The organism is Kordia periserrulae, from assembly GCF_003054265.1.
In the GTDB taxonomy this organism is placed as follows: Bacteria; Bacteroidota; Bacteroidia; order Flavobacteriales; family Flavobacteriaceae; genus Kordia; species Kordia periserrulae.
Genome location: NZ_QBKT01000012.1, coordinates 57,672 through 115,342 on the forward strand (window position 1 = coordinate 57,672; position 57,671 = coordinate 115,342).

At 35.8% G+C, this 57,671-nt stretch carries 60 protein-coding genes (2 of these 60 cut by a window edge); 27 read left to right on the forward strand and 33 right to left on the reverse strand.

Going from position 1 to position 57,671, the window contains the following annotated elements; all coding sequences use genetic code 11:
- Positions 1 to 1,906: the 5' portion of an alanine--tRNA ligase gene (alaS, locus tag C8N46_RS18665; protein WP_108116628.1), read on the reverse strand. Its footprint begins 707 nt before the window's first position; 1,906 of the gene's 2,613 nt are visible here — the first part of the coding sequence; its start codon is at positions 1,904 to 1,906; the stop codon falls past the left edge of the window.
- Positions 1,907 to 2,079: 173 nt separating this feature from the next.
- On the opposite strand from alaS, the gene C8N46_RS18670 reads away from it, so the two are divergent.
- From C8N46_RS18670 to C8N46_RS18690, 5 genes are read left to right on the forward strand one after another with little or no spacing between them, the layout of a single operon-like run.
- Positions 2,080 to 3,054 (forward strand): M23 family metallopeptidase, encoded by a 975-nt coding sequence (locus C8N46_RS18670; RefSeq protein WP_108116629.1) that lies wholly within the window; start codon positions 2,080 to 2,082, stop codon positions 3,052 to 3,054.
- Positions 3,054 to 3,383 (forward strand): MerR family transcriptional regulator, encoded by a 330-nt coding sequence (locus tag C8N46_RS18675; protein ID WP_108116630.1) that lies wholly within the window; start codon positions 3,054 to 3,056, stop codon positions 3,381 to 3,383. The genes C8N46_RS18670 and C8N46_RS18675 overlap by 1 nt, the downstream gene beginning before the upstream one ends.
- Before the next feature lie 47 nt (positions 3,384 to 3,430).
- Entirely contained in the window at positions 3,431 to 4,030 is a 600-nt protein-coding gene (locus C8N46_RS18680; protein WP_108116631.1) for a LemA family protein, read from the forward strand.
- An 18-nt stretch (positions 4,031 to 4,048) separates the two neighbouring features.
- The gene (locus C8N46_RS18685) at positions 4,049 to 4,486 is read left to right on the forward strand and encodes a TPM domain-containing protein (protein WP_108116632.1); all 438 of its coding nucleotides are present in this window, start codon (positions 4,049 to 4,051) and stop codon (positions 4,484 to 4,486) included.
- Positions 4,483 to 5,301 carry a TPM domain-containing protein gene (locus C8N46_RS18690; protein WP_245896962.1) on the forward strand — a complete coding sequence of 273 codons (819 nt, stop codon included), beginning with the start codon at positions 4,483 to 4,485 and terminating at the stop codon, positions 5,299 to 5,301. Before C8N46_RS18685 ends, C8N46_RS18690 begins: the two co-directional genes overlap by 4 nt.
- A gap of 156 nt (positions 5,302 to 5,457) precedes the next feature.
- On the opposite strand, the gene C8N46_RS18695 is transcribed toward C8N46_RS18690, so the two are convergent.
- From C8N46_RS18695 to C8N46_RS18735, 9 genes are all read right to left on the reverse strand, one after another.
- Positions 5,458 to 7,878: a T9SS type B sorting domain-containing protein gene (locus C8N46_RS18695; protein WP_108116633.1), complete on the reverse strand. Its 2,421-nt coding sequence runs from the start codon at positions 7,876 to 7,878 to the stop codon at positions 5,458 to 5,460.
- Between the two features lie 92 nt (positions 7,879 to 7,970).
- The gene (locus tag C8N46_RS18700) at positions 7,971 to 8,864 is read right to left on the reverse strand and encodes an alpha/beta hydrolase (protein ID WP_108116634.1); all 894 of its coding nucleotides are present in this window, start codon (positions 8,862 to 8,864) and stop codon (positions 7,971 to 7,973) included.
- Positions 8,865 to 8,903: 39 nt separating this feature from the next.
- Entirely contained in the window at positions 8,904 to 9,452 is a 549-nt protein-coding gene (locus tag C8N46_RS18705; protein ID WP_108116635.1) for a hypothetical protein, read from the reverse strand.
- Positions 9,442 to 10,368: a biopolymer transporter ExbD gene (locus C8N46_RS18710; protein WP_158269207.1), complete on the reverse strand. Its 927-nt coding sequence runs from the start codon at positions 10,366 to 10,368 to the stop codon at positions 9,442 to 9,444. The genes C8N46_RS18705 and C8N46_RS18710 overlap by 11 nt, the downstream gene beginning before the upstream one ends.
- A 128-nt stretch (positions 10,369 to 10,496) precedes the next feature.
- Positions 10,497 to 13,265, reverse strand: a complete 2,769-nt coding sequence (locus tag C8N46_RS18715; RefSeq protein ID WP_108116701.1) for an outer membrane beta-barrel protein — start codon at positions 13,263 to 13,265, stop codon at positions 10,497 to 10,499.
- Positions 13,266 to 13,444: 179 nt separating this feature from the next.
- Positions 13,445 to 14,989, reverse strand: a complete 1,545-nt coding sequence (locus C8N46_RS18720) for a choice-of-anchor I family protein (RefSeq protein WP_108116637.1) — start codon at positions 14,987 to 14,989, stop codon at positions 13,445 to 13,447.
- Between the two features lie 105 nt (positions 14,990 to 15,094).
- The gene (locus tag C8N46_RS18725) at positions 15,095 to 15,817 is read right to left on the reverse strand and encodes a hypothetical protein (RefSeq protein WP_108116638.1); all 723 of its coding nucleotides are present in this window, start codon (positions 15,815 to 15,817) and stop codon (positions 15,095 to 15,097) included.
- A gap of 2 nt (positions 15,818 to 15,819) precedes the next feature.
- Positions 15,820 to 17,124: a ribosome biogenesis GTPase Der gene (der, locus tag C8N46_RS18730; RefSeq protein ID WP_108116639.1), complete on the reverse strand. Its 1,305-nt coding sequence runs from the start codon at positions 17,122 to 17,124 to the stop codon at positions 15,820 to 15,822.
- Positions 17,125 to 17,223: 99 nt separating this feature from the next.
- On the reverse strand, positions 17,224 to 17,904 hold the full coding sequence (locus C8N46_RS18735) for a hypothetical protein (RefSeq protein WP_146169885.1): 681 nt from the start codon (positions 17,902 to 17,904) through the stop codon (positions 17,224 to 17,226).
- 156 nt (positions 17,905 to 18,060) lie between these two features.
- Here C8N46_RS18735 and C8N46_RS18740 point away from each other — a divergent pair, with 156 nt between their 5' ends.
- Entirely contained in the window at positions 18,061 to 18,552 is a 492-nt protein-coding gene (locus tag C8N46_RS18740) for a GTP-binding protein (protein ID WP_108116641.1), read from the forward strand.
- Between the two features lie 31 nt (positions 18,553 to 18,583).
- Here C8N46_RS18740 and C8N46_RS18745 read toward each other — a convergent pair whose 3' ends face one another.
- Entirely contained in the window at positions 18,584 to 19,060 is a 477-nt protein-coding gene (locus C8N46_RS18745) for a hypothetical protein (protein ID WP_108116642.1), read from the reverse strand.
- 58 nt (positions 19,061 to 19,118) lie between these two features.
- Positions 19,119 to 20,000, reverse strand: coding sequence for a GTPase Era (gene era, locus C8N46_RS18750; RefSeq protein ID WP_108116643.1), 882 nt, complete (start codon positions 19,998 to 20,000; stop codon positions 19,119 to 19,121).
- Positions 20,001 to 20,212: 212 nt separating this feature from the next.
- On the opposite strand from era, the gene C8N46_RS18755 reads away from it, so the two are divergent.
- From C8N46_RS18755 to C8N46_RS18795, 9 genes are all read left to right on the forward strand, one after another.
- Positions 20,213 to 20,881 carry a TetR/AcrR family transcriptional regulator gene (locus C8N46_RS18755; RefSeq protein WP_108116644.1) on the forward strand — a complete coding sequence of 223 codons (669 nt, stop codon included), beginning with the start codon at positions 20,213 to 20,215 and terminating at the stop codon, positions 20,879 to 20,881.
- Between the two features lies 1 nt (position 20,882).
- Positions 20,883 to 21,236 carry a hypothetical protein gene (locus C8N46_RS18760; protein ID WP_146169886.1) on the forward strand — a complete coding sequence of 118 codons (354 nt, stop codon included), beginning with the start codon at positions 20,883 to 20,885 and terminating at the stop codon, positions 21,234 to 21,236.
- 133 nt (positions 21,237 to 21,369) lie between these two features.
- Positions 21,370 to 22,962, forward strand: a complete 1,593-nt coding sequence (locus C8N46_RS18765) for a SulP family inorganic anion transporter (protein WP_108116646.1) — start codon at positions 21,370 to 21,372, stop codon at positions 22,960 to 22,962.
- A 57-nt stretch (positions 22,963 to 23,019) separates the two neighbouring features.
- Entirely contained in the window at positions 23,020 to 23,646 is a 627-nt protein-coding gene (locus tag C8N46_RS18770; protein ID WP_108116647.1) for a carbonic anhydrase family protein, read from the forward strand.
- 118 nt (positions 23,647 to 23,764) lie between these two features.
- Positions 23,765 to 23,926 carry a Lacal_2735 family protein gene (locus tag C8N46_RS18775; RefSeq protein WP_108116648.1) on the forward strand — a complete coding sequence of 54 codons (162 nt, stop codon included), beginning with the start codon at positions 23,765 to 23,767 and terminating at the stop codon, positions 23,924 to 23,926.
- 147 nt (positions 23,927 to 24,073) lie between these two features.
- Positions 24,074 to 24,709 (forward strand): Crp/Fnr family transcriptional regulator, encoded by a 636-nt coding sequence (locus tag C8N46_RS18780; protein ID WP_108116649.1) that lies wholly within the window; start codon positions 24,074 to 24,076, stop codon positions 24,707 to 24,709.
- Between the two features lie 72 nt (positions 24,710 to 24,781).
- Positions 24,782 to 25,579 carry a sulfite exporter TauE/SafE family protein gene (locus C8N46_RS18785; RefSeq protein ID WP_108116650.1) on the forward strand — a complete coding sequence of 266 codons (798 nt, stop codon included), beginning with the start codon at positions 24,782 to 24,784 and terminating at the stop codon, positions 25,577 to 25,579.
- 124 nt (positions 25,580 to 25,703) lie between these two features.
- Positions 25,704 to 27,110 (forward strand): MBL fold metallo-hydrolase, encoded by a 1,407-nt coding sequence (locus C8N46_RS18790; protein ID WP_108116651.1) that lies wholly within the window; start codon positions 25,704 to 25,706, stop codon positions 27,108 to 27,110.
- Positions 27,111 to 27,287: 177 nt separating this feature from the next.
- Entirely contained in the window at positions 27,288 to 27,632 is a 345-nt protein-coding gene (locus C8N46_RS18795) for a rhodanese-like domain-containing protein (RefSeq protein ID WP_108116652.1), read from the forward strand.
- Here C8N46_RS18795 and C8N46_RS18800 read toward each other — a convergent pair.
- Positions 27,629 to 28,231, reverse strand: a complete 603-nt coding sequence (locus C8N46_RS18800; protein WP_108116653.1) for a class I SAM-dependent methyltransferase — start codon at positions 28,229 to 28,231, stop codon at positions 27,629 to 27,631. The genes C8N46_RS18795 and C8N46_RS18800 overlap by 4 nt on opposite strands.
- A gap of 129 nt (positions 28,232 to 28,360) precedes the next feature.
- On the opposite strand from C8N46_RS18800, the gene C8N46_RS18805 reads away from it, so the two are divergent.
- The gene (locus tag C8N46_RS18805) at positions 28,361 to 28,918 is read left to right on the forward strand and encodes a YeeE/YedE family protein (protein ID WP_108116654.1); all 558 of its coding nucleotides are present in this window, start codon (positions 28,361 to 28,363) and stop codon (positions 28,916 to 28,918) included.
- Positions 28,919 to 28,922: 4 nt separating this feature from the next.
- Positions 28,923 to 29,336: a DUF6691 family protein gene (locus C8N46_RS18810; protein ID WP_108116655.1), complete on the forward strand. Its 414-nt coding sequence runs from the start codon at positions 28,923 to 28,925 to the stop codon at positions 29,334 to 29,336.
- 68 nt (positions 29,337 to 29,404) lie between these two features.
- On the opposite strand, the gene C8N46_RS18815 is transcribed toward C8N46_RS18810, so the two are convergent.
- The 7 genes from C8N46_RS18815 to C8N46_RS18845 form a co-directional block, all read right to left on the reverse strand.
- Positions 29,405 to 30,058, reverse strand: coding sequence for a response regulator transcription factor (locus C8N46_RS18815; protein ID WP_108116656.1), 654 nt, complete (start codon positions 30,056 to 30,058; stop codon positions 29,405 to 29,407).
- 140 nt (positions 30,059 to 30,198) lie between these two features.
- Positions 30,199 to 32,013 carry a tetratricopeptide repeat-containing sensor histidine kinase gene (locus tag C8N46_RS18820; protein ID WP_108116657.1) on the reverse strand — a complete coding sequence of 605 codons (1,815 nt, stop codon included), beginning with the start codon at positions 32,011 to 32,013 and terminating at the stop codon, positions 30,199 to 30,201.
- 309 nt (positions 32,014 to 32,322) lie between these two features.
- Positions 32,323 to 32,868, reverse strand: a complete 546-nt coding sequence (locus C8N46_RS18825; protein WP_108116658.1) for a hypothetical protein — start codon at positions 32,866 to 32,868, stop codon at positions 32,323 to 32,325.
- Positions 32,869 to 32,881: 13 nt separating this feature from the next.
- Positions 32,882 to 33,985, reverse strand: a complete 1,104-nt coding sequence (locus C8N46_RS18830) for a hypothetical protein (protein WP_108116659.1) — start codon at positions 33,983 to 33,985, stop codon at positions 32,882 to 32,884.
- A gap of 87 nt (positions 33,986 to 34,072) precedes the next feature.
- A complete protein-coding gene (locus C8N46_RS18835) occupies positions 34,073 to 34,708 on the reverse strand; it encodes a hypothetical protein (protein WP_108116660.1) in 636 nt (211 codons plus the stop codon).
- Between the two features lie 18 nt (positions 34,709 to 34,726).
- On the reverse strand, positions 34,727 to 36,838 hold the full coding sequence (locus C8N46_RS18840) for an MORN motif precursor (protein WP_108116702.1): 2,112 nt from the start codon (positions 36,836 to 36,838) through the stop codon (positions 34,727 to 34,729).
- A gap of 26 nt (positions 36,839 to 36,864) precedes the next feature.
- A complete protein-coding gene (locus C8N46_RS18845; RefSeq protein ID WP_108116661.1) occupies positions 36,865 to 37,557 on the reverse strand; it encodes a hypothetical protein in 693 nt (230 codons plus the stop codon).
- Positions 37,558 to 37,964: 407 nt separating this feature from the next.
- Between C8N46_RS18845 and C8N46_RS18850 the strand changes: the two genes are divergently transcribed.
- On the forward strand, positions 37,965 to 38,789 hold the full coding sequence (locus tag C8N46_RS18850; protein WP_108116662.1) for a hypothetical protein: 825 nt from the start codon (positions 37,965 to 37,967) through the stop codon (positions 38,787 to 38,789).
- 27 nt (positions 38,790 to 38,816) lie between these two features.
- Here C8N46_RS18850 and C8N46_RS18855 read toward each other — a convergent pair whose 3' ends face one another.
- A complete protein-coding gene (locus C8N46_RS18855) occupies positions 38,817 to 39,782 on the reverse strand; it encodes a methyltransferase domain-containing protein (RefSeq protein WP_108116663.1) in 966 nt (321 codons plus the stop codon).
- A 192-nt stretch (positions 39,783 to 39,974) separates the two neighbouring features.
- On the opposite strand from C8N46_RS18855, the gene C8N46_RS18860 reads away from it, so the two are divergent.
- Positions 39,975 to 40,364: a DUF4345 domain-containing protein gene (locus C8N46_RS18860; protein ID WP_108116664.1), complete on the forward strand. Its 390-nt coding sequence runs from the start codon at positions 39,975 to 39,977 to the stop codon at positions 40,362 to 40,364.
- Here the strand turns inward: C8N46_RS18860 and C8N46_RS18865 are convergent, their stop codons facing one another.
- Positions 40,365 to 41,564 carry a GAF domain-containing sensor histidine kinase gene (locus tag C8N46_RS18865; RefSeq protein ID WP_108116665.1) on the reverse strand — a complete coding sequence of 400 codons (1,200 nt, stop codon included), beginning with the start codon at positions 41,562 to 41,564 and terminating at the stop codon, positions 40,365 to 40,367.
- Positions 41,565 to 41,715: 151 nt separating this feature from the next.
- Between C8N46_RS18865 and C8N46_RS18870 the strand changes: the two genes are divergently transcribed.
- Positions 41,716 to 42,996, forward strand: coding sequence for an FAD-dependent oxidoreductase (locus tag C8N46_RS18870; protein WP_108116703.1), 1,281 nt, complete (start codon positions 41,716 to 41,718; stop codon positions 42,994 to 42,996).
- An 87-nt stretch (positions 42,997 to 43,083) separates the two neighbouring features.
- Here C8N46_RS18870 and corA read toward each other — a convergent pair whose 3' ends face one another.
- The 5 genes from corA to C8N46_RS18895 all read right to left on the reverse strand — a co-directional run bounded on the left by corA (position 43,084) and on the right by C8N46_RS18895 (position 46,704).
- Entirely contained in the window at positions 43,084 to 44,172 is a 1,089-nt protein-coding gene (gene corA / locus C8N46_RS18875; protein ID WP_108116666.1) for a magnesium/cobalt transporter CorA, read from the reverse strand.
- A 44-nt stretch (positions 44,173 to 44,216) separates the two neighbouring features.
- Entirely contained in the window at positions 44,217 to 44,765 is a 549-nt protein-coding gene (locus C8N46_RS18880; protein WP_108116667.1) for a mechanosensitive ion channel domain-containing protein, read from the reverse strand.
- A gap of 102 nt (positions 44,766 to 44,867) precedes the next feature.
- On the reverse strand, positions 44,868 to 45,767 hold the full coding sequence (locus C8N46_RS18885; RefSeq protein WP_108116668.1) for a mechanosensitive ion channel family protein: 900 nt from the start codon (positions 45,765 to 45,767) through the stop codon (positions 44,868 to 44,870).
- A gap of 176 nt (positions 45,768 to 45,943) precedes the next feature.
- Positions 45,944 to 46,486, reverse strand: a complete 543-nt coding sequence (locus C8N46_RS18890; protein ID WP_146169888.1) for a hypothetical protein — start codon at positions 46,484 to 46,486, stop codon at positions 45,944 to 45,946.
- 56 nt (positions 46,487 to 46,542) lie between these two features.
- Positions 46,543 to 46,704 (reverse strand): DUF1328 domain-containing protein, encoded by a 162-nt coding sequence (locus tag C8N46_RS18895; RefSeq protein ID WP_108116670.1) that lies wholly within the window; start codon positions 46,702 to 46,704, stop codon positions 46,543 to 46,545.
- Between the two features lie 319 nt (positions 46,705 to 47,023).
- Between C8N46_RS18895 and C8N46_RS18900 the strand changes: the two genes are divergently transcribed.
- A complete protein-coding gene (locus C8N46_RS18900) occupies positions 47,024 to 47,653 on the forward strand; it encodes an SOS response-associated peptidase family protein (protein ID WP_108116671.1) in 630 nt (209 codons plus the stop codon).
- Between the two features lie 4 nt (positions 47,654 to 47,657).
- On the opposite strand, the gene C8N46_RS18905 is transcribed toward C8N46_RS18900, so the two are convergent.
- Entirely contained in the window at positions 47,658 to 48,695 is a 1,038-nt protein-coding gene (locus C8N46_RS18905) for a helix-turn-helix domain-containing protein (RefSeq protein ID WP_108116672.1), read from the reverse strand.
- Between the two features lie 156 nt (positions 48,696 to 48,851).
- On the opposite strand from C8N46_RS18905, the gene C8N46_RS18910 reads away from it, so the two are divergent.
- The 4 genes from C8N46_RS18910 to C8N46_RS20690 all read left to right on the forward strand — a co-directional run bounded on the left by C8N46_RS18910 (position 48,852) and on the right by C8N46_RS20690 (position 51,198).
- Entirely contained in the window at positions 48,852 to 49,325 is a 474-nt protein-coding gene (locus C8N46_RS18910; RefSeq protein ID WP_108116673.1) for a hypothetical protein, read from the forward strand.
- 74 nt (positions 49,326 to 49,399) lie between these two features.
- Complete coding sequence (locus tag C8N46_RS18915; protein ID WP_108116674.1) at positions 49,400 to 49,852, forward strand: ferritin-like domain-containing protein; 453 nt, start codon at positions 49,400 to 49,402, stop codon at positions 49,850 to 49,852.
- Between the two features lie 175 nt (positions 49,853 to 50,027).
- Positions 50,028 to 50,909 (forward strand): DUF6268 family outer membrane beta-barrel protein, encoded by an 882-nt coding sequence (locus tag C8N46_RS18920; protein WP_108116675.1) that lies wholly within the window; start codon positions 50,028 to 50,030, stop codon positions 50,907 to 50,909.
- A gap of 121 nt (positions 50,910 to 51,030) precedes the next feature.
- On the forward strand, positions 51,031 to 51,198 hold the full coding sequence (locus C8N46_RS20690) for a hypothetical protein (RefSeq protein WP_158269208.1): 168 nt from the start codon (positions 51,031 to 51,033) through the stop codon (positions 51,196 to 51,198).
- Between the two features lie 17 nt (positions 51,199 to 51,215).
- On the opposite strand, the gene C8N46_RS18930 is transcribed toward C8N46_RS20690, so the two are convergent.
- From C8N46_RS18930 to C8N46_RS18940, 3 genes are all read right to left on the reverse strand, one after another.
- Complete coding sequence (locus C8N46_RS18930; RefSeq protein ID WP_108116677.1) at positions 51,216 to 51,986, reverse strand: TIGR03915 family putative DNA repair protein; 771 nt, start codon at positions 51,984 to 51,986, stop codon at positions 51,216 to 51,218.
- Positions 51,986 to 53,248, reverse strand: a complete 1,263-nt coding sequence (locus tag C8N46_RS18935) for a putative DNA modification/repair radical SAM protein (protein WP_108116678.1) — start codon at positions 53,246 to 53,248, stop codon at positions 51,986 to 51,988. Before C8N46_RS18935 ends, C8N46_RS18930 begins: the two co-directional genes overlap by 1 nt.
- A gap of 174 nt (positions 53,249 to 53,422) precedes the next feature.
- Positions 53,423 to 54,229 (reverse strand): RICIN domain-containing protein, encoded by an 807-nt coding sequence (locus tag C8N46_RS18940; RefSeq protein WP_108116679.1) that lies wholly within the window; start codon positions 54,227 to 54,229, stop codon positions 53,423 to 53,425.
- A 384-nt stretch (positions 54,230 to 54,613) separates the two neighbouring features.
- On the opposite strand from C8N46_RS18940, the gene C8N46_RS18945 reads away from it, so the two are divergent.
- Together C8N46_RS18945 and C8N46_RS18950 are read left to right on the forward strand one after the other, a co-directional pair.
- Positions 54,614 to 55,063, forward strand: a complete 450-nt coding sequence (locus tag C8N46_RS18945; protein ID WP_108116704.1) for a hemerythrin domain-containing protein — start codon at positions 54,614 to 54,616, stop codon at positions 55,061 to 55,063.
- A gap of 33 nt (positions 55,064 to 55,096) precedes the next feature.
- Entirely contained in the window at positions 55,097 to 55,555 is a 459-nt protein-coding gene (locus C8N46_RS18950) for a ferritin-like domain-containing protein (protein WP_108116680.1), read from the forward strand.
- Positions 55,556 to 55,635: 80 nt separating this feature from the next.
- Here C8N46_RS18950 and C8N46_RS18955 read toward each other — a convergent pair whose 3' ends face one another.
- A complete protein-coding gene (locus C8N46_RS18955) occupies positions 55,636 to 56,544 on the reverse strand; it encodes a hypothetical protein (RefSeq protein ID WP_108116681.1) in 909 nt (302 codons plus the stop codon).
- A gap of 4 nt (positions 56,545 to 56,548) precedes the next feature.
- Positions 56,549 to 57,671, reverse strand: the 3' portion of a protein-coding gene (locus C8N46_RS18960; RefSeq protein WP_108116682.1) for an ABC transporter permease. Its footprint extends 140 nt past the window's final position; 1,123 of the gene's 1,263 nt are visible here — the last part of the coding sequence; its start codon lies beyond the right edge, outside the window — the gene reads right to left on this strand; its stop codon occupies positions 56,549 to 56,551.

A 57,671-nucleotide genomic window follows, 5' to 3' on the forward strand; every position in this document is an offset into this window, starting at 1 on the left:
TCGCTTCTGCCAAGGGTTGATTGCGTTTTTCAATTAATGGTAACTTTCCTTCAATACGTGCATTGACAAAATCTTCAACATCGCGTAATTCTTCTGAGGTCAATTTTGAAAAGTGCGAAAAGTCGAAGCGTAAATATTTGGAGTGCACTGCCGAACCTTTTTGCTCCACATGTGTTCCCAACACTTCACGCAATGCTTGATGCAATAGGTGTGTCGCCGTGTGATTTGCCGCTGTACGCATACGTTGTTTTTCATCCACCACTGCTTTAAACGTGGTATCTAACTTTTTAGGCAATGTTTTCGCAATATGAACAATCAAATTGTTTTCTTTCTTCGTGTCAATGATGTACACTATATCTCCATCTTGCGATTCTAAATAGCCTTTATCGCCTACTTGTCCGCCGCCTTCAGGATAGAAAGGCGTCAAATTGAATACTAGTTGATATTGTACACCGTCTTTTTTGGTTTCGATTTTACGATATTTAACTAGTTTTACATCTACTTCTAGCGTATCGTAGCCAACAAATTCTTCCTCTTCATCTTCTAAAATTGTGACCCAATCGTCCGTTTGAATTGCTGTTGCTTCACGTCCTTTTCCTTTTTGTTCTTCTAACAGCTTTTCAAATTCTTTTTTATTATATGTGAGATTGTTTTCTTTCAGAATCAACTCGGTTAAATCTTCAGGAAAACCGTAAGTATCTTTGAGTTCGAATACTTTTTGTCCAGAAACTTCTGTGCCTTTTACATTTTCCATCAAACCATCTAACAATACCAAACCTTGGTCTAGCGTACGTAAGAACGAAGCTTCCTCTTCCTTTATCACATTTTGAATCAGGTGTTTTTGGTCTTTGATTTCTGGGAAGGCTTTGCCCATTTTTTTGTCTAAAACTTCTACTAAGCGATAGATAAATGGCTCTTTTTTGTTTAAGAACGTAAATCCGTAACGCACAGCACGACGTAAAATTCGGCGAATGACATACCCCGCAGTATTGTTGCTTGGTAGTTGTCCGTCAGCAATCGAAAATGACACAGCTCGCACGTGATCGGCAATGACACGAATAGCAACATTCGTTTTTTCATCTTTTCCGTATTCGGTATTGGTAATTGCTTCTATTTCACGAATTATTGGCGTAAAAACATCGGTGTCATAATTTGATTTCACATCTTGCAACACCATACACAAACGCTCAAAGCCCATTCCTGTATCAACGTGTCTTTCTGGTAATTTTTCAAGCGATTTGTCTGCTTTACGATTGTATTGCATGAATACCAAGTTCCAAATTTCCACGACTTGCGGATGGTCTTGATTGACCAATTCGGCACCAGGTATTTTTGCTTTTTCTTCATCAGAACGAATATCGACATGAATTTCAGAACACGGTCCGCATGGTCCTTGACTTCCCATTTCCCAGAAATTGTCTTTTTTATTTCCCATCAAAATGCGCTCTTCAGGAACAATTTCTTTCCACAAATCGTATGCTTCTTGATCGAGTTGCAATCCGTCTTCGTCGCTTCCTTCAAAAACAGTTACGTATAAAATATCTTTGTCTATTTTATAAACTTCAGTCAACAATTCCCAAGCCCAAGCAATTGCTTCTTTCTTGAAATAATCGCCAAAACTCCAGTTCCCCAACATTTCAAACATGGTGTGGTGATAGGTGTCGTATCCAACTTCTTCTAAGTCGTTGTGTTTTCCGCTTACGCGCAAACATTTTTGAGTATCGGCAATACGATTATTTTTTGGCGTTCCATTTCCTAAAAAATATTCTTTAAAAGGCGCCATTCCAGAGTTAATAAACATCAACGTAGGATCGTTTTTCATTACCATAGGTGCTGATGGTACAATTTGATGTTTTTTTGATTCAAAAAACTCCAAAAATTTCGCTCTGATATCTTGAGATTTCATGTGTTATATATTTACGTTCAGCTCGCCAGATACTTCTTTTGTATTATTAAAATTATCTTAAGCTACTTTAAAATTTCTAAAAACTGTAAAACTATAGCTATATTTGTTTGTTTTACAAGTTTCTCGCGAACTATTTTCACGAAAAACTGTACAAAAATAGTATAATTTAAGAAATGAGTAAGGTAAAATATTATTACGATTCAGAAACATTATCATATCGGAAGATTGAAACAAAGCGCGGACGTAAAGTTGGCGTGATGGTTTTGTTTGTAGCCGCTGTTGTTTTGTGCTCTTTTATTTTGGTAACTATCATGTTTAATACGGCTCTCGAAACACCGAAAGAGAAAATGTTGAAGCGTGAGTTGGCGCAAATGCAATTGCAATACAAATTGCTCAATAAGAAAATGACACAAGCGCAAGCCGTGTTGGCAAATTTGGAAGAACGCGACAACAATATTTATCGTTTGTATTTTGAAGCTAACCCAATTCCGGAAGAACAACGCAAAGCAGGTTTTGGTGGTGTGAATAGGTACGAAGCCTTGTATAATTATGAAAATGCTGACTTGTTGGTTTCTACCACAAGAGATTTAGAAAAGCTACAAAAACGCTTAATTGTGCATTCAAAATCCTTGGATGAAATTGCAAAATTGGCAGAAGATAAAGAAAAGTTTTTAGCGTCTATTCCTGCGATTCAACCTGTAAATAATGAAGATTTAACACGCATGGCTTCTGGTTATGGTTTCCGAAGCGATCCATTTACAAAAGCACGAAAAATGCATTGGGGAATGGATTTTACAGCACCAAGAGGAACGCCTGTATATGCTTCTGGAGATGGTGTCGTGATTCGATCAGACAATACTGCTTCTGGTTTTGGAAAGCATATTCGCATTGACCATGGGTATGGCTATGTGTCTTTGTACGCACATTTGAGTCGATACAATGTACGCAAAGGAGAAAAAGTAAAACGTGGTGATTTGATAGGTTTTGTAGGGAGTACAGGACGATCGCAAGCCCCGCATTTGCACTATGAAATTCATAAAAATGGTGATAAAATCAATCCGATTAATTTCTACTACGGAAACTTATCGCCACAAGAGTTTGAAGAATTATTGAAAAACGCTGCAAAGCAAAATCAATCGCTCGACTAATGCATGTTGATTTACCAGATAAATTATATTACAGCATCGGAGAAGTTGCCAAAGCTTTCGATGTCAATGCTTCTTTGATTCGCTTTTGGGAAAAAGAATTTGATGAAATTCAACCTAAAAAAAATGCCAAGGGAAATCGCAAATTTACTCCCGAAGACATTAAATACTTAGAACTCATTTATCATTTGGTAAAAGAACGTGGCTTTACCCTTGAAGGTGCCAAAGTGCATTTAAAAGAAGAAAAGAAAAAAACACTTTCCAATTTTGAGATTATTCGTAAATTACAACATATAAGAGCCGAACTTGTAAAAATTAAAGACAACTTGTAACGCTTACACCAAACTCAATACAAACCAATAGATAAACCCGAATAATTATGAGTAAAAAATCGATTATCATCTTAGTCGTTCTCGCGGTGATTGCCATTTTCGTCTATACTAGATACAACGGAACGATTGTATTACGAGAAAATGCCAAAACTGCATGGTCTAATGTGGAAGCAGAATACCAACGTAAAAGTAATTTAATCGGAAACTTGGTAAAAACCGTACGAGGTGCTGCCGATTTTGAGCGAACGACCTTGCAAAACGTGATTGAAGCACGTGCCAAAGCTACACAAACACAAATCAACGTAGATGATTTAACGCCTGAAAATTTAGCCAAATTTCAAGAAGCACAATCCGGTCTTTCTAGTGCTTTGTCTAGATTATTAGTAACCGTTGAGCGTTATCCTGACTTGAAAAGTAATGAAAACTTCTTAAAACTTCAAGATGAATTGGCAAGTACGGAAAACTCTGTTCGCACAGCTATCAAGCGTTTTAACGAAGAGGTTAAAGATTACAATATTAGTATAAAAACTTTTCCAAATAATCTCTTTGCTGGTTTTTTTGGCTTTACCGAAATGGCACAATTCAAAGCCGATGAAGGCGCTAAAGACTACGAAATTAAGGATGATGATTTTGATTTCAGTTCGTAAATAAAATACCGAAACACTATGTCGAAAGTAGAAGATTTCCTTACTACAGAAGAAGAACAAGAAATCATTGCTGCCATACGCACCGCAGAACGAAAAACGTCTGGTGAAATTCGTGTGCACATTGAAGATCACGTTGAAATCGATGCGTTTGACCGCGCTTTGGAGGTATTTCATCTTCTCAAAATGGACAATACTAAACTTCGAAATGGTGTGCTTATTTATGTCGCTGTGCGCGATCGGAAATTTGTGATATATGGCGATGAAGGTATTAATAATGTCGTACCCGATAATTTTTGGAATGCAACACGCGACTTGATGCGCGACCATTTTACGAAAGGAAATTTTACACAAGGACTCATTGCAGGTGTTTTACAAGCTGGAAAAGAATTGCAACAACATTTTCCGTGGGACGTAGATGATAAAAACGAACTCTCAAACGAAATTTCCAAAGGTTGATAACAACATTCACATATAAAAAATCGATTCGCACGTTACTTTTTGTGGTTGGATTGTTCTTTTTGAACGTTTCATACGCGCAATATGACATTCCTCCAAAACCCACAAAAGCCAATCCTGATGCGGTGTATGACTATGCAAATTTACTCGAAAAGCAAGAAAAAGATGCGCTAGAATACAAACTCATCAAATATTCGGATACGACGTCTACACAAATTATTGTGGTCATTATTGAAAGTTTACAAGGAGAAAGTATTGGAATGCTGGCACCCGAATGGGGACAAAAATGGGAAGTTGGACAACAGGGAAAAGATAATGGTGTCGTGATTTTATTAGCCGAAAAAGAACGAAAAATCTGGATTTCTCCAGGCTACGGAGCCGAAAATGAACTGACTGCTGGAATTGTGGGACAAATTACCCGAAATAGAATTATTCCCTTTTTTAAACGCGGCGATTATTACGGCGGCTTAAACGCTGGCGTTGATAGCATTATTGAAGTACTCGCAGGTGAGTTTACAGGCGAACGCAAAACTTCCTCTAAAGGAATTCGAGTCGGTGTTTTGTTCTTTTTACTGATTATTTTTATCGTTTTAGTGTCTATTTTAGGAAATAACAAACGGAATGGCGGCGGAAACCATCGTGGCGGCAGAAGAAGTACTGGAAATGATTTATTAGATATTATTATTTTAAGTAATCTTGGAAAAGGCTCGTTCGGTGGCGGAAGCAGCGGCGGTGGATTCAGTGGTGGCGGCGGATTCGGCGGTGGATTTGGCGGCGGCGGATTTAGTGGCGGTGGCGCTGGTGGAAGTTGGTAGCTTCGACAAACTCAGCTACCTTTTTGTTTGGTTTTGCTCAGCTACCATTTTTTAGCTTCGCTGCGCTCAATTCAAGGATTTAAAAATTCAATGATTAAAGGTTTTTTTGATTTTAAAATAATAGTCAACTAAAAACAAACAACTAGCAACCAAACATCATCTTTTCAACGTAAAATGTCCTGTAAAAGTTCGTCCGTCTTGCAATTGTACAGAAAACCAATAATCGCTTGATGGCATTCTGGTTCCGTTGATGGTTCCATTCCACGCGTCTTCGGAATTGATAAGGATTCTTAGCAATTTTCCATAACGATCATAAATAAACACTTGTGAATTCGCTTGAAACACACTGGAAATTCCTTTTAATTGCCACGTGTCGTTAACGCCGTCATTGTTGGGCGTGAAGAATTTTGGATAACCTATAACGGCAATTTCTTCTGAAACTATGCCGCAATTGTTTTTAACGTCTTTGATGTACACTGTGTGAAATCCCGCAGGAACATTCTGAAAAACGTTCGATTCTTGATAAATCCCGTTTGGATTGTTTAAGGCATATACATAGTCGCCTTCTCCAGAAACCAACACCGTAACGACATTAGTATCTGAAATATCATCAATTTGAATGTCCGTAATTGTCGCAATATTTGAGGGTTCAACTGTAATGGTTTTTGTTTTAGTGCAAGCGCCTATTTGCGTCACTTCAACCGTATACGTTCCTATTTCGTTGACGTGTATTTCAGGCGTCATTTCTCCTGTGGACCATAGAAATGTGTAATTGTTAAAATCAGTCGTAATACCACTTTCTAACGTAATGTTTTGTGGAAAAAAGTTTAAGCAGTAATACGCCGTTTCTTCCGTTGCAATTGCTGGTAGATTCAACACCGTTAGCGTGACTTCGCCAATTCCGTAACAATCGCCATTTTGTTCCAATCGCGCAAAAATTGTTTGTGAATAGGGTATTGTATTTGTGAATTGAGTTCCCAACGGATTGCTCAATAGCAACGCATCATCTAAGGTTTCATAATACACAACCGTCACATCTGTGGGCAGACCATTCAAAATTTGTGCATCTGCTTCCGACAAATCAAATTGTGTAACACCGAGTTCTTCAATCGTATCACATTCGCTCAGCATAGCATTGTTCACTGCATTTGAAGCAACTTCCAGTGTTACTTCCGCAGTGTTTTCACAACCTGTTGTTAAATCGGTTACTTTCGCATATACCGTTTGCGGATTGGAAATGTTTGTATACGCACTTGTCGTGATTTCATCTGTTAAGTTACTATCTGTGTAATACCGAACTTGACGATTTTGCACAATACCTGCAGCCACTTCTTGATTCGATTCAAAAAGATTAAAAATAGTTATTCCGCTCGTTGAACCGCATTGTACAATAGAAATATCTTGTGTTTCTGGCAGTCCGAATATAGTGCCTGTGATTGGAATTCTTGCGCCGTCTGTACAGCCTGAAAATGTAGGAAGCACCCAAAATGTGGTTGTTTCTGTAAGTGTTACGGTATAACTTGTTCCTGTGTAAATTGGCGTTGTTGCGGTTTCAGATTCGTACCAAAAAACAGTGTCTGTGTTGGTTTCTACATTGAGTGTGACTTGACTCACATCACAACTTTCACTTCCTGTGAGTATTGATTTTGGTGTTTCAATTCGTGTACTTACTGATAAATTGACATCTGGATCGCCAGGCATGCCGCCAAATTCCACAATATATCCTTGTGGATGATACGGACTGTTCGTATCTGTTGAACCAGTATTTGCCAAATCGTTCCACGAACCTAAAATTCCCACACTCGGATCGGTGATGTGTGCATAATTCTCATTTCCAAGATTGTTGGGTTCGCCAGAATTCCAAAATGTGTAAAGTCCGTTTTGAGGCATTCCTCCAACTTCACCTATCCAAAAAACGGTTCCTGCTTCGGGTCCTGTTACCCACTTCCAAGTTCCTTCTTGTTCACTATCAGATGCGCCAATCCAGCCCGTTCCTGAACTTTGTGAGCCTGCCAAATCTGCTTCTTCTTCTGTGGTTAAGGTTGCCAAATAGCCTTGCAGTCCAAAATAATCTTGTGCTTCTGCGGCAGTACGTGCTTGCGTCCAAGTAATTCCTGTGCTTTGGACATAAAAATAATAATGTCCCGTTGACGGTAAATAGTTGGCATCGCCTAGATTGATGGAGAAAAATTTGTCTTCTGTAAAATTGGTTTGCGTCGTTTCAAACACTACCGATTCAATGGCAGCTTCGTATTCTGCAAAGGTGGCTGGACCAACAAGCGCCAAACGACCTAAATCTGGGGTCCAAAAAGCGTTGATATTTGCATGTGTTCCTGTAAGACTTAACAGATCTTGTCCGTTGCTGTAACCTTCCGAAATTTGAATGTAGACAATTGGCAGCGTGTTATCACCAGCATCTGGATCGGTAATGGAAACACTCGTTGCGATGTTCATCGGTGCATCTCCGCAGTATTGTTGGTCGCCTGTTGCGGTAATGGTTGGCGGTGTTTGCGCACGTACATTTGCTACTAATAAGAGCAATATTACACATAATATGTAAGTAGAAAACGTACGCATTTTTTATGATTTTTTTAAAAATACATATTTTTCAGGTGCGGTAAAGCATGATGCTATTTTTTTAACAACTACAACGTTGTAGTTGCTTTTTTTCATTTTTTTGATTGTTCAAGAATAAAATGTAGCCACTTTTCTTGGTATGCACTTCCGCCTTTTTCGCCGACATTGAAATGTCCTGCACCTTCAACCAACACGAATTCCTTTTCTGCGGAAGCAGCGTTTTCATATAACGCCTTTCCATACGTATAATTAATGTTTTCATCTTGATTGCCATGCGCAAAAAGGATAGGTTGTTGAATATTTTGAACTGAGCGAATTGGCTTGACTTCATCAGGATTGAAATTGGCAATTTTCCCAGCTTCACTCAAAGCAGCATCTGAGATAAAACGAAGTCCAAATCCACCCAACATTTTCTTTTTGTAATCGTAGACAATTTGATTTAATTCGGTAAAAGTACTTTCAATGATTCCAAACTGAATACGCTTGTCAAATTCCAATGCTTGAATTGCAATAGCGCCACCAAGAGAGTTTCCCCAAATTCCAATTTTTAGCGTAGGATTTCGCTTTTTGATTTCATCAACAATTGCAGAAATATCTTGCTTTTCATAGAAACCATACGTGCAATATTGTCCGCCACTTTCGCCATGCGCTCTTCCGTCAAAAAGTACAGATGCGATTCCGTAATTTGTCAATTTTCCCGCAAGATTTAAAAAATGTTCTTTGCAACCGCCGATTCCATGAATAAGAATCATAACTGCTACAGGTTTCATTTTGGGTTTTATTTGATATCCTTTAAGTAAAATGCTGTCTTTGGTAGTTATATTTAGTTGTTCACTTTGCAACCCTAATTGTTTTGGTGTGATATCGAGATGAATTTTTTGTGGTTGAATAATAGCATACGGCGCAACATGAATGGTGAGAATATAGCCTGCAACTCCAACAATGAAGAGCAGTACGATGCTTATTTTGAGTAATTTTTTCTTCACCTCATTTCTATGTTTATAGCTACATGATTGAATACTAACCTACTTTTTATTCGCCATGTTGTATTTATCAATCAGTGAAAATGTCAAATATTTGTAGAAATCGTGATTGAAATCTTTGGCTTCAAATATTTCTAACATTTTACTGGTGAGATCGGTAATTTTCGGGTTGCTTCCCGAAGTGGTTGACAAGGTAATAAACTTGTTGATTTTAGAGTCTTTATAGGCTGCATCTTGCATCATTTTGCCCATGCAAGCGTTGTATTTTTTAGCATTGCTGGATGACATGAGCGACTGAATTACGTAATCGCTAATGCCAAAAGTTGCTACTCTGCCATCAATTGCCGTGCGAATGTTTTTAAATAGTGCAATATAACTTTCGCCGCGAGTATTGGCTAAAACTTCGTTTTTTACAAGTTCTTTTTCCGCATTTTTGATGCGTTTTTTTAATTCGGTACCGTTATCATCAAACATACTACACACACAATTCATAAATTGATTTTCGAGTTTGTAGTCGTTGGTTTGTGCATTCGTTTGAAGTGAAATTAGTAATATGATTCCAAAAATGAATCGTGTCACATTATTCTTCATAGTCTTCTTTGATTCGTAATGGATATATGTTTTTGATTTCTTCTTTTTGCGATTCCGTTAAGCTTTCAAATGGTGTTTTGTACTTTTCTTGAGCCAATTCTTCTCGAACTTCTTCAAATGCAGTCACAATCTGACTTTGAATCGTCATAAAGTTTTTATAATTCGCTGCTCTGTCACTTTTAAATATCAATATGCTTTCTGCTTTATTTTTTTTGAGATATTTTTTAACTTTTGATTTAATTGCATCAATTGCGACTTCTTCATTATTTAATGTTACTTTTTGGTCTTCAAAAATTTCTATTTTAAATGCATTTTTTAATTCTTCTTCAGTAAATTCTTCCTCATCTTTATCTGGCAATTCAAAATTAATCCCACTATCGTCAACCTGATTCATCGCTTCAAGCATAGTAAATGTCGTCATACGATAGTAATCGTGCGTAAAGTCTTCGGGTTTTACTATTTTTAAAATGTCATTGGTCAAGGTTTCGCCATCTTCATATTTAGCTATACTTTGTATCAAAACGAGCATTTTCGAGAGTTTTGAATTTTCAAATTTTGGTGAACCAAATACAGCTTCCATACATTTTGAAGTTTCAAGATTGCTGAGTTGTCCTTGAATTTCTGCCATGTAGGTTGCCACGCCCAAGTCTTTTAATTCTGGCGAAAACATATTGCGAATGTCTTTGTAGATTTCCACATAACTTTCGCCTTTAGCATCTTTTAAATACTTAATCTTGATAAGTTTTTTTTCTGCTGTATCAAGAACTTCCTTGAATTTTGCTCCTTTGTCTGGCAACGCTTCGTACACACAATTCATAAAGGCGGTTTCGGTTTCTAGTGTTTTATCTTGCCCAAAAGCTGCTGTAAACGCGAATAGCAATCCTAAAATTAGTAGTGATTTTATATTGATGCGCATAAGTGATTTTTTTATAGAATGATATTTTTTGGTACTCATTAGAAATTACTCCGAAAAGATACAAAATTACACGTACAAAAAAAGCTCCTGAAAACGTCCAGAAGCTTTTTTATGTGCTTTTAAGTTGCTTAAAAAACCTCAAATTTATTCTTGTTACCGCCAACTTTGTTGATTTTATACGTAAATCCAAGCATAAAATAACGTTGCAACACGGTACTTTGCGAATCTTGAATAAAGTCTGCTGTTACCGTTCTTCTTGTGTTGATGTTTTGATCTAATAAATCGTACGCCGTCAGTTTGATGGTTCCTTTGTCATTTAAGATTTTGAGCCCTAAACTCATATTCCAAAATAAAGAACTTCGTTCAAATCCTGGCGCTACATTGGTTTGATAGGTGTAACGCAAATCGTTTCCAAAAACGATATTTTTTGGCCAATATGTCGTTGTTTTCAATCCTACCGTATGCGCTTGAAACGATTCATTGTCAAAATTTTCCAAACTGTATGTTGTCGTGTTGAAGTTTACATTGTACGATGGCTCTATTTCCAACACTTCTTTGTAGTTGTACGTCAATCGAACGCTCGGTGTAAATCCGCTACGCTCGGTAGAAAATTTAACGCCATTGCTAAAGTTGAAATTCTTGTTGTAGTTTCCATACAATCCCACATTGTAACGCAACGATGTACTGTCTTTTTTAATCGTTTTACTAAACGAACCGCCACCATTTGCTCGTATAATTCCGTCCACGTTGGTATAGGTTGTAGTTCGTATTCTGTTTTCGTCTGTGACCGATACAGGCACGATTTGATCATTTGTAAAACCACCCGAAAACCACACAAAAAATCCTGATTGCGTTTTGAAATCGTAGTTGTTAAAGTTAGCGTACATGTTATGACTAAACTCACGATTCAAATTCGGATTACCAACGGTAATGTTTAGCGGATTGCTCACATTGGCTACAGGCTGTAATTGTTGCGCACGTGGCGCTTGCGTTCGTGTGTTGTAGTTAAAATATATACTCATTCCTTGCTTGATACGATAGCGCATGTATCCGTTGATGTTAATGTCTGAAAAGGTAGAACGTACAGATGTATTTTGAATGAATTCTTCGTTTTCGAGTTCTGAAATAAACAATCCAGTATTAAAACTTAGGTATAATTTTTCTGTTTCGTAATTGATTCCAATTCTAGGTAAATGTGTTTGGAAGTTTACGCGTAAATCGGAACTTAAACTTTCGTTGAAATCGTCATACGTATTTGTCGTGTTGTTAAAATCAAAAACACGTCGGTCATTGCGCTCGCGTCTGTTGGAGAAACGATATTCAACGTCTAAAAATAGTTTTTCTTTTAGCGGAATTCGGTATTCAATATCTGCAGAAATATTATTTTCTTTTGATTCTGTATCTGTCAATTGGTCTCTGGTTTCGACAGAAGGCATCGTACCAAAAATTTCATTGGTGGTGTTTAGGAAATTATCGGAAGTATTGTTGATAAAGTTTCCATTCGTCCCAATACGTAAAAACGCACCTTTGCTTCCAAATTTCTTGATGATGTCAATATCAGCTGTGGCGTTTCTACGTTCCGATTCCGTAAAATCGCTGGAAACTCCTGTATTGAGCGTATTACCATCTTCATCTAAGGACTCTTCTGTTCTTGACGAAAAGTTTTCTCCTTCTGTGAATTGAAAGTTTGGTCGCACATAAATTTTAAAGGTAGAATCAATTTCAAATTGCAATTCGGCACTTGCGCGGTGATTGTCATTTTTGTTTAAAAAAGTACTTCTCGAATTTGTAAAAAAGCGTCCGTCTGGCAGAATGTTTTCACGCTCTACCCTACTTTCATTTTCCGAATCGGCACGCGAATAGAAATAATCGGCTACAATTTCTGTTTTGTCTTCGTATTCATCCACAAAACTAATTCCGCCATTGGTAGTCGTCGTAATTCCTTGTCCGCCACCAAAACTTTGTCCGTTGATAGAAAAAGAACCATTACTACTTCTGGAAATACTGTTGGCAGTGCTTCCCATCATATCGTAAATTTCGTCAAAACTAAATCCTGAACTGTTGATGTTGTTTTTACTTCCAAGCACGCTAATGCGTTGTTTGTCGTTAAAGTAGTTTCCAATTCCGCTCATGGCGTAGCGCTCGTCCGTTCCGCCACTTACGGTGGCGCGTCCAAAAAATCCTTTATTTTGGTCTTCTTTCAGCTCTATATTTATGGTTTGCTCTTCGGAAGTTCCTTGTTTTCCTGTAAATTCTTCCGATTCGCTTTTAGTTGTTGTGACTTGAATTTTATCAACGATTTCTTTGGTTAGATTTTTCGTGGCAATGTTCGGATCATTTCCAAAAAACGGCTTTCCATTTACCAATATTTTGTTGACTTCTTTACCGTTCACTTTGATTTTTCCATCACTATCAACCTCAACACCTGGCAATTGCTTGATTAAATCTTCTACTGTGGCATCGGGACGTGTTTTGAAGGAATCTGCATTGAATTCGAGCGTATCTTTTTTAACCGTAATGGGTGCTTTGATAGCCGTAATTTGCACCGCATCGAGTTCGTCTGTTGCCATTTCCATCCCGATTTGCGGCAAGGTGATGACGGATTGGTCAAGCGTAATTTTTTGCTGATGTGGTTTAAATCCTGTAAAAGTCACGAATAAATTGGCTTCTTTTTGTTGGGTACGACCTGCCAATTCAAATTTTCCTTCTTTATCGCTAATTGTGTAGGTAATGAGTGAAGAATCTTTGAGTGTTTGAAGATACACCGTTGCTGATTCTAGCGGTAATTTTGTGGTACTATCTACAATACTTCCTTTAATTTCAAATTCTTGTGCAAAAAGATTTCCAGATAGTAACGTGCAAAGTACTATCAACAGTGTGATAAATGGTTTATTCATTTCGTTTTTTGATTGATAATCGGTTTCGATAACAAACAAACTGAAAAATTCTTCATTTATTATTAAAATAATCTTAAAACACTCGTGAAAGTTCTTAAAAAAGAAAAGCGTTCTCCGTTTGATATATGGAGAACGCTTTTTATGTGGAAGTCACGATGTGACAATTTTATAATTGTGAACTACTCATTTTCGTATATAGAAACTGTTCCGCTGTCTTCATACGAAATGATGACTAAGGCTTTTCCTGTTGGACTGTCATCTGCGCTTACAGCAATGATGCCTTCAGGTGCAAAATCGGTTCCACGTTGTAAAAATTGCAAGAACTGAGGCGCTGTCGGGTTTGTGATGTCGTACACCATTACTTGACTGTTTCTTTCCAATCCTACAAAAAGAATATATCGCTGATTGGCAATGTTTAGTACTTCTACCATTTCAGGTTCTGGACCTTTGTCGTCACTTCTATCATCTACTGCATTGTCTTCCCAATCCCAGTTGAAGCGATTTGGCGTTTCTGCTAAGACTCTGGTAGAAATTTCGTTTCCGCTATCGTACAATAAAGCACCTTCGGCAGACCAAACACTGAACGAGCGCGCTCCGTAGTTGTATAATTTGTCGTAATCGCCATCGCCGTCGGTATCTCCCAAATCCAACGCAATTTTTAAACGCCCGATATTTTCATCATTTTGATAGTTTTCCGTAGCTGGAAAAGCGGTTTCGTCTAAAGTGATATCTTTTATACGATCTTCTCCTACGTAGCCTGGCGTTCCTTCGTATTCTCTAGAATCTCCTTCATTGGCAGAGATGATATAGGTGGTTCCGTTAATCGCTACCGAAGTAATCGCATCTGGTTGATACATTCCGTACACAGGCCAATTTTTCAATTCGTTGACGTTGTCTCTATCGCTCGCGTCTATTGAATTTTCAGGCAAACTATAATCTTTGAAACCTAGTGGATAGATGGCTTCTATCGTTTTGGTTTGAATGTTGATTTTAGCGATTCCGTTATTTTCTTGCAACGCAACCCACGCATATTGTGAATCGTCAGAAACAGTGATGTATTCTGGCTCCACATCTGCTGCTAAGTCCGCATTTGGACCAAATACACGAAATCCTTGACTTTCCAAAGTTGCTTCTTGCGAATTGAACGCTGAAAAATCTAAGGTTGTTACCATATTGCTGGAGAGGTCAATGATACTCACGGTTCCATCTGGGTCTACCGTGTAATCGTCATTTGGCTCTCCTTCATTAGCAACTAAAATAAAGTTTCCATCTTTGGTAAATGTTACCATATCTGGTAATGAGCCTACTGTATATTCATTCACTAACGAATGGTCTGACGTATTGTACACAGCAATTTTTCCTGGCGCTTGTTTGTTGTTTGCTTCAATCGCTATAGCTAATTTTCCATTGTGAATAGCTACACTATTGGGCGCACCAAAACCACTTACGCTGATAGAAGTTTCTTGCACTGGTGCATTGACATCCGAAATATTGTAGATAGAGATTTCGTCTAATGCCGTATTTACCGTGAATAGTTTGTTCGTTGTTGGGTCAAACGCTGAGATTTCCGCTGCACCTTCTCCACCAACAGTGATGGTGTTTTTGAATTGAAAGTTTACAGAAGTATCTACACTTGGAGGTGTTTGATTGTCATCATCGCTATCGCAACTTAGCAATCCTATAATTGCTGCTGCTATAAAAAGTGATTTTTGAAAGGTTTTCATTGTGTTGATTTATGTTTATTTGCGCAAAAATCAACCTTGGGTTTTATTTGAATGTTAGTTAAAAGTGATGGAATTATGGTGCTAGTGGAAAGTTATTGTAAAGGCTTATTGTTTTGGTAACATAGCCTTAATAATAATTTCTTGATTTGTTTCTATTTCATCCATGATAGTGCTCAACTTTACATAGGAAGCTACTGCAGGAAAGTCCTTAAAATTGTATGTAAGCCAATCCATACCATCTGAATATTCATCACGCAGTTTAGTATTTACACTTCGAAACTCTGGATATATTTTTTGTAAATCGCCAAGTGCGTTTTCGAAAGTATTTAAGTCCGTTAAGAGTTGTTTTGATAATTCGGAATGTTCTTCGTTTTCTTTGAAAAAGACAGCATTGCTTTCTTGTACTTTTGGAGATTCACCAATATCGTATTTTTCCATTCCGCCAGGAAATAACGCTTCTTGTATTTTTTTTATTTGCGTGATGATGTTACGAGAAGCTACAACAAATTTTTCTAAATCGGCTTTTCTATCACTTGATGGTTGTGACTCTAATAATGATATGAGTTGATTGATTTGTTCACCAGCACCATTTCCTTCATTCAGATTGATGACGCTAGTTGTAATAAAATCTTCAAGTTTTACATCTTCTGTTTGTGTATCCGTTTTGAGAGAGTCTTCAAGTTTTTCTGTTTCGCTCGCTTCTTTTCCTGTTGCTGTCTCAAACTTTGGAACCGTAGCATTGTTTCTCCCATCCACCGCTAAAAACATCACGCCAATCAGTAGTAGACTGACAATGACAAACGCTATGAGAATTGCTTTGGGTGACATGACTATTTTTTTCTAAAGTAGACCTGAACAGGAACGCCTGTAAAGTCGAACTGCTCTCGGAGCTTGTTTTCTACAAAGCGTCGGTACGGATCTCGAATGTATTGCGGCAAGTTGGCATAAAACGCAAATTGCGGATAGTTCGTTGGCAATTGTGTACAGTATTTTATTTTGATGTATTTTCCTTTGTACGCTGGCGGCGGCATGTTTTCAATGATTGGCAACATGACATCGTTCAATTTACTTGTTGGCACACGATTGGAACGATTTTTATAGACTTGCACCGCAGTTTCAATCGCTTTAAAGATGCGCTGTTTTGTTAAGGCAGAAATAAAAACAATTGGAACGTCTGTGAAAGGTTCTATTTGTTGGCGAATGTGTTTTTCGAATTCTTTTACGGTAGATGTGTCTTTTTCCACCAAATCCCACTTATTGACCAAAATGACAACTCCTTTATGGTTTTTTTCCGCTAGCCAGAAAATATTTTGCACTTGCGAGTCAAATCCTCTTGTAGCATCTACCACTAATAAACACACATCCGAATGTTCAATGGCACGAATAGAGCGCATTACGGAGTAAAATTCCAAGTCTTCTTTTACTTTGGCTTTTCGACGAATTCCGGCAGTATCTACCAAGTTGAATTCAAATCCGAAACGATTGTATTTGGTATCAATCGCATCACGTGTGGTTCCGGCAATGTCGGTTACGATGTAGCGTTCTTCTCCAATTAAGGCATTAATCAACGATGATTTTCCAGCATTTGGACGTCCTACCACAGCAAAACGCGGTAAGTTTTCTTCTTCTTTTTCTTCTACTTCTGGCAGAGCTTCTATAAGGGCATCAAGCATTTCACCTGTTCCGCTTCCGTTGATGCTGGCTATTGGATAATATTCGCCCAAACCTAACGAGTAAAATTCGGTAGCATCGTGCAAACGATTGGCAGCATCAACTTTGTTGACGACCAATAAAACTGGCTTGTTGACTCTGCGAAGTAAGTTTGCCACTTCTTCGTCCATTCCTGTAATGCCTGATTCGACATCTACCACAAAAAGAATGGCATCAGCTTCATCGATTGCCAATTCTACTTGCTTGTCAATTTCTTGTTCAAAAATATCATCGCTTCCAACTACATATCCGCCAGTATCAATCAGCGAAAATTCTTTTCCGTTCCAGTCTGATTTTCCATAATGGCGATCACGAGTCACACCACTTACCGAATCAACAATGGCTTCTCTGCGTTTTATCATGCGATTAAACAAGGTTGATTTCCCTACATTTGGTCGTCCTACGATGGCTACTATATTACTCATTTCGTTCTTTTTGTGCCTGCAAAGGTACATTTTCTAACGACGCGTTAAAAGTAAATTGCAGTAAGTTTTAGGAGTTTGTGAGTTTTGGATATATCTCAGTTACTTTTGCTTAGATTTTTGATGGAAAAAATCTTCCTCATAAAGTTTCATAAATAATCTTGGATCAAATTTCACCTCGTATTTGGGATTAATCTGATTTCGTTCAAATCTAAATTGTACCAATTCATTTAAAAATTCCGAAAGTCCACCAAAACCTCTTTCAGTATCAAATCCTTTAAAAGAAACTTTGATAATTTTGTTTTTGAAATAGAAAATATAATAGTCGCCAACCTTGTTACTTGAAGGTTTTTTGTAAAACACATAATCGCCATTGGCGTAAAATAAATGTATTTCATCACTAGAACTTTTATATCTTTCTAGATATTTTTCATCTTTTTCTTCCCAATAATTATAAATTGAATCTACAAACTTCTTTTTCAGACTTCCTTTAGTATCAACACCGATTTCTATGAGATAATTAGCTTTTATTTTATCATAAGTTCCTCTTCCTACCATTCTACAAGATGTTTGCACTGTAACGTTACTATTTATGGTAAATCTTTGAACAGAAATTGGTTTTTGATCTAGAAATGTAGTTATCGAATCAGAAAGTTTTTGAATTGTGTTATATTTTAAAACAAGACCATCTAAAATTGTCAAGTTCTCTTTTGAAAGCTCCGTTTTTTGTTGTGAATATACGTAGGCATTAGCAAATAGTAAACAGATGAAAATCATTCTCATGATATAGATTTAGCTTTTATAAAAGTAATAGATTGTAAGATTCCAGATTGATAATGTTTTCATAAATCATTCTGAATTGATTGTTAAAGCAATATGATATATATCAGCATTCTTTCGGATGGAATCTGCTATTTTGGATTTTTAAAATAGGCAACTATGAGTTTAGGAGAAGAAATTGTATTGCGACCGCGTTTTAAAATGGAGCTTCCCGAATCTTCGGAAGCAATTTTAGCACGGTTGGAAGCGACAAAGAAAAGTCAAAAAAAATTTGTGGTTTCTCGCATTGATCAGCATGTGTTTATTAAAATTCCGAAAGCGCAACAACATTTTTGGTCGCCGCAGCTGCATGTAGAAGTCGACGAAATTGACGAAAAGTCGTGTGTACTTCACGGATTGTTTGGACCGAGTCCGACCGTGTGGACTTTTTTTATGTTTCTCCACTTTTTAGTCGCGTGTTTGTTTATCGGATTTGGCGTTTGGGCGCATTCCAATGCTGCTTTACAAAATTCGTACGCGCTTCAAATTGCCTTGATGTTTTTCATGGTGGTTATTTGGTTTGTGTTGTATTTCGGCGGGCGCTGGGGAAAAGCAACTGGGAAGCAGGAAATGTTGGCGTTGTATGGGTTTTTGAAGGAGATTATCTACTAATTGAATTCTAAAAAAATACAAAATACTTTTCTCAAATAAAATTACAATCTTTTAAGTATTTAAACGCAAGCATAATGGTGAAAATAGAAAATACAATTCCTAAAATTAAAGCCAAGAAAAAATTGTTGCTAGCCAATTTTTTTCGTTCTTCTTCATCAAAATAGGATTTCTCTCCTTTTTGTATTTGTAATAATTCTTTATCTGAGTTGATGTAATAAGTTATTGAATCTCCATATTTGATTTCCTTTTTAAAACTTTTTAAATCAAAAGAAGCTTGTACAAAAGAAGGAATATTGTAGTTAACCTCATCAATTTTTACAGATAAATAATTCCTTGAATGAGTTCCTTTTTTAACCGTGTGCTTGTATGATTCAAATACACCATGTTTCTTTATCATAACAGCATCAGTGTCGTTTGAAAAATAACTGTAAAACGCTATAATTGATACAAAAACGCCAACAATAACATAGAATAAAGATACTTTTTCCGAATCCTTCTTTGATTTCATGAACTAATTTTGAAAAACATCCTAACAACAAACAACTAGCAACCAGCAACCAAAAAAACTACCCATTATACCCAAAACGCTTTAACTGTTTTGCATTGCTACGCCAATTTTTGTTGACTTTTACATAGAGTTCGATATGAATTTGCTTTCCGAAGAAGGTTTCTAAGTCTTTTCGTGCTTGCATGCCTACGGTTTTGATAGCACTTCCTTTGTGTCCAATGATGATGCCTTTTTGCGTTTCACGTTCAACCATGATGACAGAGCGGATTCGGATAATGTCTTCTTCTTCAAAAAACTCTTCCGTTTCTACTTCAACTGCATACGGAATTTCTTTTTTGTAGTTGACCAAGATTTTCTCGCGAATGGTTTCGTTGACGAAAAAACGTTCCGGTTTGTCCGTTAATTGATCTTTTGGATAAAATGCTGGAGATTCTGGCAATAATTCAATAATTCTTGAAAATACTTGTGGTACGTTGAAGTTTTCCAATGCGGAAATCGGATAGATTTCTGCGGTTGGCACTTTTTCACGCCATATTTCCATTTGCTCTTCTAATTGTTCTTGAGAAGATTTGTCAATTTTATTCAACAATAATAATACAGGAATTTTACTGTTGACGATTTTCTTGAAGAAGGCTTCGTCTTTTAGACTTTTCTCACCAATTTCAACCATGTAGATTAATACATCAGCATCTTCAAAGGCAGACTTTACAAAGTCCATCATAGACGATTGTAGTTCGTACGCAGGCTTTATAATTCCTGGTGTATCGGAAAGAATGACTTGAAAATCATCACCATTCACGATTCCCAAAATTCGGTGACGTGTGGTTTGTGCTTTTGAGGTGATGATGGATAATTTTTCACCTACAAACGCATTCATCAAGGTTGATTTTCCAACATTTGGGTTTCCGATGATATTTACAAATCCTGCTTTGTGTGTCATAAATACGTGTTGTTTTTCACAATAAAATTGAACGACAAAAGTACGTATATTTATCAAGAAACCGACACTTTACGGTGTTTTTCATAAATCTGATTTTCAAACTATTATCCATTACATCACAGCCATTTACGCAACTTATTTTACACTTTTTGAAAAAAAATAGTTAAACTTGTAATTTTTAATAGTAATACTATTATATTTGTGTGATTCGTATGGATAATTTACAAGTACATATCGTCATTAGTGAAGAATTATACACTAAAAACCCTGAATCTTCGGAATTGGGAAAAAAGATTGTTTCGCGCAGTATTGAAATGATTGACGAACTAGGTTTTGAAGCGTTTACCTTTAAAAAATTAGGACAATCTATTGGCTCTAACGAGAGTTCTATTTACCGATATTTTGAGAGCAAACACATGTTATTGGTGTATTTAATTTGTTGGTATTGGAGCTGGATTGAGTACAAATTGGTCTTCGCCACAAACAATATTCCATCAAAGAAAGACAAATTAAAAGCCGCCATCGAAATTTTAACACGCAAAGTTGACGTTGACAATTCATTTTCTTATATTGACGAAATTATTCTGAATAGAATTATCATTGCTGAGTCGTCAAAAGCCTATCATACTAAGGATATTGACACTGAAAATGAAAAAGGATATTATCAAGTGTACAAGCGTGTCGTGCAACGTGTGAGTAACATGGTTGCTGATATCAATCCGTCGTTTGAATATCCTAATATGCTCATTTCTACTGTGATAGAAGGCGCACATCAGCAACGTTATTTTTCAAAACACCTACCGTCATTAACCGATGTAAAAAAAGGAAAAGACGCGATTATAAAATTCTATACAGATTTGGTTTTTAAAGTAATTAACTAATATGCAACAGGCGCACAAATATAGATTTTCACTGATAAGGCAATTTGCTTTTATGTTGGTGCTTTGTGCATTTTTTTTGCAACCAATTGTCAAAACTTACAGCTTTTTAACGGATGCTTCTTATGAACTTGTTGATTATGATGTTGAAGACGATTCTGAAAAAGAAACCAAAGATACTTCTGAAAAAGACGAAAAAGTAACGCACAATTCTGTGCATTTTATGCTCGCAAATACCAATTTATCTGTGTTGGATACGCACTTTTACATGCAGCGAATAGGTTTGTCATATAATATTGAAATATTGATTCCGCCTCCAGAAATAGGATCGTCTATTTCTATATACACCTTAATATAAAAGAGCTTTTTCACTATATTCTCACACTATTTAGTGAATCGTTTCAATTCTCACAAAAAAAATTAAAGCTAACAACGAATGGAAAACATGCGTTTTGTACGTCTTATTTTCAATTCACAAAACATTTACTATCATGCATAGTTCTAATAATCCATTTAAACATCTAAAGGCGGATTTTCCCGCAAGTATTATTGTATTCTTCGTTGCTCTCCCACTCTGTTTGGGTATTGCCGTTGCTAGTGGAGCAGAGCCTTTTGCGGGTTTAATTGCCGGAATTGTTGGAGGAATTGTTGTCGGAATCATGAGTGGTTCTCAAATTGGTGTAAGTGGTCCTGCTGCTGGTTTAACAGCGATTGTAATTGCAGCGATTGCTTCACTCGGATTCAAAGATTTTTTGGTTGCAGTTGTATTGGCAGGTGTCATTCAAATTGTTTTTGGCGTTTTAAAATTTGGAATTATTGGCTATTTTTTCCCTTCATCCGTCATTAAAGGAATGCTTACAGGAATTGGTATTATTATCATTTTGAAAGAAATTCCGCATTTTTTCGGATATGACAAAGACCCGCAAGGAGATTTCGCTTTTTTCCAAGTGGATGGAGAAAATACTTTTTCTGAAATTTTAAATACTATCAATCATATCAGTTTGGGCGCTACACTTATTGCTATAATCGGATTGGCAATTTTAATCTTATGGAATACGGTTTTATCTAAAAAAGGAAAGATTTTTCAGTTGATTCAAGGACCTTTGGTAGTGGTGGCTTTGGGAATTGTATATTTCGTATTAACGCAAGGAGATGCGACACTTGGTATTTCTGCTGAACACATGGTAAAAGTGCCAGTACCTGACGATTTTAATTCATTTTTAGGGCAATTCACCTTTCCAAACTTTGCTGCCATTAACAATCCTGAAGTACTCCTTGCAGCCTTTACAATGGCATTGGTAGCAAGTTTAGAAACTTTATTATGTGTAGAGGCGACAGATAAATTAGATCCTCTCAAACGTGTTACACCAACGAATAGAGAATTGCTCGCACAAGGAACTGGAAACGTGGTTTCTGGATTGATTGGCGGATTGCCAATTACACAAGTAATCGTGAGAAGTTCTGCCAATATTCAATCGGGCGGGCGCACCAAAATGTCTGCTATCATTCACGGTTTCTTATTGCTAATTTCTGTGATTTTAATTCCGAATTTATTGAATATGATTCCGCTTTCAGTATTAGCTGCAATATTGTTAATTGTAGGATATAAATTGGCAAAGCCGAAATTATTCAAGCAAATGTATCTAGCTGGTTGGAAACAGTTTGTTCCTTTTATTGTAACTGTTTTAGGAATTGTCTTTATTGATTTACTTTGGGGAATTGGACTCGGGCTTGCGGTTGGAATCGTAGTGATTTTATACAAAAGCTTCCAAAACTCACACTTTTTACATATTGAAGATAATAGCGAAGGAAAAGGCAAAATCAAAATGACATTTGCAGAAGAAGTAACGTTTTTTAACAAAGGTGCTATTTTGAAGGAATTAGACAGCATTCCAGAAAATTCCTTCTTAGAACTCGATGTGCGCAAAACACAATTTTTAGACAACGATATTATTGAAATTTTAGAAGATTTTTCAGAAAAAGCACGCAATAGGAATATTGATATCAAATTGATTTCTGAACGCGGCATAGTGGAAAATCCACCGAGTTTTATCAAGTTTTTTAAGTTAGAAAAAACTGCGTAAATTTCCATACTGATTTTTTACACACACCAAAACTTCTATAACACTAAAAAATACTATATGAAAGCACATACAAAAGAAACTCAGGATTCAATGACACCTGAAAAAGCGTTGCAATTTTTAAAAGAAGGAAATAAGCGATTTCAACAAAATTTGAAAGCAAACAGAAACCTTTTGCAACAAGTGAACGATACCCGAAATGGACAATTTCCGTTTGCTACCATTTTGAGCTGTATTGACTCTAGAGTGTCTGCCGAACTTGTGTTTGATCAAGGTTTGGGCGATATATTTAGCATTCGTATTGCAGGGAATTTTGTAAATGAAGATATTTTAGGCAGCATGGAATTTGCTTGTAAATTAGCAGGCACTAAAATTATTGTGGTATTAGGACATACCAGTTGTGGTGCCGTAAAAGGTGCGTGTGACCATGCGCGACTCGGAAATTTAACAGCACTCATCAAAAAAATTGAACCTGCTGTAGACGCCGTAAAAAAACCAACAGACGAAAGTCTTCGAAACTCAAAAAATTTAGATTTTGTCAATGAAGTAGCCGTTAAAAATGTGGAAATGACTATTGAAAACATTCGAAAGCAAAGTCCAATTTTGGCTGATATGGAACACGATGAAGACATTAAAATTGTGGGTGCCATGTACGATATTAGCAATGGAAAAGTGACCTTCTTATAAGAAGAATTTTTACATAAAAAATTACAAAAGCCAAAGTAACTTAAAAAAGTACTTTGGCTTTTCCTTTATATAAATCGTATCTTTACAAGGCTAAAAAAATTAAGAAAAAGAAAAAATCATGTTTGGAATCTTCAAAAAGAAAACGGAAAAAGAAAAACTTTACGAAAAGTACAATAAGCTTACCCAAGAAGCATTTAATCTTTCGACATCCAACCGAAAATTAAGCGACCAAAAAACAGCAGAAGCTGAGGAAATTATGAAGCGGATTGAAGCGTTGTAACATAGTTTCTTTCCTTAAAATCTATAGTCAAGTTGAATCATTGTATGTAACCTTTGTTACACCATAACAATTTTAAAAACCCTAATTTTGGATGTGAAAAAATTTCAGTACTTTATAAAACGCTAAATCACATCCAAATTACACTCCATGATTCAAGAACTCAAAGACAATTACGGACATCTTTTCGAAAAAGAACTTATCAATGAAATTGCCCAAGTAGGCACTTTTAAAGAAGTTCCTGCGGGATATACCATGATGGCGATTGGCGATTATATTCGCGGTGTACCTTTATTGATTTCTGGTGCCATCAAAGTAATGCGCGAAGACAAAGAAGGCGACGAACTCCTACTCTATTATTTGGAAAGTGGTGAAACCTGTTCCATGACGATGAATTGCTGTATGGGACATACCAAAAGTGAAATAAAAGCCGTTGCTGAGCAAGATACCAAACTCATTATGGTGCCTGTGCAAAAAATGGAAGAATGGACTGCCAAATACAAATCGTGGCGCGATTTTGTATTTCAAAGCTATCACAATCGTCTCAATGAAGTATTGCACATTTTAGATAGTGTTGCTTTTGAAAAAATGGATCAACGATTGGTCAATTATCTCAAAGAAAAAGTACGCATCAACGATTCCAATACCATTCAAAATACACATCAAGAAATTGCGTACGATTTACACAGTTCTAGAGTTGTTATATCACGACTCTTAAAAAAGCTTGAGCAAATGGGCGCGATAGAATTGCACAGAAATCATATCAAAATCATCGATTTAGAGTAAATATGTAACTTTTGTTACTGCGAGACTGAAACACATTACGGTTCTTTGCATCAACAAATACCTTAAAACACTATGGAAATACTTGGCTATATTAGCGCCTTGATTATTGGAATTTCTCTCGGACTTATTGGCGGTGGCGGCTCTATTTTAGCAGTTCCCGTGTTGGCATATCTTTTTTCCGTCAACGAAAAAATAGCAACAGCTTACTCACTATTTATTGTGGGAACCAGCGCGTTGGTCGGTGGATTAAAACAACATTTTAAAGGCTATGTAGATTGGCGTACTTCCATCGTTTTTGGAATTCCAGCCATCATTGGAGTGACGCTCGTTCGCTATTATGTAGTTCCTGCACTTCCAGATATTTTATTTACTGTTGGCGATTTCGAATTTACTCGCAGAATGGGCATGTTTGGTTTATTTGCCATACTAATGTTCCCTGCGGCGTTTTCGATGCTAAAAGAACGAAAAGAAAAAGACAACAGTGGAAATATCTCGTACAATTATCCACTAATTTTGATAGAAGGTTTGGTAGTAGGAGCCATTACAGGGATGATTGGTGCTGGCGGTGGATTTTTAATCATTCCTGCGCTAGTATTATTGGCAAATGTCGAAATGAAAGTTGCTGTGGGAACTTCGTTAGTCATTATTGCATTCAAATCGTTGCTAGGCTTCTTCTTAGGCGATGCATTAACGATGGAAATTGATTGGCAATTTTTAGCTATATTTACCACAATCTCTCTTGCTGGAATCTTTATTGGAAGCTATTTAGGAAATTTTATTGACGGGAAAAAACTCAAAAAAGGATTTGGTTATTTTATCTTTGTGATGGCAATTTTTATCTTTTACATGGAATTTTTCGTGAAGCAATAATGCACATTTGAGATACATCACAAAAAAACATAAAAGTACCATTTAAAAATACAATTCTGTAACACAAGTTACTGTAAATTAACTCTTAACAACGTATTTTTACAAAAAATTAAAAAATACTCTTATGAATATAGAACAAATATATACAGGCTGCCTTTCACAAGGTGCTTACTACATAGAAAGTAATGGCGAAGTTGCTATTATTGATCCATTACGCGAAGTACAACCGTATATTGACAAAGCGAAGCAACAAAACGCGACTATCAAATATATTTTTGAAACGCATTTTCATGCCGATTTTGTCAGCGGACACGTAACGCTAGCTCAAAAAACGGGGGCGCCTATCATTTATGGACCAAACGCAAATCCGACGTTTGACGCAATTATTGCCAAAGACCAGCAGGAATTTAAGTTAGGAAACATCACCATCATTGCACTGCATACGCCAGGACACACGATGGAAAGCACCTGTTATCTTTTACGCGACGAAAATGGAAAAGACCAGGCTTTGTTTAGTGGCGATACACTATTTTTAGGAGATGTTGGAAGACCTGACTTAGCGCAAAAATCAGGTTCTATTACGGTGGAAGACTTGGCAAGTCATTTGTATGATAGCTTGCGCGAAAAAATCATGCCGTTAGCAGATGATATCATGGTATATCCTGCGCATGGAGCTGGTTCTGCCTGTGGAAAAAACATGATGAAAGAAACGATGGATACGCTGGGCAATCAGAAGAAAATGAATTACGCGTTGCGCGAAGATATGACGCGAGCAGAATTTATTGAAGAAGTAACCGATGGTTTGTTGCCGCCTCCAAACTACTTCCCTGAAAACGTAAAACTCAATAAAGAAGGATACGATGATGTGTCAGAAGTATTAAAAAGAGGAACTACACCACTACTTCCAACTGAATTTGAAGTCATTGCCAATGAAACAAATGCTATCGTATTAGATGTTCGTCATCAAAATGAATTTGTGAAAGGACACATTCCGCGTTCCATCTTTATTGGTTTAGACGGTAGTTTTGCGCCGTGGGTTGGTGCGTTGATTGCAGATATTCAACAACCTATTTTACTCGTTGCACCTGAAGGTCGTGAAGAAGAAGCAGTAACACGTTTGTCAAGAGTCGGTTTTGACCATACATTAGGATATTTAAAAGGCGGATTTGACGCATGGAAAAAAGCTTCTAAAGAATATGACACTATGAGTTCTATTTCAGCAAAAACCTTTCAAGAAGCATACGACGATACACTTCCTGTTTTTGATGTGCGACGTGAAAGTGAATTTGCCTCAGAACATGTGTTGAAAGCAAAAAACACACCGTTAGATTATATCAATTCACACTTAGCGGAATTTCCGCAAGGAGAACCATTTTATGTGCATTGTGCAGGTGGTTACAGAAGCGTCATTGCAGCTTCCATATTAAAAAGTAGAGGCATTCATAACCTCGTCAATGTAGAAGGTGGATTTAAAGCCATCAAAGAAGCCAATATTCCGGTATCCGATTTTGTGTGCCCTTCTACCTTATAACATATACAATCGAGTGCAGTTGAACATAAAAGTGTTTGTAAAGTTTGGTGTAATAAAAAACCGATCAACTGTACTCGATATTTTATTTTAAAAAAACTTCCCAATGTAACTTTTGTTACTGCCCAAAAAGTCTAGTGCCATTATTTTTACGGCAAGAAAAAACTAAACCTAAATTTTATGTCATTTATAAACTCCTTGTTCAGTAAAAAAAGTGTTGCGACTGATGCGATTGAAATTCTAGATATTGATGCGTATAAAAAAGCAATTGCCGCAGATGATGTGCAGTTAGTAGATGTACGCACTATTGAAGAATACAACGCCGGACATATTGAAAATGCTAAAAATATCGACTTTTTTGACCATGCAAATTTCAATGAAAACTTTGCAGGTTTTGACCGTGAAAAACCGATGTATTTGTACTGTCGCTCAGGAAACAGAAGTCAGCGCGCTGCAAAAAAATTACTCGAAATAGGCTTTAAAAAAATATACGATTTAGAAGGCGGTTACAAAGCGTGGAGCTAAACTTGTTTTGACAACACCAAGGTTGTCATGCTTCGCAAATCTTGCACATTGGTACTTTTTACAGGCTCTAACAAGGAAAGTTGATGTGTGTTAAGCAATTCACTTAATAATTTGCGTGTTAGCAGAAATCGCTCAGTTCCATCTGGTAAAAAATAAACGCCGTTTTGTAAAGGTGTAGGGTTGCCTTCAATGCCAATATCGGAAGTCATTCGGATAAAGAGACTTCCACCTTTTTTCAACACACGCACCAATTCTGCAAACATGATTTTAAACTGTGTTTTGCTTTGCGCAAAATGCAATACTGCATTGCAAATAATATGGTCAAAAGTGGCTTCTGAAAACGGAATATTCTCTAATGAAGCTACTTGTATGCGCTCAGAATGTTGTGGATATGTTTCTTGAAGTTGTTGTATGTGTACTTCATTCGTATCAATCGCACAAAAAGAAATAGCACTTGTATCAAAATAGGACAAATTTCGACCGCTTCCGCAACCGGCATCCAATACAACATCGTTTTGCTGGTAGCGACCTTTTAAAATTTGATCGATGAGATAAATATCTGTATTTCCTATGATTTCCGTTAAAAGTTGTTGTTTCATGCCTAAAAATACGCGATATGTTTGTGATAACCTATATGCTAAAAAAAGTTTCCCTATTTTTAAATATTGTAACCAAAGTTACTTAGAACGTCAAATGATTTTCTTTCTTTTGTTAAAAAATAATACGTTATGAATTGGATATATGAACCATGGCCTTGGTATGTTTCTGGCTTTATGATTGCATTGATTATGTTTTTGCTAATTATGGTCGGAAAAAACTTTGGAATGTCTGGAAACCTACGCACCATGTGCACCATTTGTGGCGCAGGCAATAAAGCAGATTTTTTTCGTTTCGATTGGAAAGCACAACGCTGGAACTTAGTAGTTGTGTTGGGCGCTATTATTGGCGGATTTATTGCGCACGAGTTTTTAACGGTGGAAGAAGCCGTTGCCATCAATCCGAATACAGTTGCCGATTTGCAAGCGTTGGGATTTGAAAGTGCTGGAAAAGCTTATTTGCCAAACGAATTGTTTGATACGTCTGTGTTTACGGATATCAAAAGTCTTGCTCTTTTAATTATCGGCGGATTTTTAGTTGGTTTTGGTGCACGCTACGCTGGCGGATGTACTTCCGGACACGCCATTTCTGGTTTGAGCGACTTGCAATTGCCATCGTTAATTGCTGTTATTGGCTTCTTTATTGGCGGACTCATCATGATTCATTTTATTTTCCCTTTACTTTTTTAACACTATGAGAACTATTATATATCTACTTATCGGTATTGTCTTCGGAATTACCATGTTTAAATCGGAAGCAGCTTCTTGGTTTCGCATTTACGAAATGTTTAAATTTGAGGCGTTTCACATGTACGGAATTATTGGTGTAGCCGTAATTACGGGAGTGATTGGTACGTTTCTTATCAAGCGATTCCGAGTTCGTTCATTTTATGGAGAACCTATTAAATTCTATCCAAAAGAGAAAAAAGTAAAACGCTACTTATTCGGCGGAATTTTATTCGGATTGGGTTGGGCGTTGGCTGGTGCTTGTCCAGGACCCATGTTTACACTTGTAGGCGCAGGATTTACTCCAATTCTCGTCGTGATTGCCGCAGCATTGGCAGGAACGTTTATATATGGTTTATTGAAAGATAAGTTACCGCATTAAGTTAAGGGTGTTGGGTGTTAGGACGCTTTGCTTTTGGTTTTTTGTGTTAGACTAAAAACTAGCAAAACCTAAATCAACTTCTGCGATTTTGCCTTTTGCACCGCTTCCATTTTGTTGTGAACCTGAAGTTTTCGGTAAATGTTTTCAATATGTTTTCGAATGGTTCCTGATGAGATGAACAAATTTTCCGCGATTTCATTGTAGTTCAATCCTTTGCTCAATTGCAGTAATACATCCGTTTCGCGTTTGGTGAGTTTTACTTTCTCAATTTCTTCTTCACTTTCCGTGATTTGCAACGGATTTCGAAGCAAATTCAATGCTTTTAACGCAATACTTGGCGACATTGGCGCGCCGTCGTTGATGACTTCTAAAATGGATTTGTGAATGTTTTCTGCGTTGATTTCTTTCAACAAATAACCATCAGCGCCTGCTTGAATCGCTCTAAAAATATTCTCTTCATCATCAAACACCGTTAACATGATGATTTTGATTTGCGGATATTTTTCCTTGATGATTTCCGTAGCTTTAATCCCATCCATTTCAGGCATTTGAATGTCCATCAAAATTACATCTACGTTGTGATTGGCTTCCAATTTCCCCACCATTTCGGCACCATTCGCTGCTTTAAATTTAAACACAAAATCATCAAAAAACGATAACTTTTCAATCACAGCTTTTGCTAAAAAATGGTTGTCTTCCGCGATGGCAATTTTGAGTTTCATTGTTTTTTTTGGTTTTTGGTGTTGGGTGTTAGGTTTTGGGTATTGGGTATTTGTTTTTCGTTTTTTGTTTACTCTGAGCTTTTCGAAGTGTTGTTTGTTTTTCGTTGTTCGTCTAAAATCTTGACTCCTGACTCCTGATTCTAAATACCATACTTCACCACAATTTCAGTACCTTCTGACGGTTTTGAATTTACCTGAATTTCTGCATCAATTTCATCCATGCGTTTTTGCATATTGTAGAGTCCATTTCCTAATTGTACCGTTTCCTTTTCAAATCCGATACCGTCGTCTTTGATGCTGATGATGAGTTGCTTGTTTTCTTCTTTAAAATCGACTGTTACTAAGTTGGCATTGGCATATTTTAACGAATTATTGACCGCTTCTTGAATCACTCTAAACAAATGCATTCCTTGAATCGCCGTGAATTGCACTTCTGATGTCACTTCGTTGTTAAACTTAAATTTCATCTCTTGTTTGGCAACTTTTGCTTTTTCAATAAAGGCAAGTGTTCTGCTTTGTAAATCGGTCAGCGAAATTTCGTCTTTATTCATTGCCCAAATCGTGTCGCGTAACTGATCAATTGTGGCAGATGTAAATTCGCTAATGTAACTTAACTTGTCTTTAAACGCATCCGACGTGTCTTTGGAAGCGTATTTTAAATTGTCAATGGACGAAATGATAAACGACAACTGCGCGCCAATATTATCGTGTAAATCGCGCGAAATTCGCAAACGTTGTTCTTGCAATTTGTTTTGAGTTTCCACTTCTTTCAGCGCCACTTTGAGCTTGTTTTCTTTGATTAACTGCGCATTTTTCAGCTTCTGCTGATTGTAAAACACATAGCCCAAAATCAAGATTAATAACGCCAATCCTAACACAGCGTAAATTTGATATTGGCGTGTTTGCAGCAATAATTCTTTTTCGGCAATATCGGCGCGTTGTTTTAAAATTTCACGTTCTTTTTCGGCAGTTTTATATTTCGTTTGCATTTCTGAAATGCCATCTGCAAATCGTTTATCAAAATTTTTAATCATCAATGAGTGAATAGAATCACCCAATTTACTAGCAGCCTCGTAGTTCTTTTGCAGCATTAACAAACGTTTCTTTTCCATGTAGGCATAGAACAACGCAGAATTTTCATTGGATTCTTTATAGGTAGCAATGGCTTTGTCGAACATTTTTCCAGCTTGCGCGTATTGTTTTTTATCCGTGAGTTGATTTCCCTTTTTGATGAGAGCGAAGCCTTCTTGTGCTAAGTTTTTGTCTTTTTTGGCGTAATAAATAGCACTATCGAGCAATTTTAGGATTTTCTCCTTCTCTTTTAGTTGATTGTACGCTTCGGCGAGCAGGCTATAATTGGACGCTAATTTTGTATAATTGTTTGCCTTTTTATTAATATCGATTGCTTTTCTGAGTTTGGCAACCGCATCTTGAAGCAACTCATCGTCTTTTTGCTGCATGCCCAATTCAATATTGACTGCTGCAATGTTTGCCAAAGCACTTGTTGCCAAATCTTCACTGACGTGTTGTTTGTTTTCAATAACCTCTAACATTGCTTCTTTGGTGTCTTCTCGGCGATTGACGTAATAATAGCAAATCCCGATTTTATAACGTCCGCGATAGTAGTTTTTGTAATCGTTTTGAAGTTTGAAAAATTCGGTTGCCTTCAACAAAACTTTCATGGCTTTGTCAGATTCAACATTGCGCGTAAGTAACGAACCGTGAATTAAATCCACTCTGTAATGATAAGATGAGTCTTGTAGAATGGGAAGCAGTTTGTCTAACTTTTCAGCATACACCCGCATAGAGTCAAACACTCGTTTTTGGTTAAAATCTTCACTTTTTTGCTCGTATTTTTCAAACAGTACTTTGGCCTCTTCCATCGTTATAGCTGCATCTTGCGCCATTGCAAATATTGAGAGTAAAAGAAAAAATATGAGTCTGTGTAATTTCATCTTTATAAAGATAGAAAAGTTTTGATTGGTTTTGTTGTTGCGTGATATACTAACTATAATAGCTTATATTAGATGTCAAATCGAGTGTAGTCGAGATTCTACGTAAAATTTTGTTTTGTTAGTGTTCTCGACTGCGCTTGAACTGACACGTTTTGATTTTTGATTAAACTATAAGTATTGTATTTTCTAAAATCGAACTCACCTTTATATTACAATATTCTCACTTTTTTGCTGATTTTCCAATACGATGAGTTGCGTATATTTTTTTAATTGATAGATGAAATGATTGAAGAATTGAAAGATTGTTTTTTATAAAATCTGAAATCGAAAGTATTGATCAACCAAAATAATCAACCAACTCATGACTAGAATCGTTAGAATTGTCCATAGTTGAAATTTCCATCCGAGTTTGTATTTTTTGCTGATGCTATACACCAACATAAATAGAAAAATGCTGATAATGATTGATAGTGTATGCGTGCCAATGCCTAAGTAGTGTCCAAAACGTGCTTCATCATTTGGGCTTAAAAAGTTCATCGCTCCAGCTAAAAATCGCATGTAAAATGCTGTTAATAATAGCGGATATAGGTATTTGTTCCAATGTTTTGTAAGCAAAAAATAGCACAGTATGCCTTGCAAAACGGTGATGATTGGTCCCGAAATAGCGATGATAGCTTGATGATTTTCTGTAGGATGCACACCATATTGCGGTCGCACACCGTTGAGTTGCATCACAGCTTCGTAGCCTAGCAATTCGCTTGTAAGCCAATGTGTAAATTCATGAACAAACCAGGTAAAAAGCACTACAAATAGTACATTTGCAATGTATTTGACTGTGATTTTTTGGTTGTTCATGTACTGTAATCGTTTATGTTTTTGTGTAGATTTTTTTGAAGATAAAATCTATGATGATTGAAAATACAATATATATAATTAAATATTTAGGCAATTCCATAAAACCAAAGAAAGCGCCGTAACTTTCGCGTCCGCTTGCATACGGATTTCCGATGGCAGCATCAATCCAAAACGTAGCGAGTAATAGCATGAATAGAAATGCAATCGGAATGGCAATAGCGCCAAAAATAGCGACCACTGAGATTCGCTTTTCAGGATGCTTTCTGCGGAAGCGTACCATTTTCCACACATGAAATAGCACAAAAATACTGATCATGAGAATTGCCAACCAAAACGATTCGAGCTTGAGTAAGACTTTGGCAAAACTACTCAAGGTAGGAATGCGCGTGATGCGAATGATGTCAACTGGCATTTCTTCAAATCGAAAATTGATGATTCCATTACTGGTTTTGCTATTGTTTTCGCCTAAATTGGTAGTAATTGTATCTTTTACCTTGCTAGCATCAATCGTGATATTAAGCGTTCCAAACGATTTCCAATATTTTGCTGGCGCCAATGCATAGCGAAAACTGTCTTCGTTGAGTCGGTTGTGTTTGTAACGCCAATTGGTCGCTTTGTAACGCACGTTGATTTTGTGCATTCCTTCAGCGATATCGGTTTCAAAGTATAGAAAATCATTTAGAGAAATTCGGTCAGTTCTACCGTATTGAAATTCATTTTCCAGATGGCGAATTGCTTTTTTATCTTCGCTATAGAGATAGTGAAAATTGGTGAGTTTTTCTTTGTCAGCACCATACAAATCCCAAAAGTCTTCTTGCGATTGCAGCGTTATTTTCTTGCCATCAATGGTTACTTCAAAATCTTTGTAATATTCTGATGCGTAGAAGAGTAACGGAATTTGTGTACCGCTTTTTTCAGCTTTGATGTAATATTCAATCTCAAAAACAGCATATTCAAAGTTTTCACCCAACGTAATCCGTAAATTTTCATGTTGAATGTGCACGTGTTCGCTGATAAACGGACGCGTTCCCAACGTTCCTTCTTGCACAGGCGAAGCCATATTTGCGCGAAGCAACACTACATTTAAAAAACACAGTAAAAAAAGTTTTGTTTTCATGATGCTGTTTTGTTTCTCGTTCGTTTTAAAAATAAAGAGGCTGCCAAAAACAGCGTTTTGAGCAACCTCTTTCAACGACTAACTGGTTTATTTGAGATATGTAAACGAATTCCAAATGGTTGATACAGTGAGTTTGTCTTTAAAGTCATCGTATGTTTTTGCCGCTTGGTCATCGCGCGCTGCCATAAGCATGATGATGTGCGTGTTGCCATACGGATTGGGTTTGATGATAATATTGAACAGATAGTTTCCTACGAATTCATCTGACATTCCTTCTTTCATGGTTCCTATGGTTCGTAATGAAATGTATTCTTCTCCATCAAATTCAAACGTTCCTATTTCATCATTTTCAATACTGTAACCACCTCGTTTGAGCATGTCACGAATTTGTTTTAGGAATGATATTCCGCTTTCTTCTAGGTTCATTCCGTCTAGTGAAATGTATCCAAACGAGTACATTTCTGTTACAACTTCATCTTCCCCTATTTTTTGAACCATTCCGTAAGAGGAATTTTTCTTGCCTTCTTCGGGTTTGGTAAATTTTAAATTTTTAGGAATATCTACTTTGAAATGTACTTCTGGCTTGTCTATTTTTTCAGCAAATTCAGGTGTTACTTCATAGGTTTCCACTTCAACTTTTGGAGTGTTTTTTTGCTTGTCTGTACATTGTACTAAACACAGGCATATACTAAGCACAAAGGCAATAGTGATAATTTTTTTCATTGAATATTGATGTTAATTTTAGTAATCTTTGACTTTTGAGCCTTTGTTGTTGAACACACCGCGCACCTTGTTTCCTGATTTTTTGTACTTCATAATTCCGAGTCCGTCAATGCGGTCGTTGACAAACATCCCTTTGAATACAGAACCATCTACGTACGTGTACAGTCCGTAACCATTACGTTTTCCATCGGAAGTATACGTTCCTGTATACGAGCTGTTGTTATTCCACTTATAGGTTCCTATTTTAGTTCGGCTTCCATTTTGGAAGAATCCTAAATAGACATCTCCGTTGTTGTAGGTGAACTTCCCAAATCCGTTAGAGCAATCGCCTTCGCATTTTCGCAAACTTTTTCCAGCCAAGTAATCCGTATCTAGTTTGGTTACGAGCTTTCCATCTTTAAAAATTCCCGCAGAAACTACCTCGTTATTGCTGTTGATGGTATATCCGTAACCTTCTTGCTTTCCATCTTTCCATTCACCGATATAAGCATTTCCGGTAGACCATTTGTAAAAACCAGTTCCATCGCGACGGTTATTTTTGTATTCTCCGTGATAATACGAGCCATTTGGATATGTAATGTAGGCAACACCTTCAATTGCAGCGTCTTTAAAGGTTGCTTCGGTGAGAATTTCTCCAACTTTTACCTTTCCCCAACCATTTTTGCAGTCACCGTCTATACAGTCTAAACCGCTAGATGATTTTTTTTCTGTAGTTGATGTTGTGGTATTTGTTGTAGTTGTAGTTGTGCTGCTTGAGTTTCCGTCTAATTCGCCTTCGTACAGTTTTCCTTTGAGCACTTCATTGTTTCCTGCCATTCGGAAACCTAGCAATACATACGTTGGTTTATCGTCGATAAAAATAACAGGATCACCATTGGTAAGATATTCAAAGCGTGCTTTTTTGTAGTCGATGTGTTTCCCTTTGACTACGATAAAGAAATTTTCTTTTTCCAATTCTCGCGTGTAGTATATGGATTGCGTGTCAGAAGAAAGCAATTCCATTCGCTTTATGTTTTGGTCTTTGATATTTTGGTAATTGCGGATGATGTATGTTCTTCCTAAGGATTTATCTACGCGATAATCAATCATGTGTGGTCCTAGGAACGAAAAATCGCGCGATTTCACACGGTTATAGCCATGAACATAATTGATAAACTTCCCATCATACACATAGTTCAGATATGGATGCCCTTTTAGAAGTGTATTTGTAACTGGGATTCTAGTTTCCAAAGTATGATTTTCTGGAATGATGTTTTTAACAGCGTAGTACGTTTGCGTCAATCCGTCGTACACTACTTTTTCGTTTGGCGCTACACCTTTGCTGATAGCGATATCTGTACAACGTTTTCCGTTTACATACACTGTTTCCGCTTTTTTAGAGTTTTCTGAGATTTTATAGTATCCATATTCTATTTTTTGCGGTCTGTTAGCATCACTGTAGTAGCGATTTACGGTTTCAAAATGTTTTGCATCTGGCTTGTCTGCGTCGTAAAAATCAATTTTATTTCCTTTGTCATCTACTTCTACGATGTAGCGATATGTTCCTGAAGTAACCTCTTCTTTCACCAAAAAACCATTGAGATAGTACGATGTTCCTGTAAAACCTGCACGATTATTGGCGTATTTATATTCCATCTTTACTACTAGCGTATCTCCTTGTTTACTGTAGGTAAAGATGCGTTCTTGGTCAAATTTCCCTTTTTTATTGATGACTGTTTTTATGATTCGATTGCGATTGTCATACGTATATGTTTTTTCATCGCCGTACGAACTTTTTTCATATACCAACAAGTTTTTGTTGTTGAATTGATAATTCGTCGTACTTCCGCTTTTGTATTGAAATTTTATGATATTTCCTTGCGCGTCGTATTCGAAAGTATCATCGTAATTGTTTCCTGTTATTCTGCCATTGGTGTCATAGTAATACCGTGTTCCGTAGTTGTAGGTTAAATTTCCTTGCTTGTCAAAAATCTTTCCTGCGGAAGCATAAATATCGCCGCGCAAAAAGAAATGCTCTTTTTTGTGCTTAAAACCTATTGGGTTTCGCGGCGCATTGTTCATATCAACGGTTTGCGCTATTGTCAATTGACAGATAAAACTAAAAAGAATGCTAAATACTATAGTCTTCATTGTGTATGTATTGATATTATTCATTTTTAAATTACTTTGAGTGTGTTCATTAAATCATCGCACAAATGCACTTTTACAGGCAAATTACTAAATACTTTTTTGGATAGTTCGCTTTTGAATAGTGTTACCATACCTATTGTCGCGTCGTCATTGATTCTGTATTTATTGATGACCATTTTAAAGATGTATGTCATACTTTCTCTGTCTAACACTACCGTTTTTCGCACGTCATGCGTGGCGAAACCATAGTCAATTAAAAACTCTTTTAGTTTTTCAGCATCATCTGGCATGACTTTGTTTGTGTAACGAATTTCGGTAGCATTTGCCATGATTAATTTAGGAGCATCTTTGAGTTTATATACTCGTAAGGTGTTAAAATAGTTATCACACAAATACAAATCAACTGGCAAATTCATATACTGAGAAAGTTCTTTAGGGAAATAGGTAAAGACATTTTCTAGCGATTCATTGTTTAGATTTTCTTGGTTGATTACCATCTTAAAAAGATACGAGTCACCTTCTTTCACAAACTGAACCGATTTTAGCTCGCCATTCGTAAATCCGGATGTTACAAGGCTTTCTCCGAGTTTGTCAACTTCTGCTTCAGTGATGCCATCTTTGTAATAAATTTCAGTTCCATCAAACACTTTCTTTTCTCCAAAATTTGTGCAAGAAGTAACGAATGCAGCTATAAAAAGTATAATGCCAAGTTTTTTCACGTGTATTTATTGATATTTTGGTTATATCCAAAATTGCTATTTTTCAACGGTTTATGAAATACGAAGAATTGCGTATTTTTTTACGTACTCATTATACGACGCTTTCTTCATAAAATATCTCTAGAATGCATTTAAGATAAAATTGTTTCATCATACAAAACATATTACTTCACGTTGCACAAATACGAGCATTTTATCATTTAAAACCCTAATTTACTATTTATCAAACACATACCCAACACCACAATACTATAAAAAATAATACTTCATTTCATTTTGTTTAGCTGTGTAAAATAAGGAAATAAACAGATACAATCCTCTGAATGCACAATCGAGTACTAATACTCGTAAAATACGAATAGAATATTCCTACATTCAACACTTATTAATATTTAAAATAAAAAACTATGATTCAATCCAATTCTAAGCTATTAAATTACATTCATGTGTTGATGACAGACGACGATGCACTGAATAAATTCTTAATAGATCCTATTACCGATGCCGAGGGACAGTACGGCATTACCAAAGCAGAACGCGCAGTTCTTCGAAGAACCGTGGCACATTTGAGTAATAAATCTAAAAACGGATACACGGTTTCCAGACATTTAGGCTCGTACAGACGTTCGTTGCGTTTGTTGCAAAATGTACTGCATCATGTGGGTTCCAAAATGGTACAAGATCTTACAGAAGCAAGTGATTCGTCAGAAGGAACATATACATTTTCTATGATTTTCAACTTGCCAAATACCAATGGCCCTGTTAATTTTACTTGTGAAACCAACGCTGCTGTTGAAAAGTATGGCGGACCGTATGCTTGGGCAACGCCTTCGTATGTAGTCACGCTCAACAACCCGAATCCGACAGTGAAGGAAGTGTACGATGCGGTAAATGCTAACTATTTTTCAAGTCCTGTAATGCCGTACAAAACGGTTACTATTGGCGGAGAGGAATACGTTTCTGAAATTATTCCACTAAGCACGTATCCAATTACGGCTGATTTGAGCAATTCTTGTTACGATTTATCGAAAAACCCAAATGCTGACTTTGTTTTTTGGTTTTATTCCATTAATGGGAAAGCAAATCCGTCAACTTCTGGCGCCATTGGTAAATCGTTTGCAACCAAAACATTACAACCAAACGACACCGTGTACTGGCAATTGATAGCTCCTGATGCTACCTACGGTTTTCAACCTTGCGCTGGCACAGAAGGTACAGAATACAATATGTAATTTTCAGATTCATGTAGGTAAGGAAAGTCAGAGCGTATGCTTTGGCTTTTCCTTTTTAAAAATAAGCGTTCCGCGCTGATATTTGCACAATTCTTCTATAGTAGAAAGTTGTTGGTATTTTTTAATGACATCTGGATGAATTTCTTCCGCAGACAACGGATGATGCGCTCGGTAATTTTCGCCGATAAAATCAACAACATGTAAATCATTCTTTTTGCACAATTCTAAATAATATACAAACGATAAGCGATTGGTATATGCAATGTCGTTGCCTGCCCAAAAATGCCACGTTTTATCAGAATATTTTAAAAAGTTAAATTCAGAGATGTTTTTATCTTGAAAAAATCCTGGATTGGCAAAATGATCGATGAAATTGATGGTATGCACAGCACAACCTTCTTTGGTTAACCAAACTTTCATTTTGGCAAATAATTGCGCTAAAAATTCGGGTGGAATATGTTCAAAAACCACTTGCGAGCAGATATAATCAAACGAATTGGTGACGTTTTCAATGGCTTCTAAGGTATATTTTGGAATGTATTTGATATAACAAAACGAGCAAACCTGTTCGAGGGTTTGAAACGATTGCAGTTGTGCTACTTTTTGTGATATGTCTGACAACTCAAATTTACTATGCTTAGCAATGGTTTGAAGCAGTTCATCATCTTGTAAAAATCGGACTTGCTTTTGAAAGTTTTTTATAGAAACATCTTTGGAAATATCTACCGATACAATACTATCAAAACCCAACAAATACAATACAACAGGCGCAATCAATGAATAGCCTGTTCCAATTTCTAACGCAGCTTTTTTATAATCTGGATTGAACTTTATTTCAGAGGCTTCAAACTTCCGAATACATTCGTAAAACTGATACAAACAAACATTTTTATGATAATCTTTCACAAGTGTCGCAGGAATATGATTGAGTCGGTCACCAATGTTGGTGAAATGCAATATTTTTTGCAAACTCGCTTTAATTTTCCAATGCATACAACACGACTTTTAACCTTTTTTTGTTCAGTATTTTTGATATTTAAGTAAACAAAAAAGCTTTTTTTTCCAAAAAATGGAGTTTTATGTTAATTTTTTTAACTAATTTTAACATACTTATAACACTTGTAGGAAAATTACAAATGCTACTATAGTAACAGAAACCGAAATTACTAAAAACTATTTCTTGTTTTGAAAGAAGTACATAAAAATCTGCATTTATCACTATCAACTGCTGCCATTTTAGTGGTTGGTGTTACGTATGGACTCCATCCAAATACATTTTTACCATTATTTTTTGATTTTAGTGTAGAAAGTACCGACCTCAATCATGTATTTAGAGCCATGATGGGTTGTTATTTTGCGTTGGGAATTTATTGGGGTTATAGTGTCCTTTTTCAAAAACATTGGCGCAGTGCTACCTATTCTGTCATCTTTTTTATGGGCGGATTGGCAGCAGGACGTTTGCTGAGCATTATTGTTGACGGCATTCCTTCTACCGCGTTTACTGTAGGCACTGTGTTGGAAATCTTATTTGTAGTTTGGGGTTGTTATAATTTAAAAGTCTACGCGAAAGAATAACTATTTTGAAAGCGTAAATATAAATTTGCTTCCTTTTCCAATTTCCGAAACTACGTTGATAGTTCCTCCTAAATTGACAACTACTTTTTTTACTGTTGCCAAACCAATTCCTGTTCCTACATTTCCGTGTTTGTCTGTTTTTTGTGCAGTAACAAATAAGTCAAAAATAGACGCCTGATCTACTTTTGAAATTCCTGGACCGTTGTCCATTACTACAAATTGATATTCGTTTTCAGTCTCTTCCACAAGTATGTTGATGTTGGAAATTGGCTTGTCATTGTATTTGATAGCATTCGATATAAGATTTAAAAGCACTTGTACCAATCCCGCTTTATTTATATATAAAGATTCGAGCGTGTGCTCAAATATCATTTGAACTGTATCGTTAAAATTCAGAAGGCTTTTAATGTCTTTTTGCAGTTCAGAAATCGTATAGCGTTCTTTTGCATGCGCTATTACAGATTCTGCTTTGTAGAATTTTAACATTCCGTCAATATAAGCTCTAAGTGAATCGGAAGAAGATTTTATATATTCTAAATATTGCAACGTTTCCTCAGAAAGTTTCCCTTTGTTCTCGGTTTCAATTAATTGAATGAGCATTTGTATTTGTGCTAAAGGTGATTTTAAATCGTGCGATACAACTCCCGCAAAACGCTCCAATTCATAATTTCGATTTTGTAGCTTTTTTTGCAACTTTTCCAATTGCTGATTTTTGTACCGTTCTTCAAAAAGGCGAATCACCTGTTTTGCCATCGTTTTTAAAGCAGTTTTTTGTACTTCTGTTAAAATTCTCGGTTTTGTATCGTACACACATAACGTTCCCAATTTAAAACCGTCAGCATCCACTAGCGGAACACCTGCATAAAAAATAGCTTTGTTTTCTATAACTAGCGGATTATCATGAAAACGTTCATCTTTACGCGCATCAGGAACCATCATTAGTTCTTCACCAGAAGTGATAGCATGACCACAGAAAGAAATGCTTCGCGGCGATTCGTTAAACGGTACACCGCGATGTGATTTTAAAAAATTTCGATCGCGATCTAGCAATGTAATTAAGGAAATTGGCGCTTCACAAATATGACTAATCAACGCCGTAATGTTGTCATAACTTTCTTCAGGAAATGTATCTAAGAGATTGTATTTATCAACAGCGGCTTGCCGTTCCTTTTCGTTTTTGGGGAATTTAGGGGAAATCATTTAGTATGAATAACTTTTAATCAAGATACAACAATTATAAATAACCTTCGTGGAAAGTTTTTTTAAAAAAATGTGAAATTTATTAATTATGGCTGAAATAGCGTTTGTAGTCGTTTTGTCGTATTTTTACAGTGATTTTATAAACATTTTCATGGAAAAAGAAGCGTACAAAATTTATATTGTCGGAGCAGGAATTAGCGGACTTATTGCCGCAAAAGTTTTAGAAGATAACGGTTATCATCCAGAAATTATTGAAGCTACTGAGCGTGTTGGCGGACGTGTTAAAACAGATATCGTAAACGGTTATCAGCTAGACCACGGATTTCAAGTGTTGCTTACTTCCTATCCTGCCGCTAAAAAATATTTAGATTATGACGCGCTTTCACTTCAAAAATTCTTGCCTGGCGCAGCTATTTTCACAGAAGGAACACAAAAAACCATCGGTGATCCGTTGCGCAATTTGTCATTGTTCTTTCCTACGCTTTTTTCAGGAATTGGAAATTTTTCAGATAAACTGAAAGTACTAAAATTGAACAAACACTTAAAGAAGAAATCGTTGGACGAAATTTTCAGTCAGCCAGAAACGACTACGTTGGCACATTTGCAAAAACTTGGTTTTTCTGAAGAAATGATTTCGAAGTTTTTCAAACCATTTTTTAGTGGAATTTTTCTCGAGCCAAATTTAGCAACGTCCAATCGTATGTTTGAGTTTGTGTATAAAATGTTCGGCGACGGTCATGCTGCGTTACCAAAAGCAGGGATTGAAGCCATTCCAAAGCAATTGGCATCAAAATTACAACACACAAAATTTCACTTCAATACGCGTGTTAAAGCTGTAGAAGATGGAAAAATCACTCTTGAAAATGGAACAATTTTAAAAAGCCATTTTACGATTGTTGCTACAGAAGCGAGTTCCTTAATTTCCAATTTAAAATCGCAAGAAATTGCTTGGAAATCCTGCGAAACCTTATTTTTTGAGACTTCAAAGCGAACTATTTCAAAACCATTGATTGGTTTGGCTGCTGACAACACACTTTTGATTAATAATATCTTTTTTCACAACAGTTTACCAACAGCATCTACAGGTGCTAAGGAATTGTTGTCCGTAACGATTGTAAAACCGCACAATTTGTCAGAGGCATTTTTAATTCAAAAAGTACAAGAAGAACTGCAACACTACTGCGGCATTATGGATTGTACGTTTTTGAAAAAATATGCCATTCCGAAAGCATTGCCAAATTTACAGCAACTGCAATACAGCATGTCTCCATCCGAAACGCGATTGACAACTCAGGTATTTTTAGCTGGCGATGTGCAACTAAACGGTTCGCTGAATGCTGCTATGTTATCGGGAGAAGCTGCTGCTTTGGGTGTGATTGAAGCATTGGGAAGTGTTGTAAATCCTGAGCATTTAAAATCTGAATATACGTAAAGAGTATCTCAGTATTCAGTATTCAGTATTCAGTTTTCAGTTTTCAGTTTTCGGTTTTCGGTTTTCAGTTTTAATATCTAAAAAAAGCTACAACCATTTTTTTCTGCGGAAGAAGATGAGCAATATAATAAAGAGAAAAACCATGATGCCCCACAGAATGAAGTATCCGTATTTGTAATGCAGTTCGGGCATGTTGTCAAAGTTCATTCCATACACCCCAACAATAAAGGTCAACGGAATGAAAATCGTGGAAATGATGGTCAACACTTTCATGATGCCATTCATCTTGTTGCTAATGGTGGTCATGTGCATGTCCATCAATCCCCAAACCATTTCGCGGTAGAGATCGATGTTGTCGTTTATTTGCACAATATGGTCTTGCAAATCTTTTAGATAGGCATGTGTTTTTAGCGTAATGAGTTTTGATTCGGAGTTTACAATTCTGCTAATGACTTCTCTGGAAGGAAGAATATTTCTGCGCAAGCGTAATAAGTCTTGTTTTAAATATTGAATATCTCTTGAAATTCCTTCGCGCGAACTTTCTAAAAATAATTCGTCTTCGGTAATTTCTACTTTGTTTCCAAAAATTTCAATAACAACCGAGTAATTATCTATGATGGCATCCATCAGTAAAAACGCTAGATAATCGGCACCTGAATTTCGCAAGCGACTTTTTTGGTTTTCAAAACGATTTCGAATTGGTTCAAAAATATCTTCTTCCGTTTCTTGAAATGTCAATACGTAATCGGGACCAATAAGGAACGAAATATGCTCGGTAAGCACATCATTTTCGTTGTTGTGATACAACATTTTTAGCACGACGAAAATGTAGTTTTCAAATTCGTCAATTTTTGGTCGCTGGTTGGTGTTTACTATGTCTTCGAGAATTAACGGATGAATTCGGAAATATTCTCCTATTTTGGTAATATCGGCTGCATTGTTGAGTCCGTTAATGTTAATCCACGTAACTCTGTCGTTACCTTTTACGTTAAAAATATTGCTAATTTGCTTTGTTTGATACGTATGGTATTCTTCATGCGTATATTCGTGTACTTCCAATAAGGTTTCTAAATTTTCCTTATCGCCTAAATATACTACTTCACCAGGAGCTTTTCCTAGACTTTTAGAAGCTGTTGGCTTTTTTGTTTTTCGTAGTTTTTTTAGCGGTACGCGCAAATTGTGTGTTTTAGTTCTTAATTTTTAAAGATACAAATAAATCGTTATTCGTTGGATGCCGGTTCTATATCGTCTTCTAAAGACAATTCTTTTTGCTCTTCTTCTTCAAGAATTTGTATGCCTTTTTGCATGACGAGCGAATTTGGCAACGAAATGTATTCTCCGTTATCTGTTTTGATAAAAAAGTAAAACGCCGTGATGTTTTTCACTTCGCCAATCCAGTTGTAGTCTTTGTCAATGATACGAATACGATGTCCAATACGCACTGGATGATAGAAAAATAGAATCATACAGGATGTCAAACTTGATAAGATGGACCATTGCGCAAAAAATCCGATTCCTAAAACCGCCAAAACGGAGGAAATAAATACCGTGAAATCTTTAAATTGTATTCCCCAAATGATTGCGAGAATGATTCCCGAAATCACATAAATGACGAAATAACAAAGGTTGAATATTACTTTTCGACGGTTGATTTCAATTGCTCGTACAAAACTAAATTTTCGTATCGATTTTTTAATCAACAACATGATAATTACCATGAAAACAATGAGTCCAAGCGTGAGGATTAACTCGGTTTTATGTGCTGCCATTATACGTTTTTTTTCTATAAAATATTTTATCAAAAGTAATTAAAAAAAGCACAGCTAACTATATAGTTAACTGCACTTTTATCGGTTTTTCATTGCTTTTTTTTAAGCTTCTACGGCTTCTTTTTCAGTCTGTGCAATATTGAGCGTTTGATTGTCTAGTTTTAGCGTTCTAATTGGGAAAGGGATGTTGATATTTTCTGCTGCAAACGCTTTTTTAATTTCTTTAATTGCTTTGCTTTTTGCTTTTAGTTTTTCTAGCGCATTTTCAGCATCAATCCAAAAACGACATAAGAAATTGATGGAACTTCCGCCAAATTCTGTAAAGTAAAATTCCACATTTTCAGCATTTTCAATTTGTTCAAAAGAATCTGTTATTACTTCTTTGGTAATGTATTCCACTTTTTCTAAATCGGATTCATACCCTACACCACATTCTACCGTAACACGCATTCGTGTGGTAAGCGAATAGTTTTTGATAGGGTTTTCCATAATGGTTTTATTCGGAATGATGACGATGTTGTTGTCTGCTTCTTTTAAAATTAGGTAGTTCAGCGCAATGTCAATCACTTCTCCAGCATATCCTGTAGTTTCTACCCAGTTCCCTAATCTAATATTTTTTCTGAAGGATAATACAATACCCGAAATGGTATTGGAAAGCGTGCCCTGTAACGCCAAACCAATTACAATACCAGAGATTCCGGCACCAGCTAACAATCCTGAAATGGAATCGCCCAAATTCATGACGCTTAATGCCAAAAATAATCCTAATAACACAGTAACGACAGAAACGACACGTGCAATGAGTTTTGCGACTGATTTTTGCTGAATACGTCCTTTTATCAATCTTAAAGTCGTTTTAAATACAAAACGCGAGGCAAAATAACTTATAAGTAATACAATGATTGCCACTGCAATGTTTGGTAAATTTCTAATAAATAGCGTCCACCAACTTTCTAGTTTGTCGATGAGTATTTCTGTTGTTGATTTTAATTCTTCCTTCATGTTCTTTCGCTTTTTTGAGTGTTATTGTCATTGTGGTAAAAAAATAATTGAGTGTATCTTAAAAGTGTCATTTCGGTTTCTCATGATTGTTAAAAACAAGTAAGATGAGATGTTGAATTGAGTTCAGAATGAAATCTGATAAACTTTTAAGATATCCTCAATTTGGATTTGATTTCCTAGAATTTAGCGTCTTGGAAAATCAAGATTTGAGTGTTGTTATTTTTTGGTGAGTAGTATTCAATAACGAATTCGTTATCTTTGGTAAAATACCCAACTCCGTTCATTCTTTTTGAGTTAATGATATAGTAGTCATTGTATTTTGAACGTACTGCTTTCCCCAAAGACATTTCTTTATCATTGATAATTTGGTTGATTTTTAAGGTGTTTCCGTCTGAGACCAACGCAAACTTTTTGTTATCCATGTCATAATATTTCACTTTCGTGATTTTGTCATAAAATGGGTCTTTATCGTTATCAATCATATATATTTTTGTGGTTTCTACAGGCGCAGGCACACGATCTTGATTCAATTCGTATCGTTGCGATTTGTCAAAAGCAACTTTCTGTTTTTTCTCAGTAATTACTTTTGTTTTTTTATTAATCATTTCGCCATTTTTCATGACTTTTTGTTTTTTTACTTCTGTAGTAACAACTTTATCGTTTTGTGCAAATCCTACCATGGTTGATAGTAAAATTGCAACTGCTAATATCTTCTTCATTTTTATTTTGTTTTTTTTTGGTTATTAATATAATGTCTGCTTCTTTGTTTATCGTTTTAGACTTTTGCTCTTCCAGTTAAAAGTGAAATAATAAATAATACTAAGAATACAAAGAATAAAATTTTTGCAATTCCTGCGGCAGTTCCAGCAATTCCTCCGAATCCTAATACTCCAGCGATTAATGCGATAATAATAAATGTGATAGACCAACGTAACATAATATATATAGTTTTTAAAGGTTAATAAATAATTTCGTTTTTGTTTGATACAAAGATAGTTAGAGCCACCTGTTCCGTTTTGCTACTTCGATTTTTATCTTGACTCATTCAAAATTCATTTTTGACGTATTTTGAACATTTTTGATATAAAAAAGCTTCATTTTTTATCTTTTTTACGGTTTTTTTTGATGAAATGTGTCAATATGAATAGTAAAAGAGTTAAGCTGAGTATTGTGTAAATACTATTTTTGGTATGATGAAAAATGAATTATGAAAGAATTGCTTTATCATCGTAAAGTAGTTACAAAAACAAACACAAATGAATTATCAATTATCAAATACCGCTAGCAAAAGTCATTTAGAACTCACTTTTGGCTTGCCCATAAAATATCCCAATATTTACAGACCTAAAATTCGAATTGATGGTCGCAAAGAGCAATCTATTCCTATTATTACAATGGAAGAACCTAATTGCATCTCTGAAGGAATTTGGGGTATTTTACCGCACGATTTTGAAGGCGACTGGAAACATTTCCAAAAATTAAAAATTACACTTCACACCAATGCGAAAGAAATTCACCAAAGTATTTTGTACAAAGAAGCACTTGAAAAAAGACGCTGTTTAATTTTGGTCACAGGTTTTTACATGCACCATATTGTGCAAAATGATATTGAAACTTTTTTAGTAGAAAAAGAAACACCAAAACCTTTTGCCATCGCAGGAGTATATAATGTATTGGAAGATGGTTTTTTAACATGTACAGTTATCAATACAGAAAGCAATGATTTATTGACTTCAGAAAAGAACTTATACAATCAGATGCCACTAGAAATTCCTTCGCTCTTTAAAAACATGTGGTTAAATCCAAAAACAGATTTGGAAGATATCAAACGTATTATTGACAAACCGTATTTGACTAAATTTAAAATACAAAATATAGCTTCATAACTACTTATGCCGAAACTCTGGACGCTTGTTTATTTTTTAAAAATTCGCTTGGACTTATTCCGTATTTGCGTTTAAAAATTTTAGAAAAATAACTTCGACTGCTCAATCCGATAGAATATACAATTTGAGAAATATTCAAATTCAATTCCTTATCATTAATCAAATCGCGCGCTTTTTCCAAGCGTACGTGTCGAATATATTCTGTAACCGTACGCGCATACAAATGCTTAAATCCTTGCTGTAACTTTGCTTGTGTCAGCATCGTTTTTCCCGACAAATATTCCAACGTGTACTCTTTAGAAACATCTTCTGAAATTTCTTCTGCTATTGTTCGTATAGCATCCAATTCATCCACAACCAATGGTGCTTTATTTTTTTCCGCTTTTAAATCTTTGGTATGATGAATCATGTGGAATGACAAAATTTGATACACAATACCTTCAATCATCATGATACGAATCATGCCTTTTTGCTTGATATCGTTTAAAGAATCTATCAATTCTGCCAATTTCAAATTATACGTTCCCAAATACACAAAACGTTTTTCGTGATACGAATCGTGGAATACCTCATAAAGTTTTTTATTCAACATAGAAGCATCATTCAAACGCTTACGAATAAACTTCACTCTATTAATTTGTACCACATTGATATGTAAATAGATGTCTTTAGGAAAATATCCATGATTAAATCCACCACTTTTTGACGTAATAATTGCAGGCTGCAATTCTTCCAGCTTTCTTCGCTTTTTTTCGTTGTGAAAACGATGTTCGCAATATCCTTTCAAACAATAGGTAAAATGAATCGGATTGTATTCGGAAGCATCCATGACCAATTCAATTTCTTCAAAAAAAGTAATATTATATTCTAGCAAACTTCCGCCCCATTCAAACGTAATAAAATGTATAGAACCTTTTGCGATTTCGTTATCAACTCGTAGAATATGTTCGCCCCATCGCTCAACAATTTCTCCGCCAATAGCGTCTTTAATTTGTTGTACTGTTCCAGCGGTATCTTCTGCAGTTATGCGTATGCTCATCATTAGTGTAAGGTTAATTGCAAACGTAAATATACATTCAAAATTAATAAATCTTTTAATTTTTTGTGAAAGAATATGAGTTAATCGTTAAACGATATGAGCAAAATTGTTTTTTTTGTGTAAATTACATTTGCATTAACAAACTTAAGAACTAGAATAATGAAAAACATCAAAACACTTTTAACTATTGGTTTTTTAGCCATCGCGACTTCTTTAAGCGCACAACAAATTTCGAAAAATGCTATCGGTTTACGTATTGGAGACAATGACGGATTCGGTGCTGAAATCTCGTATCAACGACATATTGGTGGAGACAATCGTTTGGAATTTGACTTAGGTTTTAGAGACAGTAATGATGTAGAAGCTTTCAAATTAGTAGGATTGTATCAATGGGTACAGCCACTTGACGGAAACTTCAATTGGTATCTCGGTGCTGGTGCTGGTATTGGTTCGTACGATACGCCTGTAGGCGACGGAACTTTTGCCTTAGCTGCTGGTAACATTGGAATTGAGTACAATTTTAACATTCCATTACTAATTTCACTCGATATGCGCCCTGAATTGTCCTTTGATGACACATATAGTGATGACTTAGATCTTGATATCGCAATTGGAATTCGATACCAATTCTAATCAATACTAACAGAAAAATTGCCAATAATAACAAATAAAGGATTGTTATATAATCCTAAAATGAAAAAGAAATAATGACGATATATACAGAAGAAATAGGAAACCATTTAAACACCTTATTAGAAAAAAATTATGATGCTGAAAAAGGCTATAAAACCGCCGCAGAAAATGTAGATAGTATCATTTTGACAAATTTTTTTGATAGAAAAGCAACACAACGCAAACGATTTGCAGAGCAATTGAAAGCAGAATTGAAAGATTTAGCACAAGAGCCAGAAACAGACGGAAGCGTTACAGGAACTTTGCACAGAACTTGGATGAACACCAAAGCGATGTTTAGTATAAACTCTGACGAAGCCATGTTAGAAGAAACAATTCGTGGTGAAAAAGCTTCGTTAGAAGATTATAATGAAGTGCTAGATTCAAAGTTGCCGTTGCCAGAAAGTATTAAAAAAATACTGACCAATCAAAAAAACACCATCAACTATGATACACTCACTATCAAAAAGTTAGAAGATATTCACTAAGCATTCATATGATATGGATACTATGTGAAAAATAATACAGAAGCGGTATTTTTCTAAGAAAATATCGCTTCTATTTTTTCTAACTACTTTTTAAGTATTACAACAATTTACATGCTGAAATACCATTTTTGTTGTTTTATCGTTTAATGTTCACCTTACTATTTAACAGGACTCAATGTCAAACTACACTCGATTTTTTTTATGCATCTTACTTTGTTGCGCCTTAGAAGCACACGCGCAATTGAACGATTTGGCACGTATTGATTATACGTATATTCCAAATGCAAAATCGAACGTTGAGTATTCGCGATTTCGAGCGCTGTTCAATTATCCTATCAAATTAAAAGACGACGATACCTATCTATTTTTAGGACTCGATTATAGCAATATTCATTTACGATCGGAAGCAGAATTTCCTTTTTCTACAAGAGATTTGAACGATTTTCAACTGTTAGATTTTAGTATAAGATACACTACGCCACTACGAAACAATTGGCGATTGGGAATGGTTTTTCAACCTGGTGTCAGTACAAATTTGGTAGCCGATGCTATTAGTATTAAAGATATTGTCCTTTCGGGAACAGTGGTTTTTATCAAAAAAGGAAAAGTATTTAATGGCAAAGCACAAAAATTAATTTTAGGGGTTACGTATGCAGGAAACTCAGGATTTAACTTTCCGCTGCCGTTTATCAGTTACTACAAAAAGTTTCAACCCGATTGGTCGTTTAGTTTGGGAATTCCGAAAACCAACTTACAATATCATTTCACCGAAAAACATCGACTGAAAGCCTTTGCGCAGTTGGATGGTTTTACGTCCAATTTACAACGTGAAGTGCCTGTCATTAATGGTGAAGAAGCAGGAAGCATCAATCTATCACTAGTTGTTTCTGGATTGCAATACGAATATCATTTTACCAAACAACTTCAATTTTATGCGCGCGCAGCCTACATTCTTGTCACCGACAATGAATTGCGAAGCGATAGTAGAGAGCCTATTTTTTCGCTAGATAATGAAGCAAAAATCTATTTGAGAACTGGCATCCGATTTAAAATTTAAGTCTGAAAATAACTTACAATAGTTTGCATTTGCGTTAATGGTAAATGTAAATACGTTAAGTCAAAACTTTTGCGAATTGTATCTTTATAGTATAAAAATTATTAATAAAAAAACTATAGATATGAAACAAGGAAAAGAAGAATTTAAAATCGTAAAAGACCCTGAAAATGTTGAACAACGCAATTATATTTTTCAGAAAAATAAAAAAACAACCGCTGCATTTTACTTCGTAGCCATTGTATTAATTGCCTTAATTGCTGCAATTGCCGTAACTGCCTTCACTTTATAATAAAACATCTTTACAATTCAAAAAGGTTGTTTTTCACTTAAATATTTCCAATAGCGTTTTGGCACATGTTTTACATGCAATACCCTATTTTTTCTCGATTCGATATTGGTACTTTTAAAATAATTTTGCCACAATTCTTGAAACGCCAATTCTTCCTCAGCAAAGAAATCTTTGGAAGTTTTTGTAAAATCAAACTCCTTTGGAAAGTCCATCACAATGGTTTCTACATTTTCTAAATTGTAATACAAACCATATTTTCGTTCAATGTCGTAAATCACCCATTTTTGATCCGCATAGCGCGATTTAAAATGTTTGGCAATTAAAGGCAATACATTAAAATCTGGAGCCACACTGGCAAAATACAATCCATCTTTGGTCAATCGAAAACGCACAAAAGCTTCCATACGATGCTTTTCTCTCCCGACACTTTTGGCAATTTTTGACAACTTTAAAACCGTTGCATTCGAAAAGTCCTTTTCAATATTTTCTGGTATCGCAAAAACCTGCTGAATATAATCGAGCAATATATTTTCAACCGACTCAAGCTCACTTAAAAACGAATAATACAATTGATTTCGACCAAACGGAGTCAATTTTTTTTTGAGTCCATTCCAAACGCGGTCTGCTTGTGTTTTATTGGTAATCACTTCTTCGGATTCTCCAAAAAAAGACGCTTGCACGTTTCCTTCTCGCTGAATATCAACCTGCTTTATCTTCTCTTCAAACACTTTAAAAACGACAGTTAAAAATCCTTCAAACGAGCCGTCGTACACCACTACTTTTTGCATCATCCAAATAGATTTAATTGATTACTCGTCGTTTGTCGGAACTTACTTTTAGAGTTTTGAAGAATGAGGCCTTTAATTTTTTCAGGTTCCAAATCGCGACGTTCAAAATCATTGGAATTACACGTCAAAAAATACTTCGCACGATTCAACGCTACGCCCAATCGTTTTAAATGTTCCCAATTGAGTTGACGAAATTTTCGCGCATGCAAAATTTTATATACCGACGTCATTCCCAAACCTGGAACCCGCGCCAGCATGCGTTTGTCTGCAAGATTCACATCTACAGGAAACTCGTGAATATTCCGTAATGCCCACGACAGTTTCGGGTCAATATCAAGGTCTAAATGTTGGTGTGTTTCGTTGACAATTTCATGCACATGAAAACCGTAAAATCGCATCAACCAATCCGTTTGATACAACCGATTTTCGCGCAACATTGGCACTTCACTTCCAATTTGTGGCAAACGACTGTCGTAACTAATTGGCACATATCCCGAATAATACACACGCTTTAGGTTGAAATTTTTATAGAAAAAATTGGAAGCCGTCATGATTTGATAATCATTTTCCCCACTCGCGCCAATAATCATTTGTGTACTTTGTCCCGCAGGTGCATATTTTGGGGTGCTTTTGATGATTTTTTTCTCCGCTTTGTATTGAATGATTTCGTTTTTGACCTTTTTCATCGGTTTGATAAAGTCCTCTCGGTTTTTATCGGGCGCCAATCGTTTTAAGCCTTCTCGTGTGGGAATTTCGATATTCACGCTCAATCGGTCTGCGTATAAACCTGCTTCCCGCATTAATTCGTCAGAAGCGCCAGGAATTGATTTTAGGTGAATATATCCGTTAAAATTTTCTTCTAAACGCAATTTTTTCGCAACAGAAACCAAACGCTCCATGGTATAATCTGCATTTTTAAAAATACCTGAACTTAAAAATAAGCCTTCAATATAGTTTCTACGGTAGAAATTGATGGTCAAATCGACCACTTCTTGCACTTTAAAAGCAGCACGTTTGATATCGTTACTTTTCCGCGTCACGCAATAGGCACAATCAAAAATACAGTGATTCGTCAGTAAAATTTTCAGTAACGACACACAACGTCCATCTTCTGTGTACGTATGACAAATTCCCATGCCCGTAGCATCGCCCAAACCTTTATTGGTATTCGCACGATTGCTTCCGCTAGAAGCACACGATACGTCGTATTTTGCGGCATCTGCCAGAATGTTTAGCTTTTCTTTAATTCGTTCAAAAGACATGAAAAGTTTCTAGAGGTATTTTGGGTTATTGAAATCTACAGCACAAATATAACATTTTACAGATTTTTTTAACACATATGTTGAAATTTTTTCTGTTAAATGTTTTATTATTCATACTTTTTAAGGAAAACCCTGATACTGTGCAGAAAAGCGAACAAAAAACGATTCAAAATATTAAAAAACTTCTACCACAAACATAAATTTTTGCTTCTTTCTGTTTCGCATATTTGGCATCGGTCTGTTGAGTTCTATTTTAGGAAGTACTTTTCGTATCAAAAATGTTTGTCCACAAATTCGCGGTCTTTCTGGTTTGAAAGAAAGTCCTTCTTTGCTTGCTGCTGCTAATTGTTGATGAAAGAAAAAAATACGTTGTCCAGCTCGTGGTTTTACACCTTCAATTGTGATTTCACCTGTATTGCGAACATACGCCATGGCTATTTTCCCTCCATGTTTTGGTCGAAACGCATTGATATTGGTGTTTTTTGGCAGTCCTTTATTTACGACTACCTCTTCTGGTTTCCATATAATTTGTAAAGTTAATGCTCTGGCTTGTACCAATTCTGCTTGATTTTTTTCACTTTCAATTCCTATAAATAATAAAGAAACCTTGTTTTGTAGCAATACGTTTCCTCCTTGAAGGCGAATAACTCTCCACAATGCGCCAGCTCCTGGTGTATCTGTTTGTCTAATACGTGTACCTACATTCGTTCTTCCATAAGAAGCCAAATACATTTTGGAAACTTTGTTTTGTATTTTGTAAAGTCCATCGTCATTTAAAATGAATTTCCAATGTCCGCCAATAAGGACTCTTTCTTTCGCAACCATAATATCTCCCGCTTCCATTTTGCCTGCATTCCCCATAAAAGCATCGCTTTTTACATTTTGCAACGTGTACCAAGTATTTGGCTTGAAGGTGGTTTGTGCTTGTGTGATAAATGCTGTACACAGAAAGAGACTAAAAAGGAAAGCGATTTTTTTCATGATGTCAATTTAAATCAGGTTGTTTATGGTGTATCAATGATACTATTTTTAATCCTGGAAATACGTTTCTTTCGATTAAACACTAAAAAAACTGTCAAATACATTAATTTGCTTTAAATCCTTAAAAACACTCAAAAAATGCCACTTCCTAGCATTTGAGTCAAGATGAAAACTGTTTACGGCAATTGAAACACTGATAACATGCTACTTTTGTAGTGTTGATGTCGGTGATATATTTTAGACACACATATAACTACACCATTACACTGCATTTTCAAGATGCAAAAAGTATTTAATCCGACGTCATTTCCAAAAAAAAAAGAAAAAGAAAAAAACAAACCTGATAGTTTGCACCTATTAAATTATCAACCAAAAAAAATTGCTATGAAAATTTTTGAAGCCATTAGAAAAGACCATGATATCCAACGAAAATTGCTAGACGAGTTAATCAATACTTCTGGCGATACCGAACGTAGAGATCAGGTTTTTGAAGCATTGAAACACGAATTATTGATTCATGAAGATGCTGAAGAACGTCATTTTTATAAACCATTGATTAGTGATGATATGATGCAACAACATGCGCGACATGGAATTGCAGAGCACCACGAGATTGATGAGTTGGTGGAAAAATTAGAAAACACAAAGCAAGATTCTTCCGCTTGGCTGAAATATGCCAAAGATTTAAAACACAAAGTTGAACATCATTTAGAAGATGAAGAACATACTTTCTTTCAATTAGCTGGAAAAACGTTAACCGAAGATGAGAAAGAGTCATTAGCCACCAAGTATGTTGATTTTATGGAAGAAGCGAGAAACGGAGTGGCACATTAAAATTATTTACGAACCTTTAAAAACAAAAAAATTATGTACGATTATAACGAAGAATTAGGAAAAAAATTAAACAATTTATTAGAGAAAACATACGATGCTGAGAAAGGATATAAAAAAGCAGCTGAGAATGCAAAATCTGATGATATGACCAGATTATTTGAGCGCCGAGCAAAAGAGCGTTACGATTTTGGACATGCTATTAAATCAGAGTTATCTAAAATCAATCAGAAGCCCGATAAAGGTGGAAGCGTAACTGGAACCGCACACAGAACTTGGATGGACGTAAAATCATGGTTTACATCAGATACTGATGAAGCTATGTTAGAAGCTGCCATTACAGGAGAAAAAGCTGCTGTATCAGAGTATGATGAAATTTTAAGTAAAGAAAACGAACCATATATTCCAAAAGACATGCGCATTGTGTTGGAAAGTCAACGCAACATCATTAAGCATGAGTTGGAAAACACCAAAATTTTAGAAGAGATTGCCTAATATCATATATGTATATTGGCAAAACCGAAGTTCGCTGGACTTCGGTTTTTTTTTGTGACATTATTCAAATTTTAAGTGCATCAATTCAAAATAAAGTCTTTTATAATTTTATCCATGTTAGACGGTAAGATTGCCGTTTTGATTTTATATTTCCCCACTTTCATATCGTGCAGCCAATCTTTCCAGTATTCTTCAATAACATCTTCTTCGTACGGATTCTTCTTGTCAGGATTGATACCCAATACCAAAACTTCTAAATTCTCTAAGTTTTCAGCCGCAGGTATGAATCCGAAGTTTTTATCTACAATTCGTTGCTTCCAATTTTTGGTGTTTAGTTTGTGTTTTCGAATAAATTGTGGTGTCAGATATGTCGTTTGATTTCCTTCTTTCATCTGTGTGTCTTTATGATAAATATATCCATCTGTTAAGATGATAAGTATGTTTCTATGTTCTTTGAGAATACAGAAATCGTGAATTTTATTTTTAAAAAAACGCCACATATCTGAACCTATGTATGCATTGTCATCGATGGCTTGTTTGTAGATTTCCAAAGGTTTGGTTTCATACGAATGTTTTATTGCTTCTAACAAATCTTCTGAAATGTTTCTTCGATTTATCTCATATCGTAACGATTTTGATAGATTGTTTATGTTTTGATTTCTTGGTGGCGGATCAAAGTATAATTGTATTCTATCGTTCATTCGCTGGACTTTTTTGTTTTTGAGATGTGCTAAAAAAGCTTCTGAAACAGATTGTATATAGGCAACATCCATTTTGTAATAATCCATTGTTAGATTTGGATATTTATCTGGATTTATTCTATCAGATAAATCTAATAAGAAACTAATATTCAAATTTTGATTCTGAGTGAGTACCACAGTTGATTCGCGCGTACTCTTTTGCGGTTTTTCCTTTTCAACTACTTCCTCACATGATACACACACAAGAAAGGTGATAAGAAGTATTGGGTTAATTATTCTACGGTTCATATTATTATTTTGTTGTAAATACTAAATGTTGATAATCCATATCCTCGCTTAGGTTGAGTTGTTGTAAGTGTTTTACAGAAACTTCTTTGCAACGTTGCTTTAATTCGCTTTTTTCTTTTGATGGAATGGCTAATTCGGCATTTATGGATTGATACCAACCTTCTTCATACTGATAGTGATAATGCAAATATTCTTTTACGGGGAATATAAAACCATCAATTTTAGATTGGAGTTCTGCAATTGTTCCTTTAATGGCGGCAATCTCCTTTTTCAGATTGGAAATTTTCGTGAGATTTTTATCTTTTTTGTCAAGCGCATTTCTAATTTCTTGTCGCTTATTTCTAATGAACGCTCGTATTTTATCCACATTTTCGTGTTCTTTCATTACAAAGTCAAACACCAATCCCCAAATCAAATACACTACAAATCCTGCAAAAATGATTCCCCAAAAGTTGATACTTTTTAAGGCGATTGCTGGCGAGAAACTTTCGCCAATCAAACGTTCAAAATCGAATATTTTCTTTTCTATGAGATAGGCTAAAATAACATCAAACAAAAAGGTCAATAGCAATAATGCGCCTAGTTTTACATAGGAAATCTTTGTTTTTTCTTTTTGAAACATATGAATCAAATATCCCAATCCCATAAAAACAAACGGAATCGTTCCTACAAAAATAGCTTCTAATAAACCATCTGAAATCGCTTTCCCAAGTGCATTGGAGTCAAATATTGCGGCACTTACACTGTTGTTGTCAAAATCTTTAAAAAATGCAGAATAGGAAGCGGAAATGTAAAAGACAAAAAGATAAATAGTGATTGGTATCAGCAATGAAAGTCCTATGTAAAATTGCGCCTTTGGCTTTTTATCTGTAATAATTCCATAATCGCCAGGTTTCGCTTTTACATTCACCATGTCAAATTTAAGCGACTCAATATGCACATCAATTTCCTTTGTTTCTTCTTGAAATATGGTAAGTGCTGTGTCTCTTTTTTTGAGTTCTGTGCGTTGTTTTTCTTGTAATTCTATATATGGTTGTTTTAAAATTTTTTGTTCGTTTAATTGTTTTCTACATAAATTTTCAAAACTACTATAGAGGTTTTTTAAGCACACAAAAAAGGTCATTTCA

Coding starts and splice junctions, on each gene's coding strand:
- C8N46_RS18840 (WP_108116702.1), bottom strand. CDS start 36,838: ATGAAGACTATAGTATTTAGCATTCTTTTTAGTTTTATCTGTCAATTG.
- C8N46_RS20690 (WP_158269208.1), top strand. CDS start 51,031: ATGAAACAAGGAAAAGAAGAATTTAAAATCGTAAAAGACCCTGAAAAT.
- C8N46_RS18915 (WP_108116674.1), top strand. CDS start 49,400: ATGACGATATATACAGAAGAAATAGGAAACCATTTAAACACCTTATTA.
- C8N46_RS18760 (WP_146169886.1), top strand. CDS start 20,883: ATGCAACAGGCGCACAAATATAGATTTTCACTGATAAGGCAATTTGCT.
- C8N46_RS18810 (WP_108116655.1), top strand. CDS start 28,923: ATGAGAACTATTATATATCTACTTATCGGTATTGTCTTCGGAATTACC.
- C8N46_RS18715 (WP_108116701.1), bottom strand. CDS start 13,265: ATGAATAAACCATTTATCACACTGTTGATAGTACTTTGCACGTTACTA.
- C8N46_RS18705 (WP_108116635.1), bottom strand. CDS start 9,452: ATGAAGAATAATGTGACACGATTCATTTTTGGAATCATATTACTAATT.
- C8N46_RS18775 (WP_108116648.1), top strand. CDS start 23,765: ATGTTTGGAATCTTCAAAAAGAAAACGGAAAAAGAAAAACTTTACGAA.
- C8N46_RS18685 (WP_108116632.1), top strand. CDS start 4,049: ATGTCGAAAGTAGAAGATTTCCTTACTACAGAAGAAGAACAAGAAATC.
- C8N46_RS18880 (WP_108116667.1), bottom strand. CDS start 44,765: ATGGCAGCACATAAAACCGAGTTAATCCTCACGCTTGGACTCATTGTT.
- C8N46_RS18900 (WP_108116671.1), top strand. CDS start 47,024: ATGAATTATCAATTATCAAATACCGCTAGCAAAAGTCATTTAGAACTC.
- C8N46_RS18795 (WP_108116652.1), top strand. CDS start 27,288: ATGTCATTTATAAACTCCTTGTTCAGTAAAAAAAGTGTTGCGACTGAT.
- C8N46_RS18680 (WP_108116631.1), top strand. CDS start 3,431: ATGAGTAAAAAATCGATTATCATCTTAGTCGTTCTCGCGGTGATTGCC.
- C8N46_RS18710 (WP_158269207.1), bottom strand. CDS start 10,368: ATGCGCATCAATATAAAATCACTACTAATTTTAGGATTGCTATTCGCG.
- C8N46_RS18835 (WP_108116660.1), bottom strand. CDS start 34,708: ATGAAAAAAATTATCACTATTGCCTTTGTGCTTAGTATATGCCTGTGT.
- C8N46_RS18935 (WP_108116678.1), bottom strand. CDS start 53,248: ATGTCTTTTGAACGAATTAAAGAAAAGCTAAACATTCTGGCAGATGCC.
- C8N46_RS18670 (WP_108116629.1), top strand. CDS start 2,080: ATGAGTAAGGTAAAATATTATTACGATTCAGAAACATTATCATATCGG.
- C8N46_RS18740 (WP_108116641.1), top strand. CDS start 18,061: ATGAGTTTAGGAGAAGAAATTGTATTGCGACCGCGTTTTAAAATGGAG.
- C8N46_RS18800 (WP_108116653.1), bottom strand. CDS start 28,231: ATGAAACAACAACTTTTAACGGAAATCATAGGAAATACAGATATTTAT.
- C8N46_RS18815 (WP_108116656.1), bottom strand. CDS start 30,058: ATGAAACTCAAAATTGCCATCGCGGAAGACAACCATTTTTTAGCAAAA.
- era (WP_108116643.1), bottom strand. CDS start 20,000: ATGACACACAAAGCAGGATTTGTAAATATCATCGGAAACCCAAATGTT.
- C8N46_RS18770 (WP_108116647.1), top strand. CDS start 23,020: ATGAAAGCACATACAAAAGAAACTCAGGATTCAATGACACCTGAAAAA.
- C8N46_RS18785 (WP_108116650.1), top strand. CDS start 24,782: ATGGAAATACTTGGCTATATTAGCGCCTTGATTATTGGAATTTCTCTC.
- C8N46_RS18865 (WP_108116665.1), bottom strand. CDS start 41,564: ATGATTTCCCCTAAATTCCCCAAAAACGAAAAGGAACGGCAAGCCGCT.
- C8N46_RS18885 (WP_108116668.1), bottom strand. CDS start 45,767: ATGAAGGAAGAATTAAAATCAACAACAGAAATACTCATCGACAAACTA.
- C8N46_RS18805 (WP_108116654.1), top strand. CDS start 28,361: ATGAATTGGATATATGAACCATGGCCTTGGTATGTTTCTGGCTTTATG.
- C8N46_RS18790 (WP_108116651.1), top strand. CDS start 25,704: ATGAATATAGAACAAATATATACAGGCTGCCTTTCACAAGGTGCTTAC.
- C8N46_RS18905 (WP_108116672.1), bottom strand. CDS start 48,695: ATGATGAGCATACGCATAACTGCAGAAGATACCGCTGGAACAGTACAA.
- C8N46_RS18820 (WP_108116657.1), bottom strand. CDS start 32,013: ATGAAATTACACAGACTCATATTTTTTCTTTTACTCTCAATATTTGCA.
- C8N46_RS18825 (WP_108116658.1), bottom strand. CDS start 32,868: ATGAACAACCAAAAAATCACAGTCAAATACATTGCAAATGTACTATTT.
- C8N46_RS18725 (WP_108116638.1), bottom strand. CDS start 15,817: ATGTCACCCAAAGCAATTCTCATAGCGTTTGTCATTGTCAGTCTACTA.
- C8N46_RS18920 (WP_108116675.1), top strand. CDS start 50,028: ATGTCAAACTACACTCGATTTTTTTTATGCATCTTACTTTGTTGCGCC.
- C8N46_RS18955 (WP_108116681.1), bottom strand. CDS start 56,544: ATGAACCGTAGAATAATTAACCCAATACTTCTTATCACCTTTCTTGTG.
- C8N46_RS18855 (WP_108116663.1), bottom strand. CDS start 39,782: ATGCATTGGAAAATTAAAGCGAGTTTGCAAAAAATATTGCATTTCACC.
- C8N46_RS18720 (WP_108116637.1), bottom strand. CDS start 14,989: ATGAAAACCTTTCAAAAATCACTTTTTATAGCAGCAGCAATTATAGGA.
- C8N46_RS18735 (WP_146169885.1), bottom strand. CDS start 17,904: ATGAGAATGATTTTCATCTGTTTACTATTTGCTAATGCCTACGTATAT.
- C8N46_RS18695 (WP_108116633.1), bottom strand. CDS start 7,878: ATGCGTACGTTTTCTACTTACATATTATGTGTAATATTGCTCTTATTA.
- C8N46_RS18895 (WP_108116670.1), bottom strand. CDS start 46,704: ATGTTACGTTGGTCTATCACATTTATTATTATCGCATTAATCGCTGGA.
- C8N46_RS18780 (WP_108116649.1), top strand. CDS start 24,074: ATGATTCAAGAACTCAAAGACAATTACGGACATCTTTTCGAAAAAGAA.
- der (WP_108116639.1), bottom strand. CDS start 17,124: ATGAGTAATATAGTAGCCATCGTAGGACGACCAAATGTAGGGAAATCA.
- C8N46_RS18890 (WP_146169888.1), bottom strand. CDS start 46,486: ATGAAGAAGATATTAGCAGTTGCAATTTTACTATCAACCATGGTAGGA.
- C8N46_RS18870 (WP_108116703.1), top strand. CDS start 41,716: ATGGAAAAAGAAGCGTACAAAATTTATATTGTCGGAGCAGGAATTAGC.
- C8N46_RS18945 (WP_108116704.1), top strand. CDS start 54,614: ATGAAAATTTTTGAAGCCATTAGAAAAGACCATGATATCCAACGAAAA.
- C8N46_RS18950 (WP_108116680.1), top strand. CDS start 55,097: ATGTACGATTATAACGAAGAATTAGGAAAAAAATTAAACAATTTATTA.
- C8N46_RS18765 (WP_108116646.1), top strand. CDS start 21,370: ATGCATAGTTCTAATAATCCATTTAAACATCTAAAGGCGGATTTTCCC.
- C8N46_RS18850 (WP_108116662.1), top strand. CDS start 37,965: ATGATTCAATCCAATTCTAAGCTATTAAATTACATTCATGTGTTGATG.
- C8N46_RS18910 (WP_108116673.1), top strand. CDS start 48,852: ATGAAAAACATCAAAACACTTTTAACTATTGGTTTTTTAGCCATCGCG.
- C8N46_RS18755 (WP_108116644.1), top strand. CDS start 20,213: ATGGATAATTTACAAGTACATATCGTCATTAGTGAAGAATTATACACT.
- C8N46_RS18830 (WP_108116659.1), bottom strand. CDS start 33,985: ATGAAAACAAAACTTTTTTTACTGTGTTTTTTAAATGTAGTGTTGCTT.
- C8N46_RS18675 (WP_108116630.1), top strand. CDS start 3,054: ATGCATGTTGATTTACCAGATAAATTATATTACAGCATCGGAGAAGTT.
- C8N46_RS18940 (WP_108116679.1), bottom strand. CDS start 54,229: ATGAAAAAAATCGCTTTCCTTTTTAGTCTCTTTCTGTGTACAGCATTT.
- C8N46_RS18745 (WP_108116642.1), bottom strand. CDS start 19,060: ATGAAATCAAAGAAGGATTCGGAAAAAGTATCTTTATTCTATGTTATT.
- C8N46_RS18930 (WP_108116677.1), bottom strand. CDS start 51,986: ATGCAAAAAGTAGTGGTGTACGACGGCTCGTTTGAAGGATTTTTAACT.